Genomic DNA, 56,341 nt, shown 5'->3' on the forward strand with positions numbered 1-56,341 from the left:
GGCCAAGACCTATGCCATGACCGGATGGCGCGTTGGCTGGATGATTGGCCCGGCCGACGTCATCAAGGCAGCCACCAACCTGCAGTCGCACGCGACGTCCAACGTCTCCAACATCATGCAGGTGGCCGCCGCCGCTGCCCTCACGGGTCCGCTCACCGCCGTCGACGAAATGAAGGTAGCCTTCGACCGCCGCCGCAAAGCGATCGTCGCCGGACTCAACGCGATTGACGGCGTTGAATGCCCGACGCCGACCGGCGCCTTCTACGTGTACGCGGACGTCCGTGGGCTGCTGGGTAAGGAATTTGAGACTTCGAACGGTCCCGTCCGTCCTTCCACCTCTGCTGAACTCGCCACCCTCATCCTCGACGAGGTTGAGGTAGCCGTGGTTCCGGGTGAAGCGTTCGGGCCCTCCGGCTACGTCCGCCTGTCCTACGCTTTGGGCGACGAAGACCTCGCCGAGGGTGTCCGCCGCATTCAGGAATTCCTGGGCAAGGCCAAGTAAGCAACCAGCCAACGCAAACGCTCTTCCACCATCGGTAGGTGGGAGAGCGTTTTCGTTTAAGGCGCGGGATCTGAGAGAGCGATCGGGAAAACCCGACGGGAAGTGAACGAGCGTTACAGGAGGCGGCGCTCGGCCGCCCACTTGGTGAGCTCGTGGCGGCTGGAGAGCTGCAGCTTCCTCAGGACGGCCGAAACATGGGTTTCCACGGTCTTGATGGAAATGAAGAGTTCCTTGGCGACCTCCTTGTAGCTGTATCCCCGCGCGATGAGCCTCATGACTTCGAGTTCGCGCGCAGAAAGCTTGTCCAGTTCGTCGTCTGCGATATCCGCCGGAGCAGTACCGAACGCATCCAGCACAAAGCCCGCAAGCCGCGGTGAGAAGACTGCGTCGCCATCGGCCACCCTGATCACGGCATCGGAAATCTCTCTGCCGGAGATGGTCTTGGTGACATACCCGCGGGCACCGGCGCGGATGACGGAGACCACGTCCTCGGCTGCGTCCGAAACACTGAGCGCCAGGAAGCTGGTGGTTCCCAGCAACGCGGCCGATCCGGCAATGACCTCACGGCCGCCACCGCCCAGTCCGCCGGGAAGGTGAACGTCCAGGAGCACCACCTCGGGGCGGGCTTCGGCAATGACGGCGATGGCCTGCTCCACCGTTCCGGCTTCTCCCACGACGTCCATGCGGGCATCGAGATCGGCCTTCAGCCCGGACCGGAAGATGGTGTGGTCATCCACGATCACCACCCGCACCGTGCGTCCTGGACCATTCTGGGGGGTGGTGCTCATTGCTTCGCTTCTCCATTCCGGGCTTCACTGTTCCGGGCTTCACTGTTCCGGGTTTCACTGTTCCGTTGTTCGCCCGCGTCGCCGTTGGCGGACGGCAGGGTCAGCCGGACTTCCGTTCCGTCGCTGCTGCTGTTGATGGTCGCTGTGCCACCGTGCCGCTTCATCCGGCCAATGATCGATTCCTTGACGCCCAGCCTGTCGTCCGGAACAGCTTCCGGATCGAAGCCGGGACCGCGGTCCTTGACGAAGATTTCCGTGGTGCCCGCAGTACTCTCCACGTACACGGACACCGCTCCGCCGCCATGCCGCGCGGCGTTGAGCATCGCTTCACGGGCTGCCTGCACCATGGCCTCGTGCCGCTCCGTCATGTCGGTATCGCCCACCGCCACCACTTCTACCGCATGGCCTTGGGAGTCTTCAACCTCCGCTGCGACAGCCTTGATGCGCTCGGCCAGGAGCCCCGATTCCTTGGCTGCATCACTGAAAAGCCAGGCCCGGAGTTCGCGTTCCTGTGCCCTGGCAAGCCGTACGACGTCCTGCTCCGACCCCGCCCTGCGCTGGATCAGCGCCAAGGTCTGCAGCACGGAATCGTGCAGATGGGCGGCAATCTCGGCGCGTTCTGTCTCCCGGATGCGTCCTGCCCGTTCGGTTTCCAGGTCCTTCCAAAACTTGAGTCCCCAGGGCAGCAGAACCAGGGCAACCCCACCCAGGACGGCCACGGACGCCAGCAGCGCCAGCCAGGTCTGTTCCCACGATCCCGAGCCGGACACCATGACCAGGACGCCCGCCACCACCAGCGCCAGGCCGGCTGCCAGCCGGACCCAGCCCCCGGCTTGATCGGCTTTCGTCTTGTCCACCAGGCCGGCCCTGCGCGTTTCGTCGAGCTGCATCCAGGCGATAGCCGCACCGCCCAGGATGGCCGCAGCCGGTATGAGGGTCCCCAGGGGAACGTCGACGCCGAACTGGCGGGCAATCAGGATGGCGGCCACCAGGAGCAGGGCCGCGCCGAGAAGGATTTCCTTGCCATATTGGATACGCCGTGAGGAGAACCAGGATGCCAAGCCGCCCCCACCGCCGCTGCCCGCCCAGTCCCACGCGGCGGTGGGACTGCCAAACCCTGCAGGTTCAGCAGCGGGAACCTGACCACGGCCCGCGGCGTCGCTGCCGCCCGGGACCGGATGGCCAGCAGCTGCCCCGGGAAACGGCCCGCCCACCGGGACGGAACCAAGGACAGGGGGTGCGCCGGCCGCCAATGGTGGGCATCCGGCGTCGTACGTTTTCGATGCCTGGTGACTTCCAGCGCCTGGTGTGAATCCGGCAGGCGTGGTTCCACCACTGGGCGGCAGGCTTACGGCAGGAGCAATGGGCGACGCCGGACGGCGGGCATTGCGCTTGGCGCTCTCATCCGCCGTGGGAACCATGGTCCACAGCCACGCGTAGAAAGCCACGCCGGCGCCGCCGGCGAAACACGCCAGGATCATGCCAAGCCGGACCAACTTGACCGGCCAGCCCAAGTGATCTGCCAGCCCACTGCAGACGCCGGCAATCATGCGGTCGCTGCTGCGAACCAGCACGGGGCGTTGTACAGCGGTAGTCATGTACCAATCCAAACACGGATAAGGGTGACCCGGACTGGAAACCAGCGTAGTTCGGGGGTCCCTCAGGGGTCATTCAGGGTATCCCCCAGTAGAGGGAAGGACGGGCGGGGCGGCAGGATCGAAGTATGAACGCGAACAGCATCAATCCAGAGGAACCCGGAACGCCAGGCACTGCCGGCACCTCCGGCGCACAGCAAGGACCCACCGCCGGCACTTCCGCGGGAACTGGTCCGGACAATGGCAACTACCCGCCGGCCGGCGCCGCTCCGGCCGTTTCCCAGGAGAACTTCTTCGACTGGATCCGCAACCAAGGCATCCGCCGCGGACCGGACCGCTGGATTGGCGGCGTCGCAAGCGGCGTGGCCCACCGCTTCGGCATCGATCCGCTGATTGTGCGGGGCATCTTCATTGTCCTGGCGCTCTTCGCCGGCGTTGGGGTGCTGCTTTACGGCATTGCCTGGGCCCTCCTGCCGGAGCCCGATGGCCGCATCCACGTCCAGGAAGCTGCTGCCGGCCGCTGGTCCGGAGGCATGACCGGCGCGTTGATCACCACGATCATCGGACTCCCGAGCCTGGGCCGGGGATTCTGGGGTTGGGGCTGGGACGGATTGCCTGGCCTGTTCTGGACGCTGTTCTGGATGGGTGGCATCTTCTACCTCATCTACTTCCTGGTCCAACGCAACAAAGCTTCGAAGGGAACTCCGCCCATGGGTCAGCAGAACTATTCCGCAGCACCCGGGAAGACCTCCGCGTACGGAACCCCCGCACCGGGGACGCCAGTGGCCCACGGGCCGTCAACCGCTTACGGGCCGTCTGCCGCGTATGGGACTTCGACCGCGGGCAACACGGGCGTCCCTGTCTACGGCGTCGGCCAGCACGGCACAAACCTCCATGGTCACAGCGCCGGCGCCGTACCGCCATCGGGCCCGTACACGCCGTCGGGTCCTTACAGCCCGTCCAATCCGTCCGGCCCCCGTCCGCCGCAGGGCCCCATTCCCCCGCAGGACTGGCAGCCCCAGCCCGCCGCCCCCAAGCGCAAGGGACCCGGGGCTGCGATCGTGGCAGTCTCTGCCGGGGCTGCGTTGCTGGCCGGCGGTACGTTGAAAGCGCTCGACGCCGGGAACGTCATTGAGTTGGGCAACTCCGCCAACGCCGTGGTGTGGGCCACCGGTGCCGCAGTCCTGGGCCTGGGCATCCTGGTCGCGGGGCTCCGCGGCCGGACCTCAGGGTTCCTTGGTTTCCTTGCAGTGGCTGCCCTCATCATCGGCGGGATCTTCAACGTGGTCCCCAGGGACGGAGACCGTTTCACTTTCCACGACGTGAACTGGGCACCCACATCCCTGGAGCAAGCGCGGCAAGGGATCGACGTCACCGGCGCCCAAGGGGTGGTGGACCTGACCGACATCACCATGAATCCCCCGCTGATCTCCGAAGTCCTGATCCCCGTTGATGCGACCGCCAGCAACGTGACGGTCATCATTCCCGACGACGTGCCTGTGGAAGTCAGGGCGGACATGACCTTCGGCAACCTCAACGAACGCGGCTCGGACCGCGGCGGCCGGCTCCAGGACGAGCGGACCCTGTACAACACCGGGAAGCCCGGAGCCAACCTCGTGGTGGAAATCGACGGCACGTTCAGCAACGTGACCATCCAGGAAGGAAACTGACATGAGCACCAACGAGCCCGGCAAGGCCAACGAAGCCCAGCCCACAGTGCCCCTGCCCAAAGAAACCAACCCCACCGAGGCCCTGCCCAAGCCACGGCTCCAGGAAATCCCGCTGACGCCACCGCTGGAGCGCAGCTTCCAGGTGGAGCACGCGGACGACGACGAGCCCCGGCAAGCCCGGATCGGCACCGTGGTGTGGGGGTTGATCGTGATAGCCCTGGCGGCCTTGATCGTCATCTCAACGCTCGGTTGGGTCACACTGAACGGCACGTACGTCCTGATAGGCCTGATGATCGGTGCAGGAGCGGCCTTGGTAGTGGGAGGACTCCTCTCCGCCCGCAAAGGTTCCAAAAAAGTGACCACTACGAAGTGACAAAGCAACTACAACAGGGAAGTCTGTAGCCATGGACAAGTTCTTCAGCATCGTCAGGGGCTTCGGCCTGAAGCGTGGACCGCAACGCTGGCTGGGCGGGATCTGCGGAGGAATCGCGGCCAAGCTCAGGGTGGACGTGGCATACGTCCGGGTGGCATTCCTGCTCTTCTGCCTGCTGCCGGGACCCGCGTTCGTGATCTATATCCTTGGCTGGCTGATCCTGCCGGACCAGAACAACAAGATCGCCCTCGAATCGTTCATCAGCCAGCGTTCCCGGTAAGTCCCGGTCACAAAGCACACGAAGCGTCCCGCCACCAGGCGGGGCGCTTCCTTTGTTTTCAGACACGTTTCCAATACCGCACGGCCGGGTTCAAAAGTAACCGTTTGTGTCCCACCCCACATGCGCGTCTACAATCATGGGGAGCTCAGCGTGGCGCTCTGCACGTATTCCTCCAAGCCATGAGTGAGCAAACATGAAAATTGGCATTCTGACCAGCGGTGGCGACTGCCCCGGCCTCAACGCAGTGATCCGGGGAGCCGTCCTCAAGGGCATCGCCATCCACGGCCAGGAATTTGTAGGCTTCCGTGACGGCTGGCGTGGTGTGGTGGAAGGTGATGTCATTGACATCCCCCGCACCATGGTCCGCGGTATCGCCAAGCAGGGTGGCACCATCCTGGGCACATCCCGCACCAACCCGTTCGAAAACGGCGGTGGCCCGGAGGTCATCAAAGCCCACATGGAACGCCTGGGCATTGACGCGATCATCGCCATCGGCGGCGAGGGAACCCTGGCAGCGGCCAAGCGCCTCACCGATGCAGGTCTGAAAATCGTCGGCGTCCCCAAGACCGTGGACAACGACCTCGATGCCACCGACTACACCTTCGGCTTCGATACCGCAGTCCAGATCGCCACGGAGGCCATTGATCGCCTCCGGACCACCGGGGAGTCCCACCACCGGTGCATGATCGCCGAAGTCATGGGCCGCCATGTCGGCTGGATCGCCCTGCACGCCGGCATGGCCGCCGGCGCCCATGCCATCCTGATCCCCGAGCAGAAGGTCAGCATCGAGGAGATCACTGAGTGGGTTCAGGAAGCCCACGATCGTGGCCGCGCGCCCCTGGTAGTGGTTGCCGAAGGCTTCGTTCCGGAACATATGGAGTCCCCCCACTCCGAGCGCGGGCTGGACACCTTTGGCCGTCCCCGCCTCGGCGGCATCGCGGACCAGCTGGCCCCCGAGATCGAGGCCCGCACGGGCATTGAAACCCGCGCCACTATCCTCGGCCACATTCAGCGCGGTGGCGTCCCCACCGCCTACGACCGCGTTCTGGCAACCCGCCTGGGCATGGCCGCCATCGACTCCGTAGTGGACGGACGATGGGGCACCATGGTGGCCCTCAAGGGAACGGACATCTCCCACGTAGGCTTCGAGGAAGCCCTGGGCAAGCTCAAGACCGTACCGCAGCACCGCTACGACGAAGCGTCTGTGCTTTTCGGCTAGTCGGCTAGGCTGAATCCATGACTCTTGAGCCCACGTCCGCTGCCATTATCCAGCTGGCGTGGGCTCGCCATTTGGGGCTCGACGACGACGCTTTCGCCACCGCCGCAGCCCGGCTCACCAACTCGACAACGGACCCCGGCGACCCCGCACACCGCATCACCCGCGTGGACGAATCAGCCCGGGCAGTGGTCTTCCTCAGGCTCTTCGGAGTTTCCGCAATGGTGGGGCCGCAGTGGGCCTTGGACGCCGCCGTCGGACTTCCTGATACAGAGCTCGCCCAACACGTGACCCTGCTGACCCTGACCCGGTCCCATGGAGGGCACGGGCTGGGATCAACGGCCCTGTTCTTCGCTGACGATTTGCCGCTGCAGCAACCTTCCGACGACCTCACAGTCTCCCGGGGCAACCCGGAGGCCATCAGCCTTGAAGGGCAGTGCCCTCCGGACGATGTCAATGAGGTGGGGCTGCAGGGCCTGGAACACCGGTTCACCATCATGCACCCTGACGAGGCACCGCCCACCCCCGTGGCCTGCGGTGCCTACTCCGAATGGGAAGGCATCCTGGCCAACATGGGCGTTCTGGTGGCGCCTCCGTGGCGTCGCCGCGGCTTGGGAACCCTGGCGGCGTCCATTGCAGCCCACGAAGCATTGGCGTCCGGGCTGACCCTCCAGTGGAAAGCCGATGTCAGCAACACCGGAGCGCTCGCGATGGCCCGCAGCCTAGGCTTTGCCACGGGCGGGCTCCACGCGAGCGTGCTGCTCGGCTGATTCCCCCAGATTTTGTCCACCTGATGCCCTTGAGGAGTCTTCTTCAGGGCATCAGGTGGACAAGACCCTAGGTGTTGAGATCAGCCTTGGCAGTTTCCGGCGCGGATGCGGACCTGCCGCCCCAACCCTTTACTGACTTCGGCTTCCCAAAGAACAGCGCCACCACCGCGCCCAGCAGGATCGCGCAGGCGGGCAGCAGGATGGACTGGCTCATCGCCGTCGAGAATCCTGCATGAAGGGCGTCCGGCAGTACGCCGCCCATGGACGCTTCGCCCACGGGAGCACCGGCCGGGGCTGCGGGCAATTCCGCGGAGAGCCGCGACTGGATCAGGGCAGCGATGGCCGCTGAACCCAGGACAGCACCGATTTGGCGGGTGGTGTTGAAGACACCGGAGCCTGCACCGGCCTGCCGCGGTTCCAGGTTGCGGGTGGTGGCGTTGGACACCGGTCCCCAGATGAAGGCGTTGGCAACACCTTGCAGCGCGCTGGGCAACAGGAACATCCAGATGGGAGTGTCCGGTCCCAGCAGGGCAGCGGTCCAGAAGAGGGCTCCTGCCATGCAGAGCAGGCCAAACGAGGCAAAGTATCGAGGATTCGCCCGGTCAATGAGCTTGCCTACGAACGGTGCCAGGGCACCGGAAATAACGGCCATGGGGATCATGAGCAGCGCCGACTGGGTGGGCGTCAATCCGCGGACCGTCTGGTAGTAGAAGATGGTGGGCAGCGGGAACGCCGTCACCGTGAAACCGACGGCCATGATGGTGGTGTTGCCCAGGGAGAAGTTGCGGTCCTTGAACAGGCCAAGTGGCAGCAGCGGTTCCCCGCCCCGGCGTTCAAGGAGCCATTGCCAGAGCACAAAGAGAACCAGGACCACCAGCCCGGTGATGATCAGCCCCCAAACGGTGACGAATCCGGTGACCGTTCCCCACTTGTAGGTCTGGCCTTCCTGGATGCCAAAGACCAGCAGGAACATGCCGACGGCGGACAGCACCACGCCGAGAACGTCGAACGAGTGCGTGTGGGTGGTCAGTTTCGGTACGAAACGCATCACCAGGATGAAGGCCACGATCCCAATGGGGACGTTGACGAAGAAGATCCATTCCCAACCCAGGCTGTCCACCAGCACGCCGCCAAGAATAGGGCCAACCAGCACGGCCATGCCGGCGGTAGCTCCCCACAGCCCCATGGCCGCACCGCGGCGGTCCGGCGGGAAGATTCGGGTGATGACGGCCATGGTCTGGGGCGTCATCATGGCTGCACCCAGGCCTTGGAGGACACGGGCGGCGATCAACATGGTGACGTCACCGGAGAGACCGCACCACAACGACGCAAGGGTGAAGACGACCAAGCCGATCAGGTAAAGGTTCTTCGGTCCGAACCGGTCCCCCAGCCTCCCGGTGATGAGCAGGGGCACTGCGTACGCCAGCAGATAGGCGCTGGTGACCCAGATGACGGCATTGATGTCCGTGTTGAGGCCCTCCATGATCCGCGGATTCGCGACCGACACGATGGTGGTGTCGATGAGGATCATGAAGAAGCCCACCACGAGTGACCACAGCGCGGGCCACGGCTTAGCTACGTTTTCCAAGGGATTCCTTTGGCTTGTGTGAAGTGTCTGATGGAGCCGGCAGGGGTTCGTCCCAGGGCAGGTGCCCGTTGCCCAACTCCTCGAGGAGGCCGCGGATCCACGCGATCTCCGTTCGGCGCATTGCTTGTTGATACGTGATGTCAATCCAGTACTTGCGGGCAAGTCCCTTGGCCGTCACCGTGGCCTCCGCCCGGACCAGGAAGTCGAGATCGGCAGTGAGTGCTACCACCCGTTCTTCCAGCAGCTCCACCACCGTGCTGGACGGGAGGTGATGCGCTTCGGCGATGGCATGCGGAAAGAGTGGGTACTCGTTGACCGGCGTTGACAGCATGGCTTGGAGACGGGCTTCGAGGGCGCCGTGTCCGGCGTCAGTGATCCGGTACGTGGTCCGCTCAGGACGGTTGCCCTCCCGTTCCGTGCCTGTTGCCTCGACCAGCCCGCTTTCCTCCAGACGGCCAACGGCGTGATAAAGCGTCCCTGGCCTGACCTTGACCAGGCGGTCCTCGTGCCGCGCCATCAGCACTTGATACATCTCGTAGGGATGCATAGGTTGTTCCGCCAGGAGCGCCAGAGACGCGACACCCAAGGGGGTCAGCTCAGCAGCTTTGGGCATGCCAAACCTCTTTCCGCAAGTAATATTCCACCACAACTATTCCACGTGGAATATAGGGGCGCAAATAAGCCCGACCGCTGTGGGCGGTCGGGCTTGAGTGCTTGAGGACTCAGCCCAGGAGGGCCTGGATCTCCGTCCGCGCAAACATGGTTGCAGCATCACGCGCGGAGGGGGTTCCGGCGTCGGGGTCTGCTCCTGCATCCAACAGCGCCCGGGCGACGGCCGTGTAGCCCTTGAACACCGCCCCGGCAAGGGGCGTCTGGCCGCGGTCGTTGGCGGCGTTGACGTCCGCGCCGTGATGGAGGATCACCTGCGCGGCTTCCTCGTGCCCGTGGTAGGCCGCAAGCATCAGCAGCGAGTCACCGGCAGCGTTGGTCAGGGTTGCGGGAGCGCCCGCATTCAAGTAGCTCCGAAGCACGTCGGTGTCGCCTTCACGGGCAGCATCAAACAATGCATGGGCAAGGGCCAACGTTTCGTCGTCGACACCTGCGTCGTGGCCGGCAGGGCCTGTGGGCTGGCTCATCGGTGGGGTCCCTTCAGGAATCCGGTCTGGCGCCCGACAACCTGGCCGGCGTCGGGGGCGACGATCACTTCCTGGGCGGCGATGTACGGCTCCTCGCCATCCATCACCGTCAGGGACTCCTCCGCCGAAACGGAACGCTTGATCACGGCCAAAGCCACGGGTCCCATTTCGAAGTGCTGCGCCACCGATGTCAGAGTACCCACCTTGCGCTCCCCGGCAAATACAACACTTCCCACAGCCGGCAACGTGTGCTGCGAACCGTCCAACTGCAGGAACACGAGGCGGCGCGGCGGATGGCCCAGGTTGTGGACGCGGGCGATGGTCTCCTGCCCCTTGTAGCAGCCCTTGTTCAGATGGACCGAGGTCCTCAGGAGATCCAGTTCGTGGGGAATCGTCTTTTCGTCGGTCTCGGCACCCAGGCGCGGCCTCCATGCCGCGACCCGCAGGGCGTCCGCTGCCATCGCTCCAGCCAGGGGAAGGCCCTCAACCGTCTGCTCAAGCTCCGCCGCAGGGACGAGGTATTCGAACCACGGCCGCTCGAGCCCAGGGTGCGACTCCTCCGGGACAATGCTGTACGCATAGCCGCCCGGGCTGACATGCGGCCAGGGATCTTCCCACACCAGGCGGGACGAGAACTGCTCCACGGGCTTGGTGGCGCCAAGAACTGCCCACTGCTCCGAAGCGTCCTCAATCTCCACCCGAAGCATGAACTTCATCTTGTTCAGCCACTCGGCCAGAGGTGCAGCCTCTGCGGCCTCCACGATCAGCCAAGTGGTCTCGCCGTCGTCGATAACCCTGGCATCAAACTCGATGCGGCCCTGGACGCTGAGCAGCAGCAGTTCGCTGGCGACGCCAGGCTGGAGGTTGGTGAGCTGCTGCGAGGACAGCGTATTGAGCCAGCTGAGCCGGTCCGGTCCGGACACGGTCACCACACCCCGGTGCGAAAGATCGACGACGGCGGTGCCGGCTGCCAAGGCACGCTGCTCACGCAGCGGCTCGCCATAGTGGGCAGCGACGCCGGCGTCCAGGCCGGTGTCCTCGACGGCGCCAGGGCGCGACAACAGAGGGCTCGTGTAAGTCATATGTAGTAGAAGTCCTTGCAGCTCAGCAGTATTCCGGGGGTGGCGATATTTCAGGTCAGCGGTATTCAGGATTTTCGAAGTCGAACCGGGTACCCGCTTTCCATTCCTCCGGCAGGTTGCCGTAAGCCGGGATACCCCCGGCATCCCTGAGGATTTTGGCCATGTGGAGCAGGTTCCAGGTCATGAATGTGGTGTTCCTGTTAGTAAAATCACTCTCAGGACCACCCGATCCTTCGTCCAGATAGCTGGGACCGGGACCCACGGGACCGATCCATCCGGCGTCCGCCTGGGGTGGGATGGTGAAGCCGATGTGCTGGAGGCTGTACAGCACATTCATGGAACAGTGCTTGATGCCGTCCTCGTTGCCCGTGATGAGGCAACCGCCCACCTTGGGATAAAACGCCCATTGGCCGTTGCTGTTCAGCTCGCCGGAGTGGGCATACAGCCGCTCGATGAGTTTCTTGGTTTGGGAGGAATTGTCACCCAACCAGATGGGGCCGGCCACTACCACGATGTCGGCCTCGCGGACATCAGGGTAGATCCCGGGCCACTCGTCCGTTGTCCAGCCATGCTGGCGCATATCGGGATAGACACCGCTGGCAATGTCATGGTCAACGGTCCGGACAAGCTTGGTAGTGACACCCTGCTTCTCCATGATGTCCCGGCTGATCTTGATCAGCCCGTCAGTGTTGCTGGGTTGCGGTGAAGGCTTCAGCGTGCCATTGAAGAAGACGGCCTTGAGGCCCTCGTAGCCTTCGGGCTTGAGGTGGGTGTTCACTTTCTGCTCCTTCTGCTGGCTGCTTGCTGGAACGTCCGGTGAAGCCCCGGGTCAGGACACCTTGTGCAGAAATGCCGAGGCGTGGGCTTCGAGTGCTTTGCCGCTGGCAGCAACATCCCACCGCCACAGGAGGTTCCCGTCCACCAGGCCGAAGATCCGGGTGGCTGCGGTGTATTCCTTGGAGTGGCTCCCACGCATCACCATGTCGGTGCTCAGCTGGATCTGGGGTCCCTTGATCTGACCGTAGTAAAGCTCGGTGATGCCACCGGGGTGCGCAATCGACACTGAGATGTCGAAGCCACCGTCTTTGTTGCGGCGCTCTTCCACATCGTCGGCGGTCTTGAGAACCGGGACGATGTCCGCAGGAATCAGGCCGGGTCCGCCGTCGCCTTCCTGGAGCTTCCGCTCCAAGGCCCAGAACCCGGTTTCGACAGTCAACGGACGCAACTTTGCGCCGTCATCGTCACTGAGCCAGGTCTCGGCCCTGTACTGCAGGTAGGGCAAGCCATTATGGGTGAAGGAAACGTGCTGGACGAAATGCTCGGAATCCTCGTCACCGCTGCCGAGCCGGCCGCGTCCTTCCCACTCACCAATGAGCCAGGAAAGGGGGACGAGTTCAGGCGTCAGATCAGTAGGGATCTCAATAGGCACAACGACTACCTCTGTTGGAGAGCAGGACCGGAAAGTTTACTTCTGGCCCTTGAAAAGGCGGTAAACGACAAAACCTGCGAACCATGCCATGGCAACGCTGGCCAGGCCAAGGAGGACGAGGAAGAAGATTTCAAATGCGAGTACAGACATGATGCCATCCTAACCGTTAGTAGATGAGTAGTTTGTCTATGAAGTACACCAAGGCCCCCACCGCCCAGACGGGGGCAACTCCCATTCCCACGGCTGCCGGAATGTTCAGGCGGCCGCGCCGAAGGGTAGTCATCCGCCGGAAGGACACGAGGACGGAGCCAACCACCACGCCAACCAACGCCGCGGGAAGTACTGCAATATCAGAGAATACAAGACCGGCGAGGGGACCCATGAGTCCGGCCATGACGACACCCAGCGGAGCCACGATACGGTCAGGCCACCGGATGATTCCCACCATCAGGGCCACTGCCGCGCTCAGGCCGGCCACCAGGACCATTTCCTTCACTCCGTTGAACCGTGCGCCGGCAATCCACCCTGCGCCCAGGCAATTCAAGAGCACGCCGGCACAGCATCCGAGTGTTGATTCCAGGCGCTGCGCCTGCCCCGTTCCGCGGACAAGCTGGACAACGAAGACCGCCATCACGCCTACGGCAATGAATGCCGGCGTTCCTTCCAGGAATCCAGGAGCCGGAAGGTAGGCTGCGGTCACTGCCGATCCCGCACCGGCCAACCCGATCACCGCCGCCAGGGTTTTCTTGGCAGGGACACCAAGGAAATGCGGCCAGCCAATCCCCACGGCCGCGGAGGCAGCAATGCCGACGCCCACCATGGCTTCCCGGGAAACGAAGGTGCTGGCCACGATGGCTGTGAGCGCCACGAGTCCAAATACCCCGATGCTCCAAGACTTCACTGTGTGCCGACCTCAATCCGATGCGCCTTACGACCTCTCGACAATCCTGCCTTATGCCGGCCCAATATGTCGTAATTCCGGTGTCCGCCCGTCACGAATCCATGTGTCGCAGGGCACTGATGGGTATACTCAGACTTCAACGGTGCACTGTATTGGCCTTGATCCCGTTACAACGGGCAGAGGCTGCCAATGCGCTGTGACCGGCCGGGAATCTCCGGTTTCGACGCCCGATGATGCGCGTACAGCCCATTGGAGGAACTATGTCGCACATCCTGCTCCTGACGAACAGCACCGGCTCATCGGTGGACATTTTGCCTGCCTTGGAGTTGCTGAACCACCGCGTACACATTCTCCCGGCAGAACCCACGGCCCTGCTTGAAACCGATCCCACGGACATCGTTTTCCTTGATGCCCGCAAGGATCTGGTGGGGGCCCGCTCCTTGACCCAACTGCTGAAGGCCACCGGGCTCAGCGCTCCGCTCATGCTCATCCTCACGGAGGGCGGCATGGCTGCCGTCTCCTCGGCCTGGGCAGTGGATGACATTGTGCTGGACTCCGCCGGACCGGCCGAGGTGGAAGCCCGTATCCGCCTCGCCATGGCAAGGGCGGTTCCCGGCGAAGAGGAAACCCAGACGGAGATCCGTGCTGCCGGCGTCGTGATTGACGAAGCGAGTTATACCGCCCGGGTCAGCGGCCAGCCCCTGAACCTGACGTTCAAGGAATTTGAACTCCTGAAGTACCTGGCGCAGCACCCGGGACGGGTATTCACGCGCCAACAACTGCTGACCGAGGTCTGGGGCTATGACTACTACGGAGGCACCCGCACCGTGGACGTCCACATCCGGCGGCTCCGCGCCAAGCTCGGAGTGGATCACGAGAACCTGATCAGCACGGTCCGCAACGTGGGCTACCGGCTCACGCTGGTGCGACTCCCGGATGACGAACTCTCGGAGGCCTGAGCGGCCCCGGCACGATCCCCAAAACCTGACGACACATAAAAGAGGCCGGAATCCCTGCGGATTCCGGCCTCTTTCATCTTCTTGGTGGAGGACATACGGGTCGAACGTATCGAGGCCACCCCACTGGTGGATCCCCCCTGCGCTGGCTTCAGAAGCTGACTTACTGTGCCTCAAAGCCGAACGAGATAACGAGACTACCCCCGTTCCAGCGGGACTTCAAATCACGGGGCTTGCCCCGGACGTATAGCCTTGCATCATGAGTCACGCGCACCCGGAAAACTGGCCCGTCCTGATCATCGCCGGCGCCTTGGACCCCGATCTCCTCAGGGACGTCAAGACCCTCGCCGCCGCAGCCGGGGAGTCCGACGGGAACCCGCCTTTTTCGGAGCAGACGCTGGTGATGCTGCGGGGCGTCGATTCCGGAGACCACTCGGTCTTGTCCTTGGCCCTTTACGCACCCGACGAAGATTCCGATCCGGCCACGGCTGAAGACCTGGCGGGAATCGCCGTCGTCGTTGAGGCGCCCGACTCAAGCGGCGTGCTGGAGCTGGCCGTCCACCCGAGCTATCGCAACCAGGGTGTGGCCGGAAGGCTGCTGGGCGCCCTGCAGGACAAGCGGAGCCTCGACGGACTCAGCGCATGGTCGCATGGGAACCACGAGGCCGCCGCCGAGCTCGCCACCCGTTTCGGATACGGACCGGTCCGTGAGCTGTGGAAGATGCGGCTCATGTCCTCTGCGTCAGCACTGCCCGACGCCGGCCTCCCGGACGGGGTCTCCCTCCGCGCCTTCGTTCCAGGCCAGGATGAGCAAGCGTGGCTGGCAGCCAACCGCGCTGCGTTCTCCCACCACCCTGAGCAGGGATCGATGACCCTGGCGGACCTCGAAGCCCGGAAGGCTGAGGACTGGTTCGATCCCGCAGGGTTCCTCCTGGCCGTCAACACCGACGGGGAGCTCCTGGGTTTCCACTGGACCAAAGTCCATCCCCGGCAGGGTCCGCACCCGGCCATCGGCGAGGTGTATGTGGTGGGCGTTACTCCAGCGGCGCAAGGGCTGGGGCTGGGCAAGGCCCTGACGGTCGCTGGAATCAAGCACCTCCAGGAAAAAGGACTGCATGCAGTCATGCTGTACGTGGACGCCGACAACCAGGCAGCGGTAGCCCTATATCAGAAACTCGGTTTCGTTCGCTGGGACACCGATGTGATGTATGGACCTTTAACCAAAAATTAACCCGGCGTGATTGCCGGACGGAATGCCGGTGACATCTATGATTCGGGCAGCCCAATTGCTTGTAATGTGGGAGGAAACCCCGTCCTGAGCTTAGGAGAACCCCATGCAGCCGGACCCCGTCGGCACCGCCGGATCCACCTCGAAGGGTGCAACCTTGCCCCCACGCTTCGGATCTTCGGAAGTGCCGGCCTCGCGTGCCACCCAGGACCGCATCGATATTCCGGAATTCGCACCGAGCCTGGAGCCGGAAGGCGACATCTCTCCGGACCGTTTCCTGGACCGCGAGCTGAGCTGGCTGGCCTTCAACTCCCGTGTGCTGGAACTCGCCGAAGATCCTGAACTTTTCCTGCTGGAACGTGTCAGTTTCCTGTCGATTTTTGCCTCGAACCTGGACGAGTTCTTCATGGTCCGCGTTGCCGGCCTCAAGAGGCGTATCGCCACGGGCCTGGCTGTGCCCTCCCCGGCCGGGCTGAGCCCCATTGAGGTGCTGGAACAGATCAGCGAAGAGGCCCACAGGCTTCAGGAGCGTCACGCAAGGGTCTTCGCTGAGCAGATCCGACCTGCACTGGCTTACGAGCACATCCACATCATGCACTGGCATGAACTGGATGAGGATGCCCGCCACCGGATCAGCATCATGTTCCAGGAGAAGGTCTTCCCCATCCTGACACCGCTTGCTGTGGACCCAGCGCACCCCTTCCCCTACATCTCCGGCCTCTCCCTCAACCTTGCCGTGATCGTCAGCAACCCGATCAGCGACAAAGAGCTTTTCGCACGCGTCAAGGTACCGGACCAGCTTCCCCGCCTCATTTCCGTGGACGGACCGCGTGCAGGCGCCATTCCGGGCCGCGTAGCCCGGTTCATCGCGCTCGAAGAGGTCATTGCCGTCCACCTGGATAAGCTTTTCCCCGGCATGGAAGTCCTGGAGCACCACACCTTCCGTGTCACCCGCAATGAGGACCTGGAAGTTGAAGAGGACGACGCCGAGAACCTCCTGCAGGCCTTGGAGAAGGAACTGCTGCGTCGCCGCTTCGGCCCGCCGGTACGGCTGGAAGTCACCACGGACATCAACCCGAACATCAAGGCCCTGCTGATCCGTGAACTCGGGGTTGAAGAGTCCGAGGTCTACTCCGTTCCCGCACCGTTGGATCTCCGCGGACTGTCAGCCATCAGCGCCATTGACCGCGCGGATCTGCACTACCCCAAGCATGTCCCGCACACGTCCCGCTACCTTAACGAGTCCGAGACCTCGAAGGCCGCCAATGTCTTCGCCGCGATGCGCCGCAGGGACATCCTGCTCCACCACCCCTATGACTCGTTCTCCACCTCGGTCCAGGCTTTCCTGGAACAAGCGGCCGCGGATCCCAAGGTGCAGGCCATCAAACAGACCCTTTACCGGACGTCTGGTGACTCCCCCATCGTTGACGCCCTCATCGATGCCGCCGAGGCAGGCAAACAAGTCCTGGCCCTTGTTGAAATCAAAGCCCGCTTTGATGAGCAGGCCAACATATCGTGGGCGCGCAAGCTGGAACAGGCGGGCGTTCACGTGGTGTATGGCATCGTGGGCCTGAAAACCCATTGCAAGTTGTCCTTGGTGGTTCGACAGGAAGTGGACGGCCTCCGCCGCTACTGCCACATCGGCACCGGCAACTACCACCCCCGCACGGCCCGCTACTACGAAGACCTTGGCCTTCTGACGGCCAATGAACAAGTGGGCGAGGACTTGTCCAAACTGTTCAACCAGCTCTCCGGCTACGCGCCGAAGTCCACGTTCAAAAGGTTGCTCGTTGCGCCGCGGTCCGTGCGGGCCGGCTTGATGGACAGGATTGAAACCGAAATCCGCAACGCCCAGGCCGGCGTGCCCGGATTGGTACAGATCAAGGTCAACTCGATGGTGGACGAAGCCATCATCGATGCCCTCTACCGGGCCTCACAGGCCGGTGTGAAGGTTGACGTCGTGGTGCGCGGCATCTGCTCCCTGCGCCCTGGCGTGCCGGGACTCAGCGAGAACATCAGGGTCCGTTCCGTCCTGGGTCGCTTCCTTGAACACTCACGCGTCTTTGCTTTTGGCAACGGTGGCGATCCCGTGGTGTACATCGGCTCCGCCGACATGATGCACCGCAACCTGGACCGCCGCGTAGAGGCGCTGGTGCAGCTGGCCAGCAAGGAAGACACAGCTACCGTCATGGACCTGCTGCGTCGCTATGTTGATGACGGGACTGCCAGCTGGCACCTGGACGATCACGGACACTGGACCAGGCACCACTTGGACCAGGACGGCAAGCCATTGCTGGACATGCAATCCTGGCTCCTGGCCTCACGTTCGCGCCAGCGGGCATCGGCACGGCGGTAGAGGAACCACTTGAACAGCGATACCCCCGTGGCGGATCAGACTGACCACCCCGGCGAGTCGGTGGCTGTTGTAGCAGCCGGTGCCATTCCGTGGCGGATCAACAAGGGTGCCCTTGAGGTTCTCCTCATCCACCGGCCTCGGTACGACGATTGGTCCTGGCCTAAAGGAAAGCTCGACGCCGGCGAAACAGTTCCTGAGTGCGCAGCACGTGAAGTGTGGGAAGAGATTGGCCTCCAGGCTCCCTTGGGCATACCGCTTCCCGCCATTCACTACCATGTGTCTGCGGGTTTGAAGGTGGTCCGCTACTGGGCTGTCCGGGTCAACGGAGCCCAGCTCAGGCCCGACGGCAAGGAAGTGGACAGCGTCATGTGGTGCAGCCCTGACAGGGCGGCCGCATTCCTGAGCAACCCCACCGATACGGAGCCGCTCGAATACCTCGAAAAAGCGCACATCCGCGGTGAGCTGGACACCTGGCCACTGGTGCTGATCCGCCATGCCAAGGCCAAGCCCCGGTCCTCCTGGACCAAGGCTGAGGGCGACCGTCCGTTGGCAGCGACGGGCCAGCGGCAGGCAGTTGCCGTTCAACGCCTCCTGGAGGTTTGGAAGCCGCAGCGGGTGGTCACCAGCCCTTGGGCACGGTGTGTTGCCACGATCGCCCCTTATGCCAAAGCCAGCGGGGCCAAGGTGAAACTGGTGGAGGCACTCACGGAGCACAGCCACCACCGCTCCCCCAAGAAGACTGCTGCAGCGGTGGAGGCCTTGTTCGACAAACAGGTTCCGATCGCCGTCTGCACTCACCGCCCTGCGCTTCCTACTGCCTTGAAACAGCTGGGACAACACATGTCGCACGGCTTGAAAGCCCTCCTGCCGGAATCAGACCCATACCTGACACCAGGCGAAGTGATTGTCTGCCAGGTGGCGCGTGGATCTGAGCGGAAGATTGTTTCCGTGGAACAGGTCAAGCCTTTCGACGACTAGGACCACACGATTCCGGAGCTTGACCCCATGTCTTTTGTATCAAATACTTAGTACATTGATACAAAAGACATGGGGGTCTTGTCCGTGTATGTAAACCTGCCGCCTTTACTTTTCCTTGGGCCTGCAGTCGGCGCCGTGATCGTTTATCTTTTCCTTCGCCTGCAGGTGTGGTCCAAGCCCGATGCCCAATCCGTTGCCTCGCATGGACTATGGGTGGGAATCATCGGGTGGATGGCCAGTTCCCTGCAAGGAGCCATGAACGCGGGGATCCTTCGCGTCAATCCCGTCGGGGCAAGCGCACCTTCCACTCCCGAGCAGATCGCCGGCGCACTCGGCTGGCCCATTCTCGCCTGCCTCGCCGTCCATGCGTTGGGTCAACTGAGCTACCCCGCGCCCAAGGCACCCAGAAGGTACGCAGAACTGACCGTCCGCAGGATCAGGGACTTCCTCCCCCGCAAACTCGCGTGGACCACCGCCTCGATCTTCGCCTACGCAGCCGTGGTCATCGCCTGGGTGGCTGCGCTGCCTGAGCACATCCCGGTGCTCCCGACTCCCCCGGACCTTTCCAGTCCCCCGGACCAGACACCGCCCAACGGCTACATAGGGCAGGGACAAGAAGGCAGGATCCCCGGTGCGGAACTGGCCATCTGGCTGGGCGGGGCGCTGTTGCTTCTTGCCGTCGGAACGTGGCTGATACTCCTCCTCATCGCCCGCCGCCGTCAGCTGGAAACACTCGACAGCGACGATAACCGGGTCCTCCGCATCATCGCCACCAACCGCTTGCTCAGGACGGTCGCGACCATCGCCGCAGGGCTGGCAGCCATCGCTGGAAACTTTGCGGCCCAACCAGCCCCCGGCGCCATATGGCAGTCGTCCTGGTTCAACGCCCTTGGCCTGTTCAACATGGTGGTGCTCCTGATGATGTGGTGGTGGCGGGTTCCTGAACTGCCGTCGCTGCTCAAGGCGGCCAAGAGCACCAGTGCCGCTACGCTTCGCGCTGATCCCCGTACCCACCGGGCAGCCCGGCTCAGCATCTCCATCGGTGCGGTACTGGGGGTCGTGGGCGGGCTTGCTCTGGTGGCCGGCTACGCAGTGATCCTGTTTCCTGCGCAAACAGCTGCACCGTGGGCATTTCCTTTGCTGACGGGAACAGTGGCCGTACTCCTCCTGGCAGCCATCACAGCAGGCGATCTCCTGACCGCCCGGAACTACGGAACATCCGACGCTCCAAACCACTGGCCGCGGCAACCCGTCTCCCGGGGTCTGCTCACGTTTGCCATTGGCAGCGCCCTGGTACTGGGTGTGGCGATCGCATTCGCCGTGGCCGGTGAAGTGGGCCCGTTTGGCCCCAAGACCTGGCCTGCCGCCGTTCTCGTCACCATACTGGTGGCGCTGGCCGGCGCCGCGGCCATCCTTGCCGTCCGCCGCCGTCGTGGCATCCCGGAGGGCGAAAGCGGCGCTGGACTGGACGCGGCGTTGAGGGCCATCAGCATGTATCGAATAGTGAGGACGCTGGCCGCGTACTGCCTGGGGCAAGCGTCCGCGCTGCTGATCGGTACCGGCAACCTTTGGTATGAAGTATTCCCCTCCGCTGCAAGCCCGGATCCGATCGGCCCCAGCCCACTTCCCATCATTGGCATAGCGCTGGCCGTCATCGCGGTCCTTGTCTCAGTGACACCAGTGCGGAGCCTGTTCCGCACCATTCCACGGGGACGGGTCGCAAAACAGGGAGAACACGCACAATGACCGCAGGGATCACGGTGGACCTTTCGGATCCTGTTCCTCCGTACGAGCAGATCCGCCGGCAACTCAGCTCCCTGATCGCAGTGGGAGTCCTGGAGCCCGGGAGTCGCTTGCCCACAGTCCGCAGCCTGGCCTCCGACCTCGGCATCGCGGTGGGCACCGTGGCGCGCGCCTATAAGGAGCTTGAGCAGGCCGGACTGATTGAATCACGACGGCGCAACGGGACTGTCGTTGTCGGCCCGCCACCGGCGCCCCACGGCACGGTCCGGGCTGACGCTGCGGTGATGGCCGCCGTCGACGGTTTGATCCGGACGGCTCGCGACGCAGGCATTCGTGACGACACTCTCATAGATCTGGTGAGAGGCCGGCTGGCAAGTAAGCTGGACTCGTGAGCATCCCCACCCCTTATGAAGACCTTCTGCGTGACGTCATGGCGAACGGCACGCACAAGTCGGACCGCACCGGAACCGGAACGCGCAGCGTTTTTGGCCGTCAACTGAGGTTCGATCTCGCCGGGAGCTTCCCGCTCATCACCACCAAGCGGGTCCACTTCAAGTCCGTTGCCGTGGAACTTCTCTGGTTCCTGCGCGGTGACTCGAACGTGAAGTGGATGCAGGACCAAGGCGTCTCCATCTGGGATGAGTGGGCTGACGCTGATGGCGAACTCGGCCCGGTGTACGGGGTGCAGTGGCGCAGCTGGCCAACCCCCGACGGCGGGCACATTGACCAGATGTCCGAGCTCATGACCAACCTTGCCGCCAACCCGGACTCCCGCCGGCACATCGTGTCCGCGTGGAACGTTTCCGAGCTCAAGGACATGGCCCTGCCACCCTGCCACGCGTTCTTCCAGTTCTACGTGGCGGACGGCAAACTGTCCTGCCAGCTGTACCAACGCTCAGCGGACACATTCCTGGGAGTGCCGTTCAACATTGCCTCCTACGCGCTGCTGACCCGGATGGTGGCGCAGCAACTGGACCTCGAACCGGGCGAATTCGTCTGGACCGGCGGTGACGTCCACGTCTACGACAACCACGTGGACCAGGTTGCCGAGCAGCTCAGCCGTGAGCCCTTCGAATACCCGCAGCTCAAGATCCTCCGGAAGCCGGACTCGATCTTCGACTACACCCTGGACGACTTCGAGGTTGTGGACTACCGCCACCACCCCACTATCAAGGCGCCGATCGCGGTATGAGCACCCCTTCTTCCGAGACTCCTTCCCCGCTGCCCGGCGTCGTCTTCACCCAGGAAACCGCGGCCCGCATGACGGGTATCGGCCTGGTATGGGCCCAGACCAAGTCCGGCGTGATCGGCAAGGACGGCTCCATGCCATGGCACTTGCCTGAAGACCTGAAGCACTTCAGCAAACTCACCTCGGGCCACCCCGTCATCATGGGCCGCAAGACCTGGTTGTCGTTCCCGGAAAAGTACCGCCCGCTCCCGGGCCGCACCAACATCGTGGTGACCCGTAACGCCGAGTGGGCTTCAACGCCCGAAGCCGAGGGCGCCGTCGTGGTTTCATCCCTTGACGCCGCCCTGCTGGAATCGCAATTCGCTCCAGGCGGCCAAAAAGTGTGGATCATTGGCGGCGGCGAGATCTTTGAGCAGTCCATGGGCATCGCCAATCTGGCGGTCATCACCATCATCGATGCGGATCTGGAGGGCGACACCTACGCTCCAGAGCTTGGCCCCGACTGGACCTTCGACACCGTGGCGCCACCCGAGGGCTGGCTCACCGCCAACAACGGCACAAACTACCGGTTCACCACGTGGCGCCGGACCGAAAGCTAGGAGCCCAGGATATGCAGGCAATACTGAAGAAACCTGAAACCCTCTTCGTGCTGGGCTACATGCTCCTGCCACTCTTCGCCCTGATTTCCGCCATCGTGGGATTGACCATGATCCTGGGCGGCAACCGGATTGCCGGAATCATTGTGCTGATCGTTGTCACGCAGGTATTCACTTTTGGTGCCTTCTTCGCCCTGCGCAAGCGCAAGGCCGTGCTGCTGCGGGAGCCCGACGCCGGCAGCTAAGCCCGCTCGGTCGGCGTGTGGGCCGCTGTGGCGAACGGCGTCGTCGTACGTTCCGGTGGTGACGTAACCAACAGCGGCTCTGCGCCCCGAAAGTTTAGACTGGGTGAATGACTACAGCAGCTAATCCGTCCGTTGGACTGGTCGGTTGGCGTGGCATGGTCGGCTCCGTCCTGATGCAGCGCATGCAGGACGAGAACGACTTCGCCAACATCAACCCGGTATTTTTCTCCACCTCGAACGCAGGAGGTGCCGCCCCGTCCTTCGCTGATGGGGCCGGCAAGCTCGAGGATGCGTTCGATATTGAGACGCTTGCCAAGCTGCCGATTATTGTCACCGCCCAGGGCGGCGACTACACCAAGCAGGTCCACGGCGAACTCCGCAGCCGTGGCTGGGACGGCCTCTGGATCGACGCCGCTTCCACCTTGCGCATGAATGACGATTCCATCATCGTGCTGGACCCCATCAACCGTGACGTCATCGACGCCGGCCTGTCCGGGGGCGTGAAGGACTTCATCGGCGGCAACTGCACGGTTTCCTGCATGCTTATGGGCCTCGGAGGCCTGTTCAAGAACAACCTGGTGGAGTGGGGCACCTCCATGACCTACCAGGCCGCCTCCGGAGGCGGTGCACGCCACATGCGTGAACTCCTCAACCAGTTCGGCACCCTCAATAATGAGGTCCGCAGCGAACTGGATGATCCTGCGTCGGCCATTCTCGAAATCGACCACAAGGTCCTCGCCGCACAGCGCACCGGCGTTGACGCCACCCAGTTCGGCGTACCGCTGGCAGGGTCCCTGATTCCCTGGATCGATGCCGACCTCGGCAACGGCCAGTCCAAGGAAGAATGGAAAGCCGGAGTAGAGACCAACAAGATCCTCGGCACCGGAAACGGCACCGCCGGCAAGGACCACATCGCCATGGACGGTCTGTGCATCCGCATCGGCGCCATGCGTTCACACTCCCAGGCCCTCACGCTCAAGCTGCGCGAAGACCTGTCCGTAACCGAAATCGAGAACCTCCTGGCCAAGGACAACGAGTGGGCCAAGGTTGTTCCCAACACCAAGGAAGCCTCCATGGCGGACCTGACCCCCGTGGCAGCATCCGGCACGCTGGACATTCCCGTGGGCCGTATCCGGAAGCTTGAAATGGGTCCGGAATACATCAGCGCCTTCACCGTGGGCGACCAGCTCCTATGGGGTGCAGCCGAGCCGCTGCGCCGCATGCTCAACATCGTGACGGGCAAGCTCTAGGCTTCACGCACCGGTTTGTTGACGACCCGCTGTTCCGCTGCTGCCCAGCAAAGGAACAGCGGGTTTTCCGCGTCGTAGGGTGTGTTCAGCCGGCTGGATCGGCCAACATCCTTCAGCCGGCCATGAACTTCAGGTACGCCCTCCCCTGAGCCTCGAAGGAACGGCCAGCGGCTGTCCCCAACTCCCCCGCGAACGGCTCCGGCACCACGCCTACAGACTTCCCGCTCACGGTTCTGGCCCACGTTCCCACCACTTCCCCGCCGGAGACGATGATGCGCTTGAAAACCCCGTTCTTGCCCGGCACTACCCGTTCGGCGTACTCGGGCGCGAGTACCAGGCTCCGATCCTGGTAACCGAGCAGGTACTCATCGAAGCCGGGAAGAGCCAGCAACGAGCGTGAGCCGGGGACGCTGTCGTCGAGCATTGCCGCCGTCTCAGGCGACAACCAATAACTGGTGCCGTCCAGCGGCACCTCAACCAGCCGGTCATGCAAGGTGGTAAGAGCCGCACGCGCCTCAGTGAGCGGCACTTGGCTCCACCACGAAAAATCCTTGATGGTGGCCGGGCCGTGGCTCCTGAGGTAGCGGAACAGCAGCTCCGCGATGCCCTCCTCACGGCCAAGGTCCCGGGACTCAGGTATCCACTCCTCAAATGGCACAAACAGTTGCTGCACCCCAGCCTTTCCGCTGGATGCCGCCATCGGCCCCTGCACCAGCCAAGCGCGCTGGCACAAGCTCCCCAGCAAGTGGATCCCGCGCTGTGCTGTGGTGGTCTGGCCGGCTTCCTCAAACGCGTGGAACAGCTGCTCCCGGGTTGCGCCGTGTGCGCCCTCCGTTGCCTTCAGCACCTCCGTGGTTTTAACCGCGATGTCCCGGCAATGGCTGATGTCGTCCTGGGTAATGCCGAGTTCACGGTGCCGGCCGGCCACAGTGGACATGAGGCGGTCACTGGTGATGCCCAAAATCCACCGGAGATCCTCGGGGGCCAGGAGGTGCAACGTCCCGCGCATGGGCCAGGAACGGACCACGGTCCCGGCGTCGAGGGCAGCCCTGACGTCCGAGGCCCGGGTGCCGGGCACGCGCTGCCCCACGGCCCACAGCGCGTGGCCAAGGTCCTGGGCCTGCATGGCCGTCATCCAACGAACCGCATCAGCAACCGAGGGAAAGCCCCCAGCCAACAGGCCTTGGCTTGCGAGCCGCAAACGGCCCATGACGCGCGGACTGGGATTCTTTGGGGCTGCAGGCATGCTTCATCCTAAAAGGGCCGGCATGCACAGGGAACCTTGCCGCGCCTCCCAGCCCTCACCCAGCAGCGGATCCTAGGATGGATTCATGCTTTTTGGAGATCTTGCCCCGTTTGTGCGGCCGATGAGCCGGTGGTTGGCTACCGCCGGCTGGTTCTGCACTCTGGTGGGACTTGGCGCCGGGCTGATCGTTGCCGTGGGAACAGGCGTCAGCCTCTCCCCGTCAATGCGGGCCATCCAGACAGCCAGCCTCGTAGCAACCGCCGCCGCCGCGCTCCTCATCGGAACCGCCGCGGCAAGCCAGCCCGTTTCCGACCGCAACGACGACGCTCCTGAACCCTGGTTCTACCCGGCGGCCGCAGCACAGGTCCGCAGCTTCCTCGTTGGAGCCATCGTCATGCTCCTGGGCTTGGTGGGCTTCGCCGCTGCAAGCCTGTACATGCCCAGCGGGCCATCGCCGCAGAGTATCGCGTTCAGCCAGATCTTCCTGCTGGGCTCGGTCAGTTGTGGGCTGACATTCCTGTTGCTCAACAAGATCCTGCCGATTGCCGAGCGGCGAACACGCTAGGTTTCCGTCCCGGCGCTACGCTGAGGAGACCCTCCGGATACCCCCGAGAGCTCACCCCTCGCGAGCTGTACGTGCCTTAGAACGAAAGGCCGATCAGCAGCGGTTCCGGGTGCAGTTCAATGCCAAAACGTTCGACGACGCCGGCCCTCACCTCGCGCGCGATGGCCACCATATCCGCGGCCGATGCTGTCCCCCGGTTCGTGATGGCGAGGGTGTGTTTGGTGGACAGGGATGCCCTGCCGCCTGAGACACTCGATTCCTCCAGCCCAAAGCCCTTGCCGAACCCGGCGTGGTCGATCAACCAGGCAGCGGAAAGCTTGATGAGTCCGTCGTCGCCCGCGGGATACTTGGGCGCGTTCTCCGGCAACTCTGCAGCGCGTTCTGCCTCCACGATCGGGTTGGTGAAGAAGGAACCTGTGGAGTACGTGTCCCGGTCTTTTGCATCCAGGACCATGCCCTTGGAAGCGCGGAGCCGGAGGACTTCCCTCCGGACATCGTTGGAGTAGGCGCGCTTGCCTGCCTCCACGCCCAGCACCCGGGCCAACTCGGCGTAACGGATGGGGGCGCTCATCCGTCCCAGCGGCAACTGAAACTCCACTGTCAGCACCACGTACCGGGGCGAGCCCTCAACCGTGGTCTGTTTCAGGATGGAGTCGCGGTACCCGAATTTGAGCTCGGAATTGGTAAAGGTCTGAACTGCGTTGCGTTCACGATCCCAGGTCCGCACGGCGGCGATTGTTTGTGAAACGTCTGAGCCGTAGGCGCCCACATTTTGCACGGGCGTAGCTCCTGTGGCACCGGGGATCCCGGAGAGCGCTTCCAGCCCGGACCAAGCGTGCAGGACGGAGTGTTCCACCAGCGCATCCCAATTGTGTCCGGCCTGTACCACCACCGACACACCGCCACAGCTGTCCTCGGAGTTCACGGTGAAGCCCTGGGAGGCGATCTTCAGCACAGTCCCCGGGTAGCCTTCGTCCGAGATCAGAAGGTTGGACCCGCCTCCGATAATCAGGAGTTTCTGGCCCGCAGCGTCAGCCGAACGGACGGCATCGATGATCTCTGCCTCAGTACGGGCCTCAACGTAGTTGCCCGCGGGGCCGCCGACGGCGGCAGTGGTCAGTTCGGAAAGCAGTGTTTGGGTCACCCATTAAGCCTAACGGGCTTCGTTGGGCTGGACGGACTTGGCCTTCTGCTGCCCGGAGAGCGGGGCCAGGAAGAAACTGACCACCAGGAGCACCAAGGGCGCCAACAAAGAGTGCAGGATGCCGAAGTGTTCGGCCAACAGGCCCAACAGTGGCGGCCCGCAAAGGAAAGCCCCGTAGCCGATGGTGGAGACTACCGAAACCCGTGCAGCGGCGTGGACGGGGTCATCGGCGGCGGCTGACATCCCCACCGGGAAACCGAGCGATGCGCCAAGGCCCCAGATAGCCAATGCAACGAAGGCCAGCCACGGAACCGGCGAAAAGACAAAGAGCGCAAGACCCACGACGGCGGTCGCTGAGCACCAGCGCATCACCACCACACGTCCAAACCGGTCGAGGATGGACGTGCCGGCGAATCGGCCGATGGTCATGAAGGTGACGAACAGGCCATAACCCACTGCACCCGCGGCATCGGACTGCCCGTGGCCGTCGGCAAGCGCCAGCGCCACCCAGTCCCCCGCAGCTCCCTCGGCCAATGCCAGCCCGAGGACCAGGACACCGATCAGGAGGGTTCGACGGTCGCGCCAGGCAAGGGCCACGAGCCGCTTGTTGTCGAGTGGGGCAACGGCCTTGCCTGGTTTGGGCTGCGTCTCCGGGGACCCTGTGATGATGGGCAGTGGACCGGTGGAGGGGTCCTGGAAAGTGTCCGTTTCATCGGGCCGGTACGTGTGTGTAGCAGCAGCTGTCTTTTCCGCACGGAACCAGAAGCCGGCAGTCACTACGGACGTAGTAACTACGACGCCTGAGATCAGGAAGTGCCAGAAGACCGGCATGTGCACCGCAGCAGCCCAGGCGCCAAAACCGGCGGCGGCTACCGTGCCGAGACTGAATGCCCCATGAAGGTGCGGCATGATGTGCCGGTCCAAAGCGCGTTCCAGCGCAGCTCCCTCAACATTGGAGGCGGTGTTCCAACTCGCCGTGCCCAGACCGAGCACCACCAGGCCCGTTGCCACCACCAGCGGACTCGCCGCGACGGAAGCGCCGAATCCCACGGTGACCAAGCCGGCGCCCACCATGCAACTGCCGATCCTCGTAGTGAGTTTGGGCCCCAGCCTGAGCACGATCAGTCCCGAGGCCGAGATGGAAATGAAGGATGCCACGGTCATGCACATCAGCAGAAGGCCAATGCCGCCCGGCGTGAGGTCCAGTCCGTCGCGGATGGCGGGCAGGCGAGACACCCAGGTGGCAAAAGCGATGCCGCTGGCCGCGTAGGAAGCAAGAACAGCGGCGCGCCACCGCGACATTTCAGTCGGGGTGGCGCGTCGCGGAGAAGCCTTCAGTGGGTTCAAGAGACCTTCACGACCGCCTGCGATTTCATGAGGACCTTCAGTCCTGCTGCCACAACGGTGAGGTCAACGCGGGCGGTGCGGGCATCGGCGTCGAGCGCTCCCACAACACCGGTGACGTCGATGACGGCGCCGGCCTCATCGGTTCCTGTTGTATCGGTGACCAGCACCGGCTTGGTGAAGCGGGTCTGGTAATCGACGACGGCGGCCGGGTCGCCCGCCCAGTCGCTCACCAACTGCACGGCGGCACCCATGGTGAACATCCCATGCGCGATAACGCCCGGCAACTCAACAGAGGTTGCGAATGCTTCGTTCCAGTGGATGGGGTTGAAGTCCCCGGAGGCACCTGCGTACTTGACCAGGTCCTGGCGGGTGACCTCAATGCTGCGGGTGCCGATTTCCTGGCCGACCGTCAGTTCTTCGAATGTGGGGCTCATGGTTACTGTCCCTCTCCGCGGACCAGGATGGATGAGGTGGTGGTGGCGACTTTTTCGCCTGCCACGGTGGAAATCTCGGAGCGGGTGGTGATCATGGCTCCCCCGCCCATGGCACGGACGCCGTCCACATGAAGTTCGGCTACCAACTGGTCACCTGCAACGATGGCCCGGTGGTGCGTGAACCGCTGGTCAGCGTGGACCACCCGGGAGAAGTCGATCCCCGATTCCGGGTCCTCCACCAGCTGGGCATCAGCACGCTGGGCAACGATGATGGCAAATGTTGGCGGCGCTACGAGGTCGCTGTGCCCCAAGGCCTTGGCGGCCTCCACATCGAAATGTGCGGGGTTGTTGGCTTTCACAGCCTTGGCAAACTCGCGGATCTTTTCGCGGCCGACGTCATATACCTCTGCGGCAGGGTAGCTTCGGCCCTGCAGGTCCGGATTGATACTCATGGTCCAACCCTATCGGGCCGCGGGGTACGGAGTGTTGCCGTTTATTTCTTGTAGCCCTTACGGATTTTCTGGCCCCGGACCACGAGCCCGCCCACATGGAGGAGCAGCCCCACACCAATGACCGGCAACGATGCCATGGCGAGGCCCTGGTTGCCCGAAGTGTTTCCCACAATGGACAGGATGAGTCCCACAGCAATGAGCCCCATGGCACTGAAAACCAGGACTTTGTAGGCAGTGGAGGCGTTGGCCCAGAATTCGTCTAGCACCGTCCAAGTCTACCGGGGCGTGCGTGGGACTAGAAAAGGGAGTCCTGCAGCGCCGGGATTTCTGTGAGGTGCTGGCCGAACTCGATCTTGCGGCCCTTCAGCGCGCCCAGGTCTGCCACAAAGCTGCCCTCCACCTCTGCCCCCGACGCGTCGGGAAGACCTGCCAAGGCGATGGCCCCGGACAGTGCGTGGACCCGCAGACCGTGCCCGCCGGAGTCGAACGTTACCGGGTAAGGGTGGCGACGCCCTTCGCCGGCGCCATCACAAAGCCGGTCCGCCAGCGCGGGCCGGTCCCACTCTTCCTCCACAACGGAACAGCCTGTCATCCCGAGCCCGCCCAGCATCCCGCGCACCCGCCCGGCGTGCTGACGGTTCAACGCCAAGAGTTCGACGCCGGCACGCGGCTCCACGAGGCCTGCCACCTTGGAGGCCGAACGGACTTGTTGGACGAGGCCCAGCTCGCGGGTGACCATGTCCTCAAGAATGCGGACAACACGGCCATCCTCGGCATGGGCCACGTAGGAAGCCTGCACGGCCCCCTGCTCGGCAAGCCTGTTCCATTTGCGCTGCGCAGAGGCCGTGCCCACTTTGGTGGCACCGTTCGCAAAAGTTGCCACGTAGAGCCAGTGTGGCTGCATCAGATAGGCCCGCAGGCCGGTGGGAACGGAGCTGCCGCGATGAAAGTCGTGCATGAGCCGGGAATCATCGCGGGCAAAGCAGGCCCCACATTGTTTGCCGCGCTCCGCCGGGGCACTGCTGCGGCAGGGAACATGCGTGCGGTCCCCCGGACCGTGGACCTTGGTATGGCCCAGGCACCACAGACCGGGGATAACGCGCAGGCCCAGGGCTGAGCCCCGGCCCAACGCAACATCACTGAACTCCCCGTCCGGCGCGAACAACCTCAATGCAGGCGAAGTGGAGTCCCAAACGACTCCGTGAACCAGCATGCTTACAGGGAAGGCTGGACTCCGAAGGCCACGGCAAGCTTCATGATCTTCTCGGCGCGGCCCAAACGCGGGAGGTCCGAACCGTCGCGGATGACGCGGCCGTTGGCTTCGAAGTCGTTCATGAAGTCGGTGGCCCAGGCGACGTCGGACGGCGTGGGGCTGATGACCTCATTGATCACGGTGGTCTGATCGATGGCCAAGCACAGCTTGCCGGTCATGCCCATGGTCACGGTGATGCCGGTCTGCTCGCGCAGGATGGGGTGGTTGGTGCCGACGGTAGGGCCGTCGATGGGGCCCGGCAGGTTACCCACGCGGCTGGCGACAACCAGTTTGGCGCGCGGGTAGGCCATGGCTTCCGGGGTAGCCGCCATGCCGGTGTCGCGGCGGAAATCGCCGGAGCCAAAAGCAAGGCGGAAGGCACCCTGGGCACGGGCAATATGGTTGGCTTCCTCGATGCCGAGGGCGGACTCAACCAGCGCGACCACGGGAGTCTTGCCGTCCATGCGGTGGTAGGACTCGGTGACCTGGTCAGCGGATTCGGTCTTGGCCAGCATCACGCCCAGCAGACCAGGGGTGCCGCGGAGACCGGCGAGGTCGTCGGCCCAGAACGGGCTGGTGGCGTCATTGATGCGGACCCACGCCTGGCCACCGGCGGTCAGCCAGTTAACGACGTTCTCGCGTGCTTGGTCCTTCTGGGAAGGATCCACGGCGTCTTCGATATCCAGGATGATGGCGTCTGCCCGTGAACCCGCAGATTCGTCAAAGAGCTCCGTTTTCATGGCGTTCACAAGGAGCCAGGAACGGGCGATATCAGCGGGAATGTTGCGGGTAGGCCGAATGGACTCGGCGGCGATGCTAGACGTCATGTATCTACCGTATCCGCCCGGCGGCTCACAGGGCGAAGAAATACGGCCGGTTGTGAGGATCAATACGAACTAAACCCCATATGACTGTGGGGTCCAACAGTATGAAGGTCCGACGGCGGTACGCGCCAGTCATGCCAGGCCCGCCAGTCGCTGTTGTTCATGAGGCTCAACGCGGCGACTTGTGTCCCCCCGTTGCCGGGAATTGCCCAGGATTTCGTCGCGTGTCGGGCTGTTTCGCAGCGTTTCCAGGCGTTACCCCGGCACTTCCCAGCCGCCGTCGAAATGGGCTTTCATCGTTCCCAAGCCGTTGCACAGCTTCCAAGCTCCCGCTTAAGCCGGCCCACCCAACACATCACCACTCATCGAAAGTAGCTCCCATGAAACTGCATCTGCCCCTGCTGAGCGTCGCGGCCGCCGTCGTACTAGCGCTGACGGTGAGCGGCTGCGGCGGCGCTGCCGAAGCCGGACAAGCCAACCAGGCAGGCACCGAGGTCAAGGAACTCCGGTACCAGGGCTCGGCGAACAACGTGACTTTCCCTGAACTGGCTGCAGACCTCGGATACCTGGGCGACCTGAAGCTGAACTGGGTTGGCAACACCACCAGTGGTCCGCAGGACATCCAGTCTGCGGCGACCAACCAGACCGACTTCGGCGGCGCGTTCTCCGGAGCGGTGGTCAAACTCATTGAGGCCGGCGCGCCAGTCAAAGGCGTGACCAACTACTACGGCTCCGACGAGAAGACCTTCAGCGGCTATTACGTGAAGGCCGACAGCACCATCAAGGAACCGCGTGACCTGATCGGCAAGAAGATCGCTGTCAACACGCTGGGCGCCCATCACGAAGCCGTCATCAACACCTGGCTGACCAAGAACGGCCTCAGCCAGGACGAGATCAAGCAGGTCCAGTTGGTCCCGCTGGCACCGAACGACACCGAAGAAGCGATTCGTCGTGGACAGGTGGACGCCGGAACGCTTGGCGGCGTCCTGCAGGACAGGGCCATCGAAGCCGGCGGACTGCGCTCACTGTTCAGCGACGTGGAACTGTTCGGTACCTTCGCAGGCGGACAGATCGTGCTCCGGAACGACTTCATCGCGAAGAACCCGAACACGACCCGCACCTTCACCACAGGTGTTGCCAAAGCGATCAAGTGGGCTGCCGAAACCCCTCGCGACGAGGTCATTGCCCGCTTCACCAAGATCATCGATGGCCGCGGACGCAATGAGAGCACCGCAAACCTGAAGTTCTGGAAGAGCCCCGGGGTCCCGGACGCAGGGGTGATCAAGGACGAGGACTTCACCCGCTGGGAGGACTGGCTCAACGCATCGGGAATCGTCAAGGACAAGCTCACGCCGTCCAAGTACTACACGAACGAGTTCAACGAGCTCGCCGCGAAGAAGGGATAGCCATGACCGCGAAAATCAGCCTGCGGAACGTCACCAAGGAATTCACGGTCCGGGCCACCAAGACAACCAGCGCCACCCGGCTCACCGCCATCGATTCCCTCAGCCTGGATGTCCGGGACGGCGAGTTCCTCACCTTGGTAGGCCCCAGTGGTTCGGGAAAGACCACGCTGCTGGACTTGCTGGCCGGACTATCGACGCCGACGTCCGGTGAAGTCCTGGTGGATGGCAAGGCCGTCACCGGTCCCGGCAAGGACCGCGCCGTGGTGTTCCAGCAGTACGCGTTGTTCCCTTGGCGGACAGCGTCGGCCAACGTCTCCATTGGACTTGAAGGAGTGGGCCCGGACGGCAGGAAGCTGAACCGCCGCGAGCGGGCAGCGAAGGCCAGCGAATACCTGGCACTCGTAGGCTTGGCGGGTTTCGAGGACCGCTATCCGCATGAGCTCTCCGGCGGCATGAAGCAGCGCGTGGCCATCGCCCGGAGCCTGGCTTACGAGCCGGACGTCTTGCTGATGGACGAGCCGTTCGCCGCTTTGGACGCCCAGACCCGTGAGCAGTTGCAGGATGAACTCCTCAGGATCTGGAAAGCCACGGGCAAGACCATCGTCTTCATCACCCACGGCATTGACGAGGCCGTATACCTCGGCGAGCGCGTCGCCGTCCTGAGCGCGCGCCCGGGCCGGCTCAAGGAAATCGTGGACATCAATATTCCCGACCGCGACGGCGACGGGGACATCCGCTCCCATCCCGCCTTTGTGGAGCACCGACACCAGGTCTGGACGCTCCTGCACGATGAAGTCCGCCGCGCCCAGGACGCCGGCCACCGCAAGATCCTGCCGGACGGCAGCGCACCGGACGAACCCGCAACCATCATCAAGGAAAGGAGCGCGGCCTGATGACCACCACGCTCATTCATACAGAAGCCGCGCCCACGGCGGGCACCGCGACAAACCCAGCTGCCGCCGTCGAGCGTTCACCGCAGGATGCTGCAAAAGGCACGACGCCGGCAGCCGGCAAAGTGCGACGGGTCGCCGCCGCGGCCGGTTCAGTTCTCTGGAAGTCCACGGCCGTCCTGGCGTTCCTGGCACTGTGGGAGCTCGGGCCGACGTACTTGGCCAGCCCCTCCACAAGGGTGTTCCTGCCACCGCTGCACGAAGTACTCCTGGCGTGGGGCAAGCTGTTCGAGGCCGGCACCATCCAAGGCCACATTGCTGCCAGCCTCACCCGGTCCGTGGCAGGCTTCGGCGCCGCACTGGTGGCAGGTGTCTCGCTGGGATTGCTCATCGCCTGGTACGGGCGGTTGAACTCGGTCCTGAACCCCCTGCTGGAGTTGTTCCGCAACACTGCCGCGCTGGCCTTGCTGCCGGTGTTTACGCTGCTGCTGGGTATTGGCGAGGAATCGAAGATCAGCATCGTTGCTTACGCTGCGTTCTTCCCGGTCCTCCTCAACACCATTGCCGGAGTGAAGACCGTGGACCCGCTGCTGATCAGGGCGGCGCGCTCGTTGGGGCTCAACAGCTTCCGACTCTTCCAGAAAGTCATTCTCCCGTCCGCCGTGCCCACCATTTTCACGGGTATCCGCATGGCCGGCACCGCATCAATCCTGGTGCTGATCGCCGCGGAGATGGTGGGAGCCAAAGCCGGCCTGGGTTATCTGATCGTGAACGCGCAGAGCAGCTTCCTGATCCCGGACATGTACGCCGGCATTCTTACGGTGTCCTTGTTGGGGCTCGGCGTGAACTTCCTCCTGGTAGCCCTTGAACGGCACTTCTCCCGCTGGCGCACCGCTGTTGGTGCCGACGCTTCCTGACCCACCCACGCGGTACCCGCCGCAACCCATCACCACAGGATCCACCACAACCAGTAAGGAAACAGATCATGACCGTCATTACCGAAACCAAACTCGAATTCGCCAAGCTGGGCTCCCGCATCGGCGCCGAAATCCGCGGGCTGGACATCAGCGGCGACCTCAGCGAGGACACCGTGGCCCAGATCAGGGCAGCCCTCAACGAGCACAAGGCGTTGGTTTTCCGCGAGGCCAACATCCTCACCGACGAAGCCCAGGTGAGGTTCGCTTCGCACTTTGGACCATTGACCAAGGCGCACCCCACGGTTGCTTCCGTAGATGGCGAAGAAAACGTCCTTCCCGTGGACAGCGAGAACGGCTCTGCCAACAACTGGCACACGGACGTCACGTTTGTGGTCAACCCGCCTCAGGCGTCCACGCTGCGCAGCATCGACCTTCCGGCTTACGGCGGCGAGACGTTGATCGCGTCCTCGGCCGGCGCCTACCAGGATCTCCCGGAGGAGCTGCGCACGTTCGCGGACAACCTGTGGGCCATCCACACCAATGACTACGACTACTCGGTACCCAAGAACCTTGAGCACTCCAATGCGGAAGAGCGTCGCAAGGAGTTCACCCGTTTGAAGTTCGAGACCGCCCACCCCGTGGTACGGGTGCACCCTTTGACCGGCGAGCGCGGATTGTTCATTGGGGGCTTCGCGCAGCGGCTGAGGATCGTGGGCTTGTCCAACACCGAATCCAAGGACATCATCCGTCTGCTGCAGGCGTACGTGACGCGTCCGGAGAACGTGGTCCGGGTGAACTGGGAGCCAAACCAGGTAGTCCTGTTCGACAACCGCATCACCCAGCACTACGCCCCGGACAACTACGATGGCCAGCCGCGCAAGCTCAACCGCGTCACCATTGCCGGCGACATTCCCGTCAGCATCGACGGAAAGCCCAGCCAGGCCATCCAGGGTGACTCAAGCACCTACTCGGTAGTGGCCCCGATCAGCCACACACCGTAGGCGCACTCCATGTGTTGCTGTTCCCACCCAGCTGAGTCGCAGTACAGCGCGTTTTGAGGCCTCATAACGCGCACAACTGCGACTCAGTTGGGTTAAAACGGGTTTAGGGGATGTTGTTTCCCCGGGCCGCCACCCACAGTCCATACCACTGGGCACGGGTCATCTCCTCCGCGACAACTGCCGCGTCGGCGCATGCCGCAATCCGGGCGGGATGGGTGGTTCCCACTACCGGAGAAATCCTGGCCGGGTGCTTCATCAGCCAACCCAGCAACACTGATTCCGGCGTAGTGTTCTTCTCCCCTGCCATCTGTTCCAGCATCTCCGCTACTGCCAACTCGGCCGGTGAGAGCTCCTCAGGCTTCGCTCCGGTGTAACGCCCTTGCGCCAGGGACCCATAGGCCTGCAGTTCAATCCCGTGTCTCATGCAGTGCTCCAGGGTCCCGTGCGGAAAGCTGTACCCCACCCCCTCCGCATGGTTGACCAGCACACCACTCTCCAGCCAGTCCCGGCGAAGCAGGCTCATTTCCAATTGGTCCGCCACAAGGGGCGTCTCCAACTGGTCCTGAAGGAACGCGATCTGGGCTCCGGACATGTTGGACACACCCAGTTGCCGCACCTTGCCTTCCGCCGTCAACTCTCCGACGGCGGCCGCCACCTCACGCGGGTCCATCAGCGGATCGGGGCGGTGCAGCAGCAGCACGTCCACATAGTCGGTCTGAAGCCGCTTCAGGCTCCCGTTGACCCGTTCGAGGATCGCTTCCCGGCTGAGGTCGTAATGCGTCGCCAACCCACGCTCCCCCAGCCTGATACCGCACTTGGTTTGCAGCTGGATCTTTTCACGCAGGCCCCGCGAACGGGCAAGGACTTCACCGAAGACGGCCTCGGACTTTCCGTTGCGGTAAATGTCAGCATGATCGAAAAGCTCAATCCCGATGCCCACGGCGGCGTCGACCACCGCGGCGGCCTGATCGATCTCAGCTGCGCCATAGGACGTTCCGTCCCACGGGCCACCGAGTCCCATGCAGCCATAGATGAGGCGTCCCCGCCCGTTCGCATTCGTCATAACTTCCCGTCTTCTGCCGCAGCGCTACGCGTTGCTGACTATCCAGGCAGTGGTGTCGGAGGGCAGCTTGCCGTTCTCCAGCGGACCGCTGGCGATCACCACGTCACCTTCAGGCAGCTCAACAGGCTCGCCGCCAAAGTTCGTGACGGTATGCCAGCCACCGGGGCGGCTGAAGTGCAGCACGTCCTGGTTCCCGGTTTCCACCCACTCAAGTTCCTCAGCCGTCTGGAGTTCTCTGCGCAGGCCCAAGGCCTTGCGGTAGAGCTCCAGCGTGGAACCGTCCACGCCGTCCTGGGTGGATACTGCGTAATCCTTGAACCACTCCGGCTGGGGAAGGTGCGCCTTGCCCGCGCCGAAGCCAAACGACGGACCTTCCGCCGTCCACGGCAACGGCACCCGGCATCCGTCGCGCCCGATCTCCACGCCCGGGTTGCGGAAGAAGGACGGGTCCTGGCGTTCCGAGTCAGGGATTTCCGAGACTTCACGCAAACCGAGCTCTTCACCCTGGTAAAGGTAGGCCGAGCCGGGAAGTGCGAGCAGCAACAGCGTGGCGGCGCGGGCACGACGCAAGCCAAGTTCGACGTCGAGCTCTTCAGCCGGTGCGCCGGCCAGCAGCCAGCCCTTGCCATCCTGGCCCTTGGGCTTGCCGCCGGTGATGTCCTGGGCCGCATTGGTTCCCTGCGCAACGGAGCCGCCCTCGGGAAGGCCGTACCGCGTGGCGTGGCGGACGACGTCGTGGTTGGAGAAGACCCACGTGGACGAAGCACCTGATTCCTTGGCTGCCACGAGGTTGTCCGTGATGATTTTCCGGAAGGATGCAGCGTCGAAGTCGGACTGCAGGAGATCGAAATTGAACGCCTGGCCCAGTCCTTCGGGGCTTGCATAGCGGGCACGGCGGGACTCGTGGACCCAGGCCTCGGCGACAGCCGTACGGGGCGGGTTGTACTCATTGAAGAGCTTGCGCCATTCCGCGTACACCTCGTGGACTTCATCGCGGTCCCAGAACGGGTGGGAACCATCGGTGAAGCCATCGGTTCCGTGGGCCTTGGCTTCGAGGTCGGCCTTCATGGGCAACGGCTCGGACAGATCCTTGGCCATGCCGTGGGCTACATCGATCCTGAAACCATCAACGCCGCGGTCCGACCAGAAACGCAGGGTCTTCAGGAAGTCCTCACGGATCTCCGGGTTCTCCCAGTTGAAGTCCGGCTGCTCCTTGGCAAAAATGTGCAGGTACCACTGGCCGGGAGTGCCATCCGGCTCGGTGATGCGATCCCAAATGGGGCCGCCAAAGACGGAGTCCCAGTCCGACGGCGGCAGCTCGCCGTTCTCGCCCCGGCCGTCACGGAAGATGTAGCGCTCGCGGGCAGCGGAGCCCTTGGGTGAAGCCAAGGCCTCCTTGAACCACTCATGGCGGTCGGAGGAATGGTTGGGGACGATGTCCGCCACAATCTTGATGCCGGCGGCGTGCAGGGCCTCAACCATCTCGTCAAAGTCCTCAAGCGTACCCAGCTTCGGATCCACATTGCGGTAGTCATCTACGTCGTAGCCGCCGTCAGCGAGCGCTGAAGGGTAGAAGGGGCTCAGCCAGACGGCGTCGATTCCCAGTTCCTTAAGGTATGGAACTTTGGCGGTGATGCCCTTGATGTCACCCAGTCCGTCGCCGTTGGCGTCGTGGAAGCTGCGGGGATAGATCTGGTAGACAGCCGCCTGGCGCCACCAGTTGGGGTCGGCCATGCGGTCTACATCGGTATGGTGTGCCTGAGTGGCGGAGGTGCTCACGAAACTCCTTTGATTTAGTATCTAAATTTATATCCCGGACCAGTATGAAACGGCCGGACACCGCAGGTCAACAGGCCTAGCCCTTTACGGCCCCCTGGGTAACCCCCGCCATAACCCACCGCTGCGTGAACAGGTAGGCAATTATCGCCGGGGCCATTGCCATCAGGTAGGACGCGAAGGACACGTGGTAGTTGTTGCTGAACTGGGTCTGGAACAGGTTTTGCCGCACTGGGAGTGTCTGCAGGGACGGATCGGAGATGATCAGCGACGGCATCATGAAGTCATTCCACGCATAAAGGAAGGCGAAGATTCCCACGGTGGCGCTCATTGGAGCGAGAAGAGGGAAGATCAGCTTCCAGAAGGTCTGCCAGGTGGTAGCGCCGTCGATCCTTGCACTCTCCTCCAACTCCATCGGGATGGACCGGAGAAATGCGGTGAACAGAAGGACGCTGAAACTCAGCTGGAACATGGTGGCCAGCAGGATCACACCGAACGGATTGTCCAGGCCCAACCGGCCCGTGAGCTGGATCTGCGGCAGCGCCACCACGGGGAACGGAATGAACATTGCCCCCAGCAAGTAGAAGAACGAATACCGGAAGAGCCGGCGCTCCCAGTTTCGAACGATCGCATAAGAAGCAAAGGCCGCCAGGATGATGGTGGCCACCACCGTCCCGGCAGTCACCAGCAAGGACATCGCGGCGCCCACAGGGAAGTTTGTCAGCGTCCAGGCCTGGACGAAGCCGTCAAAACTGAAGGGAGCGGGGAAGGAGAAGGCGTTGCCATCCACCGCCTGCCCCTGGGTCTTCAGCGCCATGGAGATTGTGACGTACAGCGGCAGGAGCACGGTGACGGCGCACAGGATGAGGATGGTGGTTGCCGGCCAGTTGACGCGTTCGACGGCGGACTCGGACCGGCGTCGGCTCTTTCCGGTGGGCTGGGTGGTGGGCTCGGTGATGGCGAGGGTGGCTTGATTGGTCATCAGAGTGCATTCCGTCCGCGAGTCAGCGAAAGCTGTACGAGAGAGATAACAATGGCCACTACGAAGAAGATCGTGGCGTTGGCCATCTGGTAGGCGTAGTCGCCGCCGTTGAAGCCCGAGATGACGGTCATCGCGATGCTTCGGGTTGAGGTGCCCGGGCCACCGTTGGTCAGGCCAACAATGATGTCGTAGGCGTTCAGGAAGCCTTTGAACCCCAGGATGATGTTGATGACCACGTAGCCCGATACCAGCGGAAGCGTGATCTTGACCAACTGCTGGAACTTGCTGGCTCCATCGATTTCCGCAGCTTCATAGACGTCCCCCGGCACGGCCACCAGTCCTGCGATGTAGATCAGCAGTGCACCCGGCACAGCCTGCCAGGCAGTGACCAGCACAATGGCTACCCAGGCGAGGTCCGGGTTTGCCAGCAGGCTGTTCTCCAGCCAGGGAATCCCGGCAGCGGCGCCAAGGGAGGGCAGCGAGTTGGAGAACAGGAAGTTGAAGACGTAGGCGATGATGATGCCCGAGACCACCATGGGGATGACGAAAATGGTCCGCAGCGCCGATTTCATCCTGATGCGTGAGGTCAGCCCGACGGCCAGGAGGAACGCCACGACGTTGACGGCGATCACGGTGACGATGGAGAACCCGAACGTGAACAGGTAGCTCTGCAGGATGGCGGGGTCGGTGAAGATGGCAACGTAGTTGGTCAGGCCGACAAATTCCCAGTCACCGATTCCGATCGAGTTGGTGAAACTGAAGAAGATGCCGATGATTCCCGGAATGGTGATGGCCAACGTGAAGAGGATGAGGCTGGGGACGAGGAAAAAGTAGAAGATCGGCTCGACCCGGCGCGTGCTGCCCTGCCGCTGACGGCCCTGCTTGGCCGAAACCTGCTTCCGGCCGTCCTGCCCGGACGTAGTGGGGGTGGTGATGATGGACATGATGTTGACTCCCTGCTTCGGCGCTACTGGCGGAAAGCCAGCCGCGCCCAGTCTGCGTCGAGGGTGCTAAGGGTGGAGGTGGGGCTGGCGCCGAAAACGAGGGCCTGCGTGTAGTTCATGATCGGGATGGTTTTTGGTACCAGCACTGAAGGACCCTGGTAGACCTGGGATTGCTCGTAGTACCGCACCATTCCTTCAATCCGGGGATCGGGAGCCGCAGCTGAATCCTTGGTGGGAGTGAAGCCCAACTGCGATTTGTTGTAGGCATCGATCACTTCGGGCCGGTAAAGGTACTCGAGGAAGTCCTTTGCGGCCTCCTTGTGTTTGGAGGCCTCAGGGATCCAGGCGGCCAGGTCCACGTTCACCCGGACACGCAGGTCCTGGGGGTCTTCGGTCATGGGCAGCGGGAAGGTTCCAAGTTTCAGGTCAGGGGCCGTCTTCGCGATCTCGCTGAAGGCCCACGGACCCTGCAGGTACATGGCGGCCTTGCCCTGGGAGAACGCCAGGTTGCCGTCGCCGTAGGCCCGGCTGGCTGCATCCTTGTTCACGTACTTCGAGGCCAGTTCCAGCATCTTGCCAACAGGCTTTTCAAAGTCCTTCTGGAAGGACACTGCAGATCTTGGCCCCACGTTGGTGCCTTCGGCGGAAAGCTTGTCAAAAAAGTCCAGCGTGTCCACCTGGCCGCCCACGGAGTAGTCGAACCAGCCCTGGGCGATGGTCCAGTCGTCCTTCCACGTGGCGTAGAACGGCGTCACTCCAGCGGCTTTGAGTTGATCGCATGCTGCGGTCAGCTCACTCCAGGTGGTGGGCACCTTGATGTTGTTGGCCGCGAAGATTTCCTTGTTGTAGATGACCGAGGAGGCCATGATCGAGTAGGGCAGCGCGCTGGTGCGGTCCGGGTAGGTCCCATACTGGTCCATCAACGGCTGGAGATCTTCGCGGATCCTTGACGCCGCTGCCGTACCGGAGAGATCGCTCAAGGCCCCCCGCTGGACAAAGCGTGAGGTTTCCATGTTGTAGTTCGCCAAGGCGATGTCCGGCGGATTTCCCCGGACGAAGCTCGCGGACACCACATCCACCCCCGAGGTGTCCAGGACAACCTCGGTGTCGCTCTGGGAGGCGTTGTAGTCGGCAACGAGCTTGGTCATGAAGCCAATGGCTTCGCGCTTGCTGAACGTGAAGCGGATGGTTTCCTTGCCCGATTCCCCTGTGCAACCGGAGAGGAGACCGGCCAGCAGGGCCAGTCCGAGGCTCATCGCCGCAAGGCGCTTCTTACGCGTAGGTTTCACAGACTCCGTGGTCCTTTCGTCGTGCGGACCGCTGTGGCCGCCGTGCCCGGGGTGGTCGCTGCTGACCATCCCGAGTTTAGATAGGAGATAAATTTATGACCTATCGCTAGTTTGAGTGACGTGCGCCACAGCGTCAAGCTTTTAACGGAAGCGCGTCACAATCTAAATTTATGTACTAAATTTAGAGAGATCGTTCTATCGCTCCCGATAGACGCCCAAGAGTTTGGAGTACCCCATGCTGAGCGGGACTGCACCGTCAACCCAACTGGTACGCCGGGTCAACGCCAGCGCAATGCTCAAAGCCATGCGCGGCGCCGGTGTCCTCACCGGAACCGAGTTGATGGACTCCACCGGGCTCTCGCGCGCCACCGTCATATCGATCTGCGATGAACTGGTCCGGCTCGGTTGGCTCCAGGAGTTGGAGAACCAACGGGGTACCGGGGACTACGTCAAGGGACGCCCGGCCCGCCGCTTCGTGTTCGACGATGACGCGGCCAGCGTCATCGGCATCGACATCGGCGCCACCAAGATCACGGCAATCGTGGCAAACATGGCAGGGGCATCCCTGTCCAGGGTCACCATGCCTTTCCGCACCTTCAACCTCCCTGCCGATGAACGCGCCGACGTGCTGGACCGCATTGCCGCAGACGCCCTGAAGCAGGCAGGAGTCACTGCGGATTCAGTGCTGGCGGTCGCCGTGGGGGTTGCCGCACCGGTCAGCCGCGACGGCGAAGTCCTCACCGTCCAGGAATTCTGGAGGTCCTTCGACGTCCGCAGGATCGTCGCTGAGCGGCACGGCTGGCATGTCCTCCTGGAAAATGACGCCAACCTGGCCGCCTTGGCCGAACGGTGGCAGGGCACCGCGCAAGGAGTGGACAACTTTGTGGTGATGTTGGCCGGTGACCGCCTGGGCTCGGGCATCCTTGAATCCGGACGCCTGCTCCGCGGCCAGCTCGGAGGCTTCGGTGAACTGGGCTATCTGGACACCGTGGAAGGCGTGGGAGACACCTACGGAATTGCCCACTACGCTGCCCGGTGGGGCCGCGAAGCCATGGAAGCCAGCACCACTACCTCGCTGCACACTCTCTGTGGCAGCGATCCTGAATCCCTGAGCGCCGAAATGGTCTTCGAAGCCGCAGCAGAGGGCGATGACGCCGCACGAACCGTGCTGGACCGCCTGTCTGAACGCATGGCCCGGGTCATCGGTTCAGTCAGTACATTGGTGAACCCAGACCTGGTGGTCATAGCCGGGGCCGTGGCGGCCTCGGCCCACGCACTGATTCCGGGCATTGAAGAGAAGATGACGGAGTTCACCTTCACTCCCCCGCGCCTGGCAACCTCACCCTTGGGCGATGGGATCGTGTCCCTCGGCGCGATCCGGCATGCACTGGATTATGTCGAGGAACATGCCCTGGACCTTTACCCCGCGTCGCTGCCGAAACACGAGGCTGCCGGCTGACCGCTTCCTGCCGCTCGGCCCGGCAGGCGGCCAGTCCGGAATTCGGCTAGTCCGGCATCGACATGGTGCGCAGGTCCAGTTGCCTCAGCACGCGATCTGCGACTTCCGGATCAGTACCCAGCTCGTTCCGGGCCGCCACCACTTCCTGCCGTGCAGCATCCAACGCGATGGTCTGCACCGCGATGGACAACTCCCGTCCGCGCTTGCGCTTTTCAGCGACCGACTCGTTCTGCAGGGTGCCATCGAGCAACTCCGCATGCAGTCTGCGCATCTTTTCCTTGACCAGCGCCACCTTCTCCGCCGGGAGTTCCTTCATCAGGTCGTGGTCCTTCAAGGCGGCGACCGCAGCCGACTGGGCGCGCTTGGCGAGGACCTTGGCGGCATCCTGCTCGTGAGAACCATCTTCGGTGGCCTTCAGCACCCGCATGAGCCATGGCAAGGTGAGGCCGGGAAGCACCAGGGTTGCCAGGAGGACGGCGCAGGCAATCACCAGGATCTCGTGCCGGGCCGGGAAGTCACTGCCATCCGGCAGGGTCAAGGGAAGCGCCAGCGCCAACGCCAACGTAGCCAGGCCGCGCATGCCACACCACATCAGGATCAGCACTTCCTTGGGTGAGGTGGGCTGCAGGAGGTTCCTGCGCCTCCGGGCCGTCAGGGCAAGCAGGCCCAGCCACAAGAACCGGACGACGAACACCAGGATGCAGACAACCACAGCCATGCCGATCATCCCGAAGATCGCAGTCCCCTCGTCCCGGATAACGTGGCGGATTTCCAGCCCCACCAGGCCGAACGCCAGGCCTGTGGCAAGCAACTCCACCACATCCCAGAACGCCGTCCGCGTAATGCGTTCAGCGGCATCCTGCGGCCGCGTATGGCGCTGCAACTCCAAGGCGGTAACGACGACGGCCACCACACCTGATGCGTGCAACTCTTCCGCGAGAATGTAGGCGGCGAACGGAACCACCAAGGTGACGGCACTGCGGGCCACCATGGACGTGACCAACGTGGTGATGAACTTGGTCAGCCAACCCATGGCGATGCCGATCACCACAGCCAGCGCGGCTCCGATGATGAACTGCGGAATGACCTCCGGGCCCACTTCCTTCCCGGACACGGTGGCCGCCACGGCAGCCTGGAAGATGACGATGGCAGCAGCGTCGTTGAAAAGCCCTTCGCTTTGCAGGACCGTGATGAGGCGGCGCGGCATGTGGACGCGGCCGGCTACCGACTCAACGGCAACGGGATCCGGCGGGGCCACCATGGCACCCAAAGCGATGGCCGCCGGGATTCCGATGCCCGGGATCATCAGCCAGGCAGCACCGGCCACTACAGCCGTTGACACCACCACCAGAGCTACGGCCAGGAGCAGGAGCGTCCGCCACCGCACCCTGAAGACGGCCCACGAGCTCTTCTGCGCGGTGGCGAACAGGAGCGGCGGAAGGAAGATCGGCAGGATCAGCTCAGGCGAAATTTCAAACTCAGGGAAACCCGGGATGAAGGTCAACGCCACAGCCAGCAGCAGCATCAGGACCGGGTACGGAAGCCGGAGCCGGTCCCCCAGGCCCACTGCCACCACCGTAGCCAGCAGCAACCCGACAATGAGCGCCAACTGATCCATGTTCCTGCTTCCCCGGACGTTGTAAGGCCCTCCCCGGACAAAGCCGAAAAAGTTCCCTACCAACATATCCCGGGAGTGCAGACGGTCCACGCGGAGTGACGGTCCACGCCTCCGATTCCGGGTCAGTCCTCCGTGAGCGCGTCCACCACGTCCGCGGTGCCATCCTTGAACGCAATGGTCCGGTGGATGGTGCCAGGCAGTTCCAGGACGGCGGCCGTCACCAACGCAACGTTGGCCCGCGACGTCTGTGTTCCGCTGCCGGGGTTCTCGGGGTCGGTCTGGATCAAGCCCGTTGCAGGCTCGTCGGTCAAGGTTCCCGGGCCCAGGATGGTCCAATCGAGGTCGGTGGCACGCAGGTAGTCGTCCGCAGCAGCCTTGGCCTCCGCGTAGGCGAAGAATGGATTGTCAGCTGGCACCCCATGGTCCTTCGCCGCGCCGATGTAGGACACCATGACATACCGCTTGACGCCGGCCTGTGCGGCGGCGTCCATCGATCGGATGGCGGCGTCGCGGTCCACGGCATAGGTCCGGTCCGGGTTGCCCCCGCCGGCCCCTGCGGACCAGACCACGGCGTCGTGGCCGTCGAGCGCCTGGGCGAGTTCCGCCGTCGTCGAGTTTTCCACATCAAGCACCTGCGCTTCTGCGCCGGTTTCCGTGACATCTGCCACATGATCGGGATTTCGGATGAAAGACGTGACGTCGTGACCTTCGCCACTGAGGATGCGGGACAGATGCAGGGCCACTTTCCCGTGGCCGCCAATGATTGCGATTCGACTCATGGACCCATTCTGTCCCACGGAACGAAAAAAGACCCCGCAGGCGAATGCTGCGGGGTCTTGCTCTGTAGCGGTGGGGAGGCTCGATCTCCCGACCTCACGATTATGAGTCGTGCGCTCTAACCAACTGAGCTACACCGCCACGAATGAGAAAAACCTGTGTCAAGCCGGTCAAAACCGCCTTGACACAGGCCCTCATTCAGAGCCCCCCACCGGAATCGATCCGGTGACCTCGTTCTTACCAAGAACGCGCTCTACCACTGAGCTAGGGGGGCAACGAGTAAATACTCTACCGGACGTTTTCAGAAGCTACAAATCGGCGAAAGCACGCGGAAAACAGGCGTCGACACAATTTGCGAAGACGCGGCTTCCTTGATCTATTTTCGCCCTCTTCACTAGCACGAATCAGGGCAGACGAAGGACCTGTCCGGGGTAGATCCGGTCTGGATTGGGCACAGTATCGGCGTTGGTCGCGATCAAAGCACCGAGATCCACTCCGAACTGTGCGGCGATGCCGCTCATGGTGTCTCCCTGCTCCACCACCACCTCCGTGACGCGCGGGGCCACAGGTCCCTGCTGTCCTGCCCCGACAGCGGCCTCAGAGGCCGCCTCCTGCGCCTGCAGCCGGACCTCGGGGGCATCGGGTTCCAGCCCTTCCTGACGGGCCTCCTGGGCTGCTGCGGCGTCCGCGGCTGCCTGTTGTTGGGCCGCCTGGGCTGCAGCGGCCTCGGCGGCGTCCCGGTCAGCTGCTGAAACCCCGACGGCGGCAGCATCCTCCGCGGCCTGGCTTCCGGCTGATGGGGCTGCTGGAGCGGTGGCCTCGGCGGGAGCTGCGTCGCGGGCAGCGGACCCTGCATCATCCCTGTGATCCTTGTCGCCGTGCAGTAATTGATCGCCGCGCCCCTTGTCACCCAGGCCCAGATTCTTCTTCACGTTGTCCAGCAATCCCATGGAGCACCCTCCTGCGTTCTGCTTGCGTTCTGCTTGCGTTCTGCCGTGCCTCGATCGTACGGCCGGCCGGGGCCACAGGGAACCCGTGCCCACATGGGACGCCAGGGAGCGGGATCGGTGGCGATGGAGCATCGACGTTAAATGCCGCAGGGGGCCGGCTCGAAAGCCGACCCCCTGACGGGAATAACTGAGTGTCCAGCATGTGGTGGCGTTTACCACCAGGAAGTGTTTACCACTTGCCCTTGCGGTTGAAGTCGCGGTTTGCGCCTTCGCCACCGGTGCGGGGCTTGCGGGCGCCGTCACCATGACCGCCGAAGCGTGAGCCGCTGGCCTGGCCGCGATCGCGGTCGCCGTAGCTGCCTGCAGTGCGCTCGGAACGGTCGCTGTAGGAGCGGCCGCCACGGTCAGCGGAGGTACGCTCGCCGTCGGACTTGCGGAAGTCCTTCTTGAAGCCACCATTGCCCTTGAAGTTGCCGCCACCACGGTTCTCGCGGTCGCCATAGCCACCACGTCCACCGGCGCCACCACCGGAGTAGCTGCCGCGGTCGCCACTGGGCTTGCGGCCGTTGTCCAGTTCGAGGTGGATCAGTTCGCCACCGATGCGGGTGCGGGACAGAGCGCGCAACTGATCCGCGCTCAGGTCTGCCGGAAGCTCCACGAGGGAGTGGTCCGAGCGGATGTCGATGCCACCGATCTGTGCGGAGGAAATGCCACCTTCGTTGGCAATGGCGCCAACGATGGAGCCCGGCATGACACGCTGACGGCGTCCGACGGCGATCCGGTAGGTAGCGTTGCCCTCGGTGAGTGCGCGGGTCGGGCCACGCGAGCCGAAGCCGTCCTTGGAGCGCTCGCGCTTCTGGTACTCAGGAGCGGCAGGCAGTTCCTTGACCAGCAACGGCTGTCCACCCTGGGCCATGACGGCCAAGGCTGCAGCGATCTCGGAAGCCGGAACGTTGTGCTCTTCCTCGTAGGAGGAGATGAGGTCGCGGAACGCTGCAACATCCTCGGACGCAAGGGTCTCGGTGATGCGCTCGGCGAACTTGCCCAGGCGCAGCGTGTTCACGGTCTCGGCGGTGGGCAGGTGCATCTGCTCCACCGGCTGGCGCGTTGCCTTTTCGATGGAACGCAGCAGGTACTTCTCGCGCGGCGTCATGAACAGGATCGCGTCGCCGGAACGGCCTGCACGGCCCGTACGGCCAATGCGGTGCACGTAGGACTCGGTGTCATGCGGGATGTCGTAGTTGATGACGTGGCTGATGCGCTCCACGTCAAGGCCACGGGCAGCGACGTCGGTAGCAACGAGGATGTCGATGCGGCCTTCCTTCAGCGCGTCCACAGTGCGTTCGCGCTGCTGCTGCGGGATGTCGCCGTTGATGGCGGCAGCCTGGAAGCCGCGGGACTTCAGCTTGTCGGCGAGGTCCTCGGTAGCCATCTTGGTGCGCACGAAGGCAATAACGCCGTCGAACTCTTCAACCTCGAGGATGCGGGTCAGTGCGTCCAGCTTGTGCGGGCCCATGACCTGGAGGTAACGCTGCTTGGTGTTGGCGCCGGTGGTGGTCTTGGACTTCACCGAGATTTCAGCCGGGTTGTTCAGGTACTGCTTGGACATGCGGCGGATCTGGCCCGGCATGGTGGCAGAGAACAGCGCAACCTGGCGGGTTTCCGGAGTCTGCTGGAAGATCTGCTCAACGTCATCGGCAAAGCCCATGCGCAGCATTTCGTCAGCTTCGTCCAGCACCAGGTACTGGAGCTCGGACAGGTCCAGGGAACCCTTGGCGATGTGGTCGATCACGCGGCCGGGGGTACCGACAACAACCTGGGCGCCACGGCGCAGTCCGGCGAGCTGCGGGCCGTAAGCCGAGCCACCGTAGACCGGGAGGACCGTGAAGTCGTCAATGTGCTTGGCGTAGGAGGTGAAAGCCTCGGCAACCTGGAGGGCCAATTCACGCGTCGGGGCCAGGACCAGTGCCTGGGTCTTGCGTGAGGGACCGTTGAGGTCGTGGAGTTCTGCCAGGCGGGACAGGGCGGGAACAGCGAAAGCTGCGGTCTTGCCGGTACCGGTCTGGGCGAGGCCAACGACGTCGCGGCCTTCGAGGAGCAGCGGGATGGTGGCTGCCTGGATGGGTGACGGCTTCTCGTAGCCGACATCCTGCAGCGCGGCCAGAACGCGGCCGTCGATGCCAAGATCGACGAAGCGTACGCCTTCTTCTTCCGCTTCTTCTGCCTTGGGGGCAGGAGCTTCGGTTTCTTCTGCCTTGGGAGCAGGAGCTTCGGTGAAGGTGGGGGCTGCAGACTCGGCTGCAGCGTTCTCGACGGGGGCAGCGGCAGCAGCCGGTGCTTCAGCTTCGGCGGGCGCGGTGGTCTCTGCTGCAACAGCGGACTCAGCGGACTCAGTGGTCTGGGCGTCGAAGTTTTCGTTGAGATTTTCGGTCATAGGGGGAAATTCCTCATCCATAGGGTAGTCGGCGCGGCCCGGTTGGGCTTGGCCGCAGTACTCGTCGCGAAGGCAGGCAAAGTGCCCTGCTCTCGCAAGAAGTCCGGCGCTATCGCAATCCCATGGCAGGACTTCCCGCTGCATCTCTTGGCTGCTATCCCAGCAGTCTGTACAGCGTTTTCTTTAGCCGGCTCTCCCTATGAAAATGCCCGCACACAATTGCGGGCCCCAACACTTACCAGTCCTGCCTCAAGAATTGGGCAGGATAAAGGGATTTCCGGAGTGGGGGATATTTCAAGTGTAGGGCACGGGGTGGCCTCACCGCGACTTAAGCCTCAAGGAAGGGCGGTGAGCTTGTTCACACCCTTGCTGTCAGCGCCGCTTCGCAACTACTGAAGGCCGTGACGGCGCAGGACTTTATCGAACGTGGAGTGGTAGTCGTCCTGGAGCCGGATCTCCCCGTCGGCCTGCGCATCGAGCAACGCCTGGACAAGGTCCGGCGTCGGCTCGCTGAACCACTGGCCCACCGTGATGCCATGCTTCGGGACGAACGTCCGGTGAATATGGTCGCCTGCGGACAAGGTCCCTGTCTTGATCACCCGGAGGTACGTGCCCACACGTCCGGCCTGCGTGAACCGCTTCACCCACTGCGGCTCGTCCAGAACCCGCTGGAACGTAGCGCAAGGAACCCGCGGGGACGTCACTTCGACCTCCACTTCCAGGCCGATCCGCCACCGTTCCCCGATGACCGCACCGGTGGTTTCGATGCCGGCCACCCGCAGGTTCTCGCCGAAGAGACCGGCCGGCACCTCCCGTTGAAGCTCGCCCGCCCAGTAATCGGCATCCGCCTGCGAATAGGCATACAGCGCTTGGTCTTCTCCACCATGGTCGATGCGGTTCGCCTGCACATCCCCGTGGACGCCCAGTTTATGAACCTTGACGGGTCCTTCGACGGGGCGCTTGTCCAAGGCTGTGACTCCCACACTGCCGGAGTCGGGCAACAGCTGGTGGACACGGCAGACGGCCAGGAGGGAAGCAGTGTTCATGGGATCAGTCTACGGACGGTCCGGGGCGGGGTTAAGGATCAAAACGGTAGCCCATGCCCGCTTCCGTGTGCAGATGGCGGGGCTCTGCCGGATCCCGCTCCAACTTCCGGCGCAGCTGGGCGATGTACACGCGCAAGTATTGGGTTTCCTTGGCGTAGGCCTGCCCCCACACCTGGGTGAGGATCTGCTGCTGGCTCACCAGCTTCCCCTTATTACGGACCAGCAGCTCCAGGATGTTCCACTCCGTAGGCGTCAGCCTGACCTCAGCCCCGTCCTTCACGATTCTCTTGCCTGCCAGGTCCACCATGAAGTCGGTGGTGGCCAGCGTTGGTTCCTCATGCCCGATGACCACACGGCGCGAGGCGACCCGAAGCCGGGCAAGCAGCTCATCCAAACCGAAGGGCTTGGTCACGTAGTCGTCCGCACCGGCGTCGAGCGCCTCCACCTTGTCCTCCGACGCGTGCCGGGCAGAGAGCACAATGATGGGCATGCTGCTCCAGCCGCGGATCCGGCGGATGATCTCCACGCCGTCCATATCCGGCAGCCCGAGGTCCAGCACCACGATCTCCACAGGCTGCTTGGCAACGGCCTGAAGGGCATCGGCACCGTTGCCTACCGACAACGCCTGGTAGCCATGGGCCTGAAGCGTGACCTGCATGGCGCGGGCGATCCGGGCCTCGTCCTCGACGATAAGTACCACCGTCATTGCGCGCCACCAGTCCACAGCGGCAAAGTGACCACCATGGTCAAGCCACCACCCGGCGTCGGCTCCGCAGCGAGTCTCCCGCCCATGGCCTCGCAGAACCCCTTGGCCACTGCGAGGCCCAGCCCGATCCCGCCGCCGGCAGTGTGTCCGGGCGCCGGCGAATCACCGAAGCGCTGGAACGGCTGGAACATGGTGAGGACTTCCTCACTGCCCACTCCCCTGCCATGATCGACAATCCGCAGTTCGCCGGCAGGCCGGTCACCCAAGGTGATGCCGGCACCAGCCCGTGCTGTCAGGACCACATCCGATTCCGGTGCGTACTTCACGGCGTTCTCAACGATATTGGCCACCACGCGCTCAAGCATGCCGGCATCGGCCTGCACCGGGGGAAGGTTGGGTGGCAGTTCGTTGCGGAGGCGCTCATGCGGAAGACCTCGCAGGGCCTGCGGCAGTACCTCAGCCCAGCCGATCCCGGTCAGCAGCGGATTGACCGCGTCTGCGGTGATTCGGGACATGTCCAGGAGATTGTCCACCAAGTGATCCAGGCGGTCCGCATAGTCCTCGATGGTCTCCAGCAGTTCCCGCTCCACCTCTGGAGGGAAACTCACGTCCTCCTGGCGCAGGCTGCTGACAGCCAGCTTGATACCGGCCAACGGCGTCCTCAGGTCATGCGACACGGCGCGCAGAATGGATGTCCGCATCTTGTTGCCCTCGGACAGCCGGACATTGTCCCGCCGGCTCTTCACCAACTGTTGCCGCTCGCGCACGGCCACCACAAAGGCTCCGAAGGCGGCCAGCAGCCGCTGGCGCTGCGGTGTCAGGGGTCCGCCGCGCAGCAGCAGCGTGTACTGGGGATCGACGACGGCGGCATGGTCGGCGGCGGCATGGGTCACCGGCGGATTGGGGCCGGCGCTCGCCAGGACCTGCGATGCGGGAGCCGCCCCGGGCGTGGCTGCCGCGCCCGGGGGTGCGGAGCCCAACAACGTCACTGCTTCCATGCCAAGGTTGCTCCGGACCTTCTCAAGGAAGGTCTCCAGGCTTCCATCCGAACTCAGGATCCGAAGAGCCAACTCGCTCAGGGCAGTGGCTTCGGCTTCGGATCGTGCTGCTTCCTGGGCCCGCCTGCTGGCCAGGCCCACCGCGAGCGCCACACCGCAGGCCACTGCCAGGAACACCACCAAGGTGAACAGCGTGGTGGGGTCGGCAATGGAAAGCGAGCCAACCGGATCGGCCGAGAAGTAGTTCAGCAGGAAGCTGCCCAAAACCGCGGCCACCACTGCAGGCCACAACCCGCCGATCGCGGCGACCGCAACCGCCACGGCCAACTGCAGCAGCATGATCATGGCGAAGTTACGGAAGTTCAGTAACGTCACCAAGAGTTCGACGGCGGGCGGCAGCATGAGTGCCAGCACCAAACCTGTCACCACACGCCCCCGGCCGATGCCTCGAACCGGCGGGAGCCGGAGCAGCACGCCGTCGTCGCCGTTGCTGTAGGTCTCAGGTGCCGCCATGGCTACATCCTTACACGCTTCCCGCGGTGGGGAGTTCTCCCCATTTGCCGGCGTCATCCGTGCCTGCACGGCGCGCAAGGACTAGGCTTGCTCTGAGCATTCCGGTCCGGTGTACCGCCGGACACTTCAACGGTCTATCCAGGGGGATATACATGGGCCCGAAAGACAGCCCTGACGCAGCCGGCAACAACGGCAGCAGCAGGGACAACAACAGCGACTTCGGAGCGGGCAACAATCCGCCCAAGCCCCCACCTTGGCAGGTGCCCAAGCCAGAACTCCACCCTGAGCTGTTCACTCCTGTTCAGGAGAACCCGCAACAGGACAAACCGACGCGGAAGAGCAGGAAGGCACCTGCAGGCGCTGCTCCCAGCGCGACCGGAGCTCCTCAACCGGGGCAGCCCCTCCCCGTGGTGGATCCGTTCGCCAAGGAACGCGAACGCGGCGAGGCCGAGGCAGCGAAGAAGAAGAAGCGGTCGCAGCGCCGCACCGTCGTCGTCGGCCTTGGCGTGACAGCACTGTTGGCTGGAACCATTACCGCGATCGTTGCCAGCAACGAGCAGGAAGCTGACTACGCCCAGGTCTGTTTCAATGAGGAAACCGGCGAGCGTGTTGACGACAACGAGTGCAACAACAGCAGCTCGGCCGGCCGTAGCTCCGGTGTCTACGCCTGGTACTTCTACTCCCGCGGCGCCAGCGTGCCTGCTGTGGGGCAAAACCGCAACGCCTACCCGAGCTACACCAAGAACGTCCCAACAGGAGCCAAGTCCTCCACGGGCTACAGCACCAAGGGTGGAACGGTCAGCCGCGGCGGCTTTGGCAGCAGCTCCAAAAGCGGCGGAAGCTCGGGAGGCTAGGCGTGCGTCGACTGCCCTCCGAGCCCAGGCCGGACTGGAAGCAAAAGATCGAAGAACAGGGCCTGGTTTTTTCGACCACCACCATGCCCGACGGCCGCAAAATCGAATACTGGAACGAATCGGCGTATTACGAATTCACCGTGGACGAGGTGGAGACCCTCGAGAAAACCGCGGAAGAAATGCACATCATGTGCCTGGAGGCCGCCAAGTACCTGGCCACCGGCGCCATGGGCGATCTCGGCATTGGGCAGCAAGCCCTGGAGTTGGCAGGCGAGTCACTGCTGGCCGCGGATGTGGATGTCTATGGCCGTTTTGACTTCATCTATGACGGCAAGGGCGGCCCGGCCAAGATGCTGGAGTACAACGCCGATACCCCTACCGGGCTGATCGAAGCCTCCGTGGCCCAATGGTTCTGGCTCCAGGACGTCTTCCCGGAAAAAGACCAGTGGAACGGAATCCATGAGGCCCTGATCCGGCAGTGGAAGAAGCTGCAGTTCCGCACGGGCATGAGCACGCTCCACGTGGCCCATTCCGAAGCGGAGGAATCCGGCGAGGACTGGATGACGGCGGCCTACATGCGGGATGTCGCAAGCCAGGGTGGCTGGACCACCATCGGCATCAACATGTCCGACATCGGCTGGGACCCCAACCTGAACCGGTTCGTGGACCTGGACAACTTCATGATCAGCACCATGTTCAAGTTGTATCCATGGGAGCTGATGATGAAGGAGCCGTTCGGGCAGCGCCTTCTGCAGCGCGCCCACAATCCGCGCTGGGTTGAGCCGGCGTGGAAAATGCTGCTGTCCAACAAAGCACTGCTGGCGGCCCTGTGGCATCTGTACCCCCACCACGAAAACCTGCTGCCGGCCTACCTCGGCGATCCCGGCCCACTCAAGGAATGGGTGGCCAAACCGCTGCATGGACGCGAAGGCGACAACATCCGCATCCACGCCCCCGGCATTGAGATCCAGCAGCCAGGCGGCTATGGCCGTGAAGGCTGGTGCTTCCAGCAATACCACTCCCTGCCCGACTTCGATGGCAACCATCCTGTCCTGGGTCTGTGGGTAGTGGATGGCGAATCCGTCGGTTGCGGCATCCGGGAATCGGACGGCCCCATCACGGACTACTTCTGCCGTTTTGTCCCCAATACCATTGACGCCCCGGCGCCCATCGCGCCCCCTGCTACTTCCTACGGAGCTGCACTATGAGCACTGAAACCTCGACGCCGGGTGGCGGCTCAGCGGGCGGCGACCCCACCGCCGTCGTGCCCTCAAAAGGCCTTCACGCCGGGATCCTTGACCTTGGCGACTCCGTCATGCTGGGCCTGGCATCCACCGCGCCCGTCTATTCGCTGGCGGCCACGCTGGGGCTCATTGTTGCCGTCAACGGAAACTACACGCCGCTGATCCTGATCCTCGGCTTCCTCCCGGTCCTGTTCATTGCCTACGCCTTCCGTGAGCTGAACAGCGCCATGCCGGACTGCGGCACCACGTTCTTCTGGGCCCGCAAAGCCTTCGGCCCGTGGGCCGGCTGGCTGGGCGGTTGGGGCGTGGCCCTCGCCGGAATCGTGGTTTTGGCCAACCTGGCGCAGATTGCCGGCAAGTACCTTTGGCTCCTGATCGGCGATGGTTCCCTGGCCGACAACAAGTGGCTGGTGACGGCCACCGGCGTGTTGTTCATCGTATTCATGACATATGTGAACCATCGCGGCATCCGGCTGGGCGAGCACGTCCAACGCACCCTGACCTATATCCAGTACATCTCATTGGGTATCTTCGCGGTGGCCATTGTCTTCCGCATTGCCGGCGGAGCGCCTGAAGGACAGGCGTTCGACTTTGAATGGTTCAACCCGGCCGGCGCATTTGCCGACCCCGGCGCAGTGGTCCATGGTGTGCTGCTGGCGTTGTTCATCTACTGGGGCTGGGACACGTGCCTGGCCCTCAACGAGGAAACCGAAAACCCTGCCAAGACCCCCGGCCGAGGGGCCGTCATCTCAGCCTCCGTGCTGGTGGCGATCTACGTTTCCGTTGCACTGCTGGTGATGATGTACGCCACGATCGGTACTGACGGCATCGGCCTGGGCAATGAGGCCAACCAGGATGACGTCTTCCTGGCCATGAAAGACGTAGTGCTGGGTCCCTGGGGCTGGCTGATCATCGTGGCTGTGCTGGCGTCCGTCCTGTCTTCCACACAAACCACCATCCTGCCCACCGCGCGCGGAACACTGTCCATGGGCGTGCACGGTGCGCTCCCCGCCCGGTTCGGCAAGGTCCATGAGCGCTTCATGACCCCGGGCTTCTCCACCCAGGTCATGGGTGCGGTGGCCGTGGTGTACTACGTAGCCATGAGTTTCCTCAGCGAAAACCTGCTGTCCGATTCCATCAGCGCCATCAGCTTGTTCATCGCGTTCTACTACGCCCTGACCGGCTTCTCCTGTGTGTGGTTCTTCCGCTCCACGCTGAAGGATTCTGCCCGCAACCTGTGGTTCCGGGGCATCCTGCCACTCCTCGGAGCGTTGTCCCTGACGGCGGCTTTCTTCATCTCGGCAGTGCAGATGTGGGACCCGTCGTACGGGGACACGCAGATCTTCGGCATCGGCGGGGCATTTGTCAGCGGCGTACTGCTGCTGGCCCTTGGTGTTGTGCTGGCCATCGTGTGCCGCTTCGCACCGTCCACCCGCGGCTACTTCACCGGTGAGCGGCCCGAGGCCGGAGTGGTACGCGGCGAATAGTCTTGGCGCACCTTCCCGGTTAGTCCTCCAGAAAGGGCCGGAAACCCCCGCGACACGGGTGTTTCCGGCCCTTTCTTTGGTTCTGTGGCTGGAAGCCGGGACCAAATGGAAAGGAACGCAGGCTCAGCGTTGCCTTGCGGCCCATTGACGCAGGCGGGTCGGCACATCCGGAACGTCCTCAATCCGGACTGAGTGACGCCGGAGGGCAACGAACCAGCAGACGAGGATGGCCACGGCACAGAAAACACCTGCACTGGACGCCATGATCCATAAACCAGGCGTCTGGACATTCAAGTCAGGCGAACCCAGGGCGGTGCCGATGGTTTTGGGCGAGAAAAAGAACACCAGTGTTGAAACAGCCAGCACGGCACTCATCACTACCCGTTGGGCCTGGTAACGGGCCGGTGTTTCCTTGATGGTCCAGGCGAACGCCGGCAGGATGACAGCCATCCAGACCCAGTGGTGGGACCACGAAACCGGGCTGATGAGCAGCATGGCAAGTGCCGTCGTCGAAAGGGCAATAACGCGTGCACCTTGGTCACTGGCCGCCTTGATGAGCAAAGCCGCCAGGACCACAGTGGCCACGCTCAAGACGATCCAGGGCAGGGTTACGGCGTCGTGCGGGACGCCGAAGTGCAGGAGGGCGCCCTTGATGGAGAGGTTGTCCACGTAGCCGGCGCCGCCGATTCTGGACGTATCGGGGAGGATTTCCAACCAGAATTGCAAGGACTCCGCAGGCCTCAACAACCAGCCAAGCAGCACCGTGCCGGCAAAGCCGATGGACATGTTCGCCAGCCCACGCCAGTCCTTGCGCATCAGGAAGTACAGGCCAAACACCAAAGGCGTCAGCTT

At 63.4% G+C, this 56,341-nt stretch carries 56 protein-coding genes and 2 tRNA genes (2 of these 58 running past the window's edge); 26 read left to right on the plus strand and 32 right to left on the minus strand.

The window, feature by feature from the left end; translation table 11 throughout:
* Positions 1–502, plus strand: the final stretch of a protein-coding gene (locus tag QEH68_RS15070; RefSeq protein ID WP_089595813.1) for a pyridoxal phosphate-dependent aminotransferase. The gene continues 728 nt to the left of window position 1, outside the view; the window shows 502 of its 1,230 coding nt (coding positions 729–1,230); its start codon lies beyond the left edge, outside the window; it ends in the stop codon at positions 500–502.
* Positions 503–615: 113 nt separating this feature from the next.
* On the opposite strand, the gene QEH68_RS15075 is transcribed toward QEH68_RS15070, so the two are convergent.
* Positions 616–1,290, minus strand: coding sequence for a response regulator transcription factor (locus QEH68_RS15075; RefSeq protein WP_280623265.1), 675 nt, complete (start codon positions 1,288–1,290; stop codon positions 616–618).
* Positions 1,287–2,888 carry an ATP-binding protein gene (locus tag QEH68_RS15080; protein ID WP_280623266.1) on the minus strand — a complete coding sequence of 534 codons (1,602 nt, stop codon included), beginning with the start codon at positions 2,886–2,888 and terminating at the stop codon, positions 1,287–1,289. The genes QEH68_RS15075 and QEH68_RS15080 overlap by 4 nt, the downstream gene beginning before the upstream one ends.
* Positions 2,889–3,013: 125 nt before the next feature.
* Between QEH68_RS15080 and QEH68_RS15085 the strand changes: the two genes are divergently transcribed.
* The 5 genes from QEH68_RS15085 to QEH68_RS15105 all read left to right on the plus strand — a co-directional run bounded on the left by QEH68_RS15085 (position 3,014) and on the right by QEH68_RS15105 (position 7,194).
* Positions 3,014–4,555, plus strand: a complete 1,542-nt coding sequence (locus QEH68_RS15085) for a PspC domain-containing protein (RefSeq protein WP_207594249.1) — start codon at positions 3,014–3,016, stop codon at positions 4,553–4,555.
* 1 nt (position 4,556) lies between these two features.
* Complete coding sequence (locus QEH68_RS15090; protein WP_207594250.1) at positions 4,557–4,928, plus strand: hypothetical protein; 372 nt, start codon at positions 4,557–4,559, stop codon at positions 4,926–4,928.
* 31 nt (positions 4,929–4,959) lie between these two features.
* Positions 4,960–5,208 (plus strand): PspC domain-containing protein, encoded by a 249-nt coding sequence (locus QEH68_RS15095; protein ID WP_207594251.1) that lies wholly within the window; start codon positions 4,960–4,962, stop codon positions 5,206–5,208.
* A gap of 193 nt (positions 5,209–5,401) precedes the next feature.
* Entirely contained in the window at positions 5,402–6,427 is a 1,026-nt protein-coding gene (locus QEH68_RS15100) for an ATP-dependent 6-phosphofructokinase (RefSeq protein ID WP_280623267.1), read from the plus strand.
* Positions 6,428–6,444: 17 nt separating this feature from the next.
* The gene (locus tag QEH68_RS15105) at positions 6,445–7,194 is read left to right on the plus strand and encodes a GNAT family N-acetyltransferase (protein WP_280623268.1); all 750 of its coding nucleotides are present in this window, start codon (positions 6,445–6,447) and stop codon (positions 7,192–7,194) included.
* Between the two features lie 67 nt (positions 7,195–7,261).
* Here the strand turns inward: QEH68_RS15105 and QEH68_RS15110 are convergent, their stop codons facing one another.
* The 7 genes from QEH68_RS15110 to QEH68_RS15140 all read right to left on the minus strand — a co-directional run bounded on the left by QEH68_RS15110 (position 7,262) and on the right by QEH68_RS15140 (position 13,330).
* Positions 7,262–8,782: a DHA2 family efflux MFS transporter permease subunit gene (locus tag QEH68_RS15110; protein WP_280623269.1), complete on the minus strand. Its 1,521-nt coding sequence runs from the start codon at positions 8,780–8,782 to the stop codon at positions 7,262–7,264.
* Entirely contained in the window at positions 8,766–9,395 is a 630-nt protein-coding gene (locus tag QEH68_RS15115; RefSeq protein WP_280623270.1) for a PadR family transcriptional regulator, read from the minus strand. Before QEH68_RS15115 ends, QEH68_RS15110 begins: the two co-directional genes overlap by 17 nt.
* A 109-nt stretch (positions 9,396–9,504) precedes the next feature.
* Positions 9,505–9,918: an ankyrin repeat domain-containing protein gene (locus tag QEH68_RS15120; protein WP_280623271.1), complete on the minus strand. Its 414-nt coding sequence runs from the start codon at positions 9,916–9,918 to the stop codon at positions 9,505–9,507.
* A complete protein-coding gene (locus QEH68_RS15125; protein ID WP_207594256.1) occupies positions 9,915–11,000 on the minus strand; it encodes a folate-binding protein YgfZ in 1,086 nt (361 codons plus the stop codon). Before QEH68_RS15125 ends, QEH68_RS15120 begins: the two co-directional genes overlap by 4 nt.
* A 55-nt stretch (positions 11,001–11,055) precedes the next feature.
* On the minus strand, positions 11,056–11,778 hold the full coding sequence (locus tag QEH68_RS15130; protein WP_280623272.1) for a flavodoxin family protein: 723 nt from the start codon (positions 11,776–11,778) through the stop codon (positions 11,056–11,058).
* A 51-nt stretch (positions 11,779–11,829) separates the two neighbouring features.
* Positions 11,830–12,429 carry an FABP family protein gene (locus tag QEH68_RS15135; protein WP_207594258.1) on the minus strand — a complete coding sequence of 200 codons (600 nt, stop codon included), beginning with the start codon at positions 12,427–12,429 and terminating at the stop codon, positions 11,830–11,832.
* 166 nt (positions 12,430–12,595) lie between these two features.
* A complete protein-coding gene (locus QEH68_RS15140; RefSeq protein WP_207594259.1) occupies positions 12,596–13,330 on the minus strand; it encodes a permease in 735 nt (244 codons plus the stop codon).
* 260 nt (positions 13,331–13,590) lie between these two features.
* On the opposite strand from QEH68_RS15140, the gene QEH68_RS15145 reads away from it, so the two are divergent.
* From QEH68_RS15145 to asd, 10 genes are all read left to right on the plus strand, one after another.
* Complete coding sequence (locus QEH68_RS15145; protein ID WP_018776718.1) at positions 13,591–14,289, plus strand: response regulator transcription factor; 699 nt, start codon at positions 13,591–13,593, stop codon at positions 14,287–14,289.
* Positions 14,290–14,545: 256 nt separating this feature from the next.
* On the plus strand, positions 14,546–15,517 hold the full coding sequence (gene mshD, locus QEH68_RS15150; protein ID WP_280623273.1) for a mycothiol synthase: 972 nt from the start codon (positions 14,546–14,548) through the stop codon (positions 15,515–15,517).
* A 103-nt stretch (positions 15,518–15,620) separates the two neighbouring features.
* Positions 15,621–17,870 carry an RNA degradosome polyphosphate kinase gene (locus QEH68_RS15155; protein WP_207594260.1) on the plus strand — a complete coding sequence of 750 codons (2,250 nt, stop codon included), beginning with the start codon at positions 15,621–15,623 and terminating at the stop codon, positions 17,868–17,870.
* Positions 17,871–17,879: 9 nt separating this feature from the next.
* The gene (locus tag QEH68_RS15160) at positions 17,880–18,848 is read left to right on the plus strand and encodes an NUDIX hydrolase (RefSeq protein WP_280623274.1); all 969 of its coding nucleotides are present in this window, start codon (positions 17,880–17,882) and stop codon (positions 18,846–18,848) included.
* Positions 18,849–18,917: 69 nt separating this feature from the next.
* Positions 18,918–20,594, plus strand: coding sequence for a hypothetical protein (locus QEH68_RS15165; RefSeq protein ID WP_280623275.1), 1,677 nt, complete (start codon positions 18,918–18,920; stop codon positions 20,592–20,594).
* On the plus strand, positions 20,591–20,983 hold the full coding sequence (locus QEH68_RS15170; protein ID WP_207594262.1) for a GntR family transcriptional regulator: 393 nt from the start codon (positions 20,591–20,593) through the stop codon (positions 20,981–20,983). The genes QEH68_RS15165 and QEH68_RS15170 overlap by 4 nt, the downstream gene beginning before the upstream one ends.
* Entirely contained in the window at positions 20,980–21,783 is an 804-nt protein-coding gene (locus tag QEH68_RS15175) for a thymidylate synthase (protein ID WP_207594263.1), read from the plus strand. Before QEH68_RS15170 ends, QEH68_RS15175 begins: the two co-directional genes overlap by 4 nt.
* A complete protein-coding gene (locus QEH68_RS15180) occupies positions 21,780–22,379 on the plus strand; it encodes a dihydrofolate reductase (RefSeq protein ID WP_207594264.1) in 600 nt (199 codons plus the stop codon). Before QEH68_RS15175 ends, QEH68_RS15180 begins: the two co-directional genes overlap by 4 nt.
* Before the next feature lie 20 nt (positions 22,380–22,399).
* Entirely contained in the window at positions 22,400–22,621 is a 222-nt protein-coding gene (locus QEH68_RS15185; RefSeq protein WP_207597615.1) for an NF038396 family protein, read from the plus strand.
* Between the two features lie 107 nt (positions 22,622–22,728).
* A complete protein-coding gene (gene asd, locus QEH68_RS15190) occupies positions 22,729–23,871 on the plus strand; it encodes an aspartate-semialdehyde dehydrogenase (RefSeq protein WP_207594265.1) in 1,143 nt (380 codons plus the stop codon).
* A 112-nt stretch (positions 23,872–23,983) separates the two neighbouring features.
* On the opposite strand, the gene QEH68_RS15195 is transcribed toward asd, so the two are convergent.
* A complete protein-coding gene (locus QEH68_RS15195; RefSeq protein ID WP_280623276.1) occupies positions 23,984–25,117 on the minus strand; it encodes a winged helix DNA-binding domain-containing protein in 1,134 nt (377 codons plus the stop codon).
* A gap of 85 nt (positions 25,118–25,202) precedes the next feature.
* Here QEH68_RS15195 and QEH68_RS15200 point away from each other — a divergent pair, with 85 nt between their 5' ends.
* A complete protein-coding gene (locus tag QEH68_RS15200) occupies positions 25,203–25,682 on the plus strand; it encodes a hypothetical protein (RefSeq protein WP_207594267.1) in 480 nt (159 codons plus the stop codon).
* Between the two features lie 76 nt (positions 25,683–25,758).
* Here the strand turns inward: QEH68_RS15200 and QEH68_RS15205 are convergent, their stop codons facing one another.
* The 6 genes from QEH68_RS15205 to QEH68_RS15230 are packed head-to-tail and all read right to left on the minus strand — an operon-like array spanning position 25,759 to position 29,942.
* A complete protein-coding gene (locus tag QEH68_RS15205) occupies positions 25,759–26,826 on the minus strand; it encodes a UDP-N-acetylmuramate dehydrogenase (RefSeq protein WP_280623277.1) in 1,068 nt (355 codons plus the stop codon).
* Between the two features lie 9 nt (positions 26,827–26,835).
* The gene (locus QEH68_RS15210; RefSeq protein ID WP_280628023.1) at positions 26,836–28,128 is read right to left on the minus strand and encodes an MFS transporter; all 1,293 of its coding nucleotides are present in this window, start codon (positions 28,126–28,128) and stop codon (positions 26,836–26,838) included.
* Between the two features lie 41 nt (positions 28,129–28,169).
* The gene (locus QEH68_RS15215) at positions 28,170–28,607 is read right to left on the minus strand and encodes a MaoC family dehydratase (RefSeq protein ID WP_280623278.1); all 438 of its coding nucleotides are present in this window, start codon (positions 28,605–28,607) and stop codon (positions 28,170–28,172) included.
* A gap of 2 nt (positions 28,608–28,609) precedes the next feature.
* On the minus strand, positions 28,610–29,059 hold the full coding sequence (locus QEH68_RS15220) for a MaoC family dehydratase N-terminal domain-containing protein (RefSeq protein WP_089595838.1): 450 nt from the start codon (positions 29,057–29,059) through the stop codon (positions 28,610–28,612).
* Positions 29,060–29,100: 41 nt separating this feature from the next.
* Positions 29,101–29,325: a DUF3188 domain-containing protein gene (locus QEH68_RS15225; RefSeq protein WP_280623279.1), complete on the minus strand. Its 225-nt coding sequence runs from the start codon at positions 29,323–29,325 to the stop codon at positions 29,101–29,103.
* Between the two features lie 29 nt (positions 29,326–29,354).
* A complete protein-coding gene (locus tag QEH68_RS15230) occupies positions 29,355–29,942 on the minus strand; it encodes a hypothetical protein (protein ID WP_280623280.1) in 588 nt (195 codons plus the stop codon).
* Positions 29,943–30,002: 60 nt separating this feature from the next.
* Between QEH68_RS15230 and QEH68_RS15235 the strand changes: the two genes are divergently transcribed.
* Positions 30,003–30,176 carry a hypothetical protein gene (locus QEH68_RS15235; protein WP_280623281.1) on the plus strand — a complete coding sequence of 58 codons (174 nt, stop codon included), beginning with the start codon at positions 30,003–30,005 and terminating at the stop codon, positions 30,174–30,176.
* 98 nt (positions 30,177–30,274) lie between these two features.
* Here the strand turns inward: QEH68_RS15235 and QEH68_RS15240 are convergent, their stop codons facing one another.
* The gene (locus QEH68_RS15240; protein ID WP_207594273.1) at positions 30,275–31,138 is read right to left on the minus strand and encodes a CoA ester lyase; all 864 of its coding nucleotides are present in this window, start codon (positions 31,136–31,138) and stop codon (positions 30,275–30,277) included.
* Positions 31,139–31,515: 377 nt separating this feature from the next.
* On the opposite strand from QEH68_RS15240, the gene QEH68_RS15245 reads away from it, so the two are divergent.
* From QEH68_RS15245 to QEH68_RS15260, 4 genes are all read left to right on the plus strand, one after another.
* Complete coding sequence (locus QEH68_RS15245; protein WP_207594274.1) at positions 31,516–32,541, plus strand: ABC transporter substrate-binding protein; 1,026 nt, start codon at positions 31,516–31,518, stop codon at positions 32,539–32,541.
* 2 nt (positions 32,542–32,543) lie between these two features.
* On the plus strand, positions 32,544–33,434 hold the full coding sequence (locus QEH68_RS15250) for an ABC transporter ATP-binding protein (RefSeq protein ID WP_280623282.1): 891 nt from the start codon (positions 32,544–32,546) through the stop codon (positions 33,432–33,434).
* Positions 33,434–34,348 (plus strand): ABC transporter permease, encoded by a 915-nt coding sequence (locus QEH68_RS15255; protein ID WP_280623283.1) that lies wholly within the window; start codon positions 33,434–33,436, stop codon positions 34,346–34,348. Before QEH68_RS15250 ends, QEH68_RS15255 begins: the two co-directional genes overlap by 1 nt.
* Before the next feature lie 68 nt (positions 34,349–34,416).
* Positions 34,417–35,349, plus strand: coding sequence for a TauD/TfdA family dioxygenase (locus tag QEH68_RS15260; protein ID WP_207594277.1), 933 nt, complete (start codon positions 34,417–34,419; stop codon positions 35,347–35,349).
* A 103-nt stretch (positions 35,350–35,452) separates the two neighbouring features.
* Here QEH68_RS15260 and QEH68_RS15265 read toward each other — a convergent pair whose 3' ends face one another.
* The 5 genes from QEH68_RS15265 to QEH68_RS15285 all read right to left on the minus strand — a co-directional run bounded on the left by QEH68_RS15265 (position 35,453) and on the right by QEH68_RS15285 (position 41,370).
* Positions 35,453–36,412, minus strand: a complete 960-nt coding sequence (locus QEH68_RS15265; protein WP_280623284.1) for an aldo/keto reductase — start codon at positions 36,410–36,412, stop codon at positions 35,453–35,455.
* A gap of 24 nt (positions 36,413–36,436) precedes the next feature.
* Entirely contained in the window at positions 36,437–38,191 is a 1,755-nt protein-coding gene (locus QEH68_RS15270; protein WP_280623285.1) for a glycoside hydrolase family 13 protein, read from the minus strand.
* A gap of 76 nt (positions 38,192–38,267) precedes the next feature.
* On the minus strand, positions 38,268–39,170 hold the full coding sequence (locus QEH68_RS15275) for a carbohydrate ABC transporter permease (RefSeq protein ID WP_207594279.1): 903 nt from the start codon (positions 39,168–39,170) through the stop codon (positions 38,268–38,270).
* The gene (locus QEH68_RS15280) at positions 39,170–40,114 is read right to left on the minus strand and encodes a sugar ABC transporter permease (protein ID WP_207594280.1); all 945 of its coding nucleotides are present in this window, start codon (positions 40,112–40,114) and stop codon (positions 39,170–39,172) included. The genes QEH68_RS15275 and QEH68_RS15280 overlap by 1 nt, the downstream gene beginning before the upstream one ends.
* Positions 40,115–40,137: 23 nt before the next feature.
* Positions 40,138–41,370 carry an extracellular solute-binding protein gene (locus tag QEH68_RS15285; protein ID WP_280628024.1) on the minus strand — a complete coding sequence of 411 codons (1,233 nt, stop codon included), beginning with the start codon at positions 41,368–41,370 and terminating at the stop codon, positions 40,138–40,140.
* 268 nt (positions 41,371–41,638) lie between these two features.
* Between QEH68_RS15285 and QEH68_RS15290 the strand changes: the two genes are divergently transcribed.
* Positions 41,639–42,862 carry an ROK family protein gene (locus QEH68_RS15290; RefSeq protein ID WP_280623286.1) on the plus strand — a complete coding sequence of 408 codons (1,224 nt, stop codon included), beginning with the start codon at positions 41,639–41,641 and terminating at the stop codon, positions 42,860–42,862.
* A gap of 46 nt (positions 42,863–42,908) precedes the next feature.
* On the opposite strand, the gene QEH68_RS15295 is transcribed toward QEH68_RS15290, so the two are convergent.
* From QEH68_RS15295 to QEH68_RS15335, 9 genes are all read right to left on the minus strand, one after another.
* Positions 42,909–44,480, minus strand: coding sequence for a Na+/H+ antiporter (locus QEH68_RS15295; protein WP_280623287.1), 1,572 nt, complete (start codon positions 44,478–44,480; stop codon positions 42,909–42,911).
* Positions 44,481–44,602: 122 nt separating this feature from the next.
* Complete coding sequence (locus QEH68_RS15300; RefSeq protein WP_207594283.1) at positions 44,603–45,259, minus strand: NAD(P)-binding oxidoreductase; 657 nt, start codon at positions 45,257–45,259, stop codon at positions 44,603–44,605.
* A gap of 65 nt (positions 45,260–45,324) precedes the next feature.
* Positions 45,325–45,398, minus strand: a tRNA-Met gene (locus QEH68_RS15305).
* A gap of 61 nt (positions 45,399–45,459) precedes the next feature.
* Positions 45,460–45,531, minus strand: a tRNA-Thr gene (locus tag QEH68_RS15310).
* Between the two features lie 130 nt (positions 45,532–45,661).
* Positions 45,662–46,207 carry a LysM domain-containing protein gene (locus QEH68_RS15315; RefSeq protein WP_207594284.1) on the minus strand — a complete coding sequence of 182 codons (546 nt, stop codon included), beginning with the start codon at positions 46,205–46,207 and terminating at the stop codon, positions 45,662–45,664.
* A gap of 229 nt (positions 46,208–46,436) precedes the next feature.
* Complete coding sequence (locus tag QEH68_RS15320) at positions 46,437–48,641, minus strand: DEAD/DEAH box helicase (protein ID WP_207594285.1); 2,205 nt, start codon at positions 48,639–48,641, stop codon at positions 46,437–46,439.
* A gap of 389 nt (positions 48,642–49,030) precedes the next feature.
* Positions 49,031–49,687 carry an MOSC domain-containing protein gene (locus QEH68_RS15325; RefSeq protein ID WP_207594286.1) on the minus strand — a complete coding sequence of 219 codons (657 nt, stop codon included), beginning with the start codon at positions 49,685–49,687 and terminating at the stop codon, positions 49,031–49,033.
* Positions 49,688–49,718: 31 nt separating this feature from the next.
* Positions 49,719–50,393, minus strand: a complete 675-nt coding sequence (locus QEH68_RS15330; RefSeq protein WP_280623288.1) for a response regulator — start codon at positions 50,391–50,393, stop codon at positions 49,719–49,721.
* The gene (locus QEH68_RS15335; protein WP_280623289.1) at positions 50,390–51,904 is read right to left on the minus strand and encodes an ATP-binding protein; all 1,515 of its coding nucleotides are present in this window, start codon (positions 51,902–51,904) and stop codon (positions 50,390–50,392) included. The genes QEH68_RS15330 and QEH68_RS15335 overlap by 4 nt, the downstream gene beginning before the upstream one ends.
* A 152-nt stretch (positions 51,905–52,056) precedes the next feature.
* On the opposite strand from QEH68_RS15335, the gene QEH68_RS15340 reads away from it, so the two are divergent.
* The 3 genes from QEH68_RS15340 to QEH68_RS15350 are packed head-to-tail and all read left to right on the plus strand — an operon-like array spanning position 52,057 to position 55,489.
* Positions 52,057–52,758 carry a Tat pathway signal protein gene (locus QEH68_RS15340; RefSeq protein WP_207594289.1) on the plus strand — a complete coding sequence of 234 codons (702 nt, stop codon included), beginning with the start codon at positions 52,057–52,059 and terminating at the stop codon, positions 52,756–52,758.
* 2 nt (positions 52,759–52,760) lie between these two features.
* Entirely contained in the window at positions 52,761–53,966 is a 1,206-nt protein-coding gene (locus QEH68_RS15345) for a glutathionylspermidine synthase family protein (RefSeq protein ID WP_207594290.1), read from the plus strand.
* Positions 53,963–55,489, plus strand: a complete 1,527-nt coding sequence (locus tag QEH68_RS15350; protein WP_280623290.1) for an APC family permease — start codon at positions 53,963–53,965, stop codon at positions 55,487–55,489. Before QEH68_RS15345 ends, QEH68_RS15350 begins: the two co-directional genes overlap by 4 nt.
* A gap of 123 nt (positions 55,490–55,612) precedes the next feature.
* Here the strand turns inward: QEH68_RS15350 and QEH68_RS15355 are convergent, their stop codons facing one another.
* Positions 55,613–56,341: the 3' portion of a glycosyltransferase 87 family protein gene (locus tag QEH68_RS15355; RefSeq protein WP_280623291.1), read on the minus strand. The gene runs 627 nt beyond the window's last position; only the last 729 of its 1,356 coding nucleotides appear in the window; its start codon lies beyond the right edge, outside the window; the stop codon is at positions 55,613–55,615.

Source organism: Paenarthrobacter sp. OM7, from assembly GCF_029873575.1.
Taxonomy (GTDB): Bacteria; Actinomycetota; Actinomycetes; order Actinomycetales; family Micrococcaceae; genus Arthrobacter.

What these genes read in the sequence shown, in the direction of transcription:
- QEH68_RS15195 (WP_280623276.1), bottom strand. Translation starts at nt 25,117, where the DNA reads ATGCCTGCAGCCCCAAAGAATCCCAGTCCGCGCGTCATGGGCCGTTTG.
- QEH68_RS15335 (WP_280623289.1), bottom strand. Translation starts at nt 51,904, where the DNA reads ATGGCGGCACCTGAGACCTACAGCAACGGCGACGACGGCGTGCTGCTC.
- QEH68_RS15100 (WP_280623267.1), top strand. Translation starts at nt 5,402, where the DNA reads ATGAAAATTGGCATTCTGACCAGCGGTGGCGACTGCCCCGGCCTCAAC.
- QEH68_RS15210 (WP_280628023.1), bottom strand. Translation starts at nt 28,128, where the DNA reads ATGTCGCGGTGGCGCGCCGCTGTTCTTGCTTCCTACGCGGCCAGCGGC.
- QEH68_RS15180 (WP_207594264.1), top strand. Translation starts at nt 21,780, where the DNA reads ATGAGCACCCCTTCTTCCGAGACTCCTTCCCCGCTGCCCGGCGTCGTC.
- QEH68_RS15105 (WP_280623268.1), top strand. Translation starts at nt 6,445, where the DNA reads ATGACTCTTGAGCCCACGTCCGCTGCCATTATCCAGCTGGCGTGGGCT.
- asd (WP_207594265.1), top strand. Translation starts at nt 22,729, where the DNA reads ATGACTACAGCAGCTAATCCGTCCGTTGGACTGGTCGGTTGGCGTGGC.
- QEH68_RS15275 (WP_207594279.1), bottom strand. Translation starts at nt 39,170, where the DNA reads ATGACCAATCAAGCCACCCTCGCCATCACCGAGCCCACCACCCAGCCC.
- QEH68_RS15120 (WP_280623271.1), bottom strand. Translation starts at nt 9,918, where the DNA reads ATGAGCCAGCCCACAGGCCCTGCCGGCCACGACGCAGGTGTCGACGAC.
- QEH68_RS15340 (WP_207594289.1), top strand. Translation starts at nt 52,057, where the DNA reads ATGGGCCCGAAAGACAGCCCTGACGCAGCCGGCAACAACGGCAGCAGC.
- QEH68_RS15075 (WP_280623265.1), bottom strand. Translation starts at nt 1,290, where the DNA reads ATGAGCACCACCCCCCAGAATGGTCCAGGACGCACGGTGCGGGTGGTG.
- QEH68_RS15145 (WP_018776718.1), top strand. Translation starts at nt 13,591, where the DNA reads ATGTCGCACATCCTGCTCCTGACGAACAGCACCGGCTCATCGGTGGAC.
- QEH68_RS15235 (WP_280623281.1), top strand. Translation starts at nt 30,003, where the DNA reads ATGAAAGTCGTGCATGAGCCGGGAATCATCGCGGGCAAAGCAGGCCCC.
- QEH68_RS15350 (WP_280623290.1), top strand. Translation starts at nt 53,963, where the DNA reads ATGAGCACTGAAACCTCGACGCCGGGTGGCGGCTCAGCGGGCGGCGAC.
- QEH68_RS15315 (WP_207594284.1), bottom strand. Translation starts at nt 46,207, where the DNA reads ATGGGATTGCTGGACAACGTGAAGAAGAATCTGGGCCTGGGTGACAAG.
- QEH68_RS15220 (WP_089595838.1), bottom strand. Translation starts at nt 29,059, where the DNA reads ATGAGTATCAATCCGGACCTGCAGGGCCGAAGCTACCCTGCCGCAGAG.
- QEH68_RS15085 (WP_207594249.1), top strand. Translation starts at nt 3,014, where the DNA reads ATGAACGCGAACAGCATCAATCCAGAGGAACCCGGAACGCCAGGCACT.
- QEH68_RS15285 (WP_280628024.1), bottom strand. Translation starts at nt 41,370, where the DNA reads ATGAGCCTCGGACTGGCCCTGCTGGCCGGTCTCCTCTCCGGTTGCACA.
- QEH68_RS15115 (WP_280623270.1), bottom strand. Translation starts at nt 9,395, where the DNA reads ATGCCCAAAGCTGCTGAGCTGACCCCCTTGGGTGTCGCGTCTCTGGCG.
- QEH68_RS15125 (WP_207594256.1), bottom strand. Translation starts at nt 11,000, where the DNA reads ATGACTTACACGAGCCCTCTGTTGTCGCGCCCTGGCGCCGTCGAGGAC.
- QEH68_RS15280 (WP_207594280.1), bottom strand. Translation starts at nt 40,114, where the DNA reads ATGTCCATCATCACCACCCCCACTACGTCCGGGCAGGACGGCCGGAAG.
- QEH68_RS15245 (WP_207594274.1), top strand. Translation starts at nt 31,516, where the DNA reads ATGAAACTGCATCTGCCCCTGCTGAGCGTCGCGGCCGCCGTCGTACTA.
- QEH68_RS15250 (WP_280623282.1), top strand. Translation starts at nt 32,544, where the DNA reads ATGACCGCGAAAATCAGCCTGCGGAACGTCACCAAGGAATTCACGGTC.
- QEH68_RS15295 (WP_280623287.1), bottom strand. Translation starts at nt 44,480, where the DNA reads ATGGATCAGTTGGCGCTCATTGTCGGGTTGCTGCTGGCTACGGTGGTG.
- QEH68_RS15165 (WP_280623275.1), top strand. Translation starts at nt 18,918, where the DNA reads ATGGGGGTCTTGTCCGTGTATGTAAACCTGCCGCCTTTACTTTTCCTT.
- QEH68_RS15155 (WP_207594260.1), top strand. Translation starts at nt 15,621, where the DNA reads ATGCAGCCGGACCCCGTCGGCACCGCCGGATCCACCTCGAAGGGTGCA.
- QEH68_RS15260 (WP_207594277.1), top strand. Translation starts at nt 34,417, where the DNA reads ATGACCGTCATTACCGAAACCAAACTCGAATTCGCCAAGCTGGGCTCC.
- QEH68_RS15090 (WP_207594250.1), top strand. Translation starts at nt 4,557, where the DNA reads ATGAGCACCAACGAGCCCGGCAAGGCCAACGAAGCCCAGCCCACAGTG.
- QEH68_RS15290 (WP_280623286.1), top strand. Translation starts at nt 41,639, where the DNA reads ATGCTGAGCGGGACTGCACCGTCAACCCAACTGGTACGCCGGGTCAAC.
- QEH68_RS15330 (WP_280623288.1), bottom strand. Translation starts at nt 50,393, where the DNA reads ATGACGGTGGTACTTATCGTCGAGGACGAGGCCCGGATCGCCCGCGCC.
- QEH68_RS15320 (WP_207594285.1), bottom strand. Translation starts at nt 48,641, where the DNA reads ATGACCGAAAATCTCAACGAAAACTTCGACGCCCAGACCACTGAGTCC.
- QEH68_RS15215 (WP_280623278.1), bottom strand. Translation starts at nt 28,607, where the DNA reads ATGAGCCCCACATTCGAAGAACTGACGGTCGGCCAGGAAATCGGCACC.
- QEH68_RS15240 (WP_207594273.1), bottom strand. Translation starts at nt 31,138, where the DNA reads ATGACGTCTAGCATCGCCGCCGAGTCCATTCGGCCTACCCGCAACATT.
- QEH68_RS15255 (WP_280623283.1), top strand. Translation starts at nt 33,434, where the DNA reads ATGACCACCACGCTCATTCATACAGAAGCCGCGCCCACGGCGGGCACC.
- mshD (WP_280623273.1), top strand. Translation starts at nt 14,546, where the DNA reads ATGAGTCACGCGCACCCGGAAAACTGGCCCGTCCTGATCATCGCCGGC.
- QEH68_RS15200 (WP_207594267.1), top strand. Translation starts at nt 25,203, where the DNA reads ATGCTTTTTGGAGATCTTGCCCCGTTTGTGCGGCCGATGAGCCGGTGG.
- QEH68_RS15170 (WP_207594262.1), top strand. Translation starts at nt 20,591, where the DNA reads ATGACCGCAGGGATCACGGTGGACCTTTCGGATCCTGTTCCTCCGTAC.
- QEH68_RS15095 (WP_207594251.1), top strand. Translation starts at nt 4,960, where the DNA reads ATGGACAAGTTCTTCAGCATCGTCAGGGGCTTCGGCCTGAAGCGTGGA.
- QEH68_RS15300 (WP_207594283.1), bottom strand. Translation starts at nt 45,259, where the DNA reads ATGAGTCGAATCGCAATCATTGGCGGCCACGGGAAAGTGGCCCTGCAT.
- QEH68_RS15080 (WP_280623266.1), bottom strand. Translation starts at nt 2,888, where the DNA reads ATGACTACCGCTGTACAACGCCCCGTGCTGGTTCGCAGCAGCGACCGC.
- QEH68_RS15265 (WP_280623284.1), bottom strand. Translation starts at nt 36,412, where the DNA reads ATGACGAATGCGAACGGGCGGGGACGCCTCATCTATGGCTGCATGGGA.
- QEH68_RS15325 (WP_207594286.1), bottom strand. Translation starts at nt 49,687, where the DNA reads ATGAACACTGCTTCCCTCCTGGCCGTCTGCCGTGTCCACCAGCTGTTG.